At 60.0% G+C, this 57,671-nt stretch carries 50 protein-coding genes and 1 tRNA gene (1 of these 51 cut by a window edge); 19 read left to right on the top strand and 32 right to left on the bottom strand.

The genetic code is table 11. From position 1 onward, the window contains the following. Positions 1-102 precede the first annotated feature (102 nt). The gene (gene fdhA / locus BKX96_RS15735; RefSeq protein WP_046818240.1) at positions 103-1,302 is read left to right on the top strand and encodes a formaldehyde dehydrogenase, glutathione-independent; all 1,200 of its coding nucleotides are present in this window, start codon (positions 103-105) and stop codon (positions 1,300-1,302) included. A 171-nt stretch (positions 1,303-1,473) separates the two neighbouring features. Here the strand turns inward: fdhA and BKX96_RS15730 are convergent, their stop codons facing one another. Beyond that, a complete protein-coding gene (locus BKX96_RS15730) occupies positions 1,474-1,671 on the bottom strand; it encodes a hypothetical protein (RefSeq protein ID WP_046818239.1) in 198 nt (65 codons plus the stop codon). Positions 1,672-2,082: 411 nt separating this feature from the next. Between BKX96_RS15730 and BKX96_RS15725 the strand changes: the two genes are divergently transcribed. Next, positions 2,083-2,661 (top strand): DUF2780 domain-containing protein, encoded by a 579-nt coding sequence (locus BKX96_RS15725; protein WP_046818238.1) that lies wholly within the window; start codon positions 2,083-2,085, stop codon positions 2,659-2,661. On the opposite strand, the gene yihG is transcribed toward BKX96_RS15725, so the two are convergent. Then, positions 2,662-3,549: a 1-acylglycerol-3-phosphate O-acyltransferase, YihG family gene (gene yihG / locus BKX96_RS15720; protein WP_077184622.1), complete on the bottom strand. Its 888-nt coding sequence runs from the start codon at positions 3,547-3,549 to the stop codon at positions 2,662-2,664. It lies immediately after the preceding gene. Positions 3,550-3,715: 166 nt separating this feature from the next. Between yihG and rloA2 the strand changes: the two genes are divergently transcribed. Next, positions 3,716-4,222, top strand: coding sequence for a retropepsin-like aspartic peptidase RloA2 (gene rloA2 / locus BKX96_RS15715; RefSeq protein ID WP_046818236.1), 507 nt, complete (start codon positions 3,716-3,718; stop codon positions 4,220-4,222). A gap of 53 nt (positions 4,223-4,275) precedes the next feature. On the opposite strand, the gene BKX96_RS31895 is transcribed toward rloA2, so the two are convergent. The 11 genes from BKX96_RS31895 to BKX96_RS15660 all read right to left on the bottom strand — a co-directional run bounded on the left by BKX96_RS31895 (position 4,276) and on the right by BKX96_RS15660 (position 16,791). Then, the gene (locus BKX96_RS31895) at positions 4,276-5,115 is read right to left on the bottom strand and encodes an RHS repeat-associated core domain-containing protein (RefSeq protein WP_235431854.1); all 840 of its coding nucleotides are present in this window, start codon (positions 5,113-5,115) and stop codon (positions 4,276-4,278) included. Between the two features lie 378 nt (positions 5,116-5,493). Beyond that, positions 5,494-6,123 (bottom strand): RHS repeat-associated core domain-containing protein, encoded by a 630-nt coding sequence (locus BKX96_RS33545; protein ID WP_082240496.1) that lies wholly within the window; start codon positions 6,121-6,123, stop codon positions 5,494-5,496. Positions 6,124-6,229: 106 nt separating this feature from the next. Further along, positions 6,230-6,859: a glutathione S-transferase gene (locus BKX96_RS15700; RefSeq protein ID WP_077185141.1), complete on the bottom strand. Its 630-nt coding sequence runs from the start codon at positions 6,857-6,859 to the stop codon at positions 6,230-6,232. Positions 6,860-7,014: 155 nt separating this feature from the next. Next, positions 7,015-8,310, bottom strand: coding sequence for an MFS transporter (locus BKX96_RS15695; protein ID WP_077184621.1), 1,296 nt, complete (start codon positions 8,308-8,310; stop codon positions 7,015-7,017). Positions 8,311-8,583: 273 nt separating this feature from the next. Further along, complete coding sequence (locus BKX96_RS15690) at positions 8,584-8,763, bottom strand: hypothetical protein (protein WP_046818234.1); 180 nt, start codon at positions 8,761-8,763, stop codon at positions 8,584-8,586. Continuing rightward, on the bottom strand, positions 8,760-9,890 hold the full coding sequence (locus BKX96_RS15685) for a PepSY-associated TM helix domain-containing protein (RefSeq protein ID WP_077184619.1): 1,131 nt from the start codon (positions 9,888-9,890) through the stop codon (positions 8,760-8,762). Before BKX96_RS15685 ends, BKX96_RS15690 begins: the two co-directional genes overlap by 4 nt. A 72-nt stretch (positions 9,891-9,962) precedes the next feature. Then, a complete protein-coding gene (locus BKX96_RS15680) occupies positions 9,963-12,398 on the bottom strand; it encodes a TonB-dependent siderophore receptor (protein WP_077184617.1) in 2,436 nt (811 codons plus the stop codon). Positions 12,399-12,519: 121 nt separating this feature from the next. After that, positions 12,520-13,482, bottom strand: a complete 963-nt coding sequence (locus tag BKX96_RS15675) for a FecR domain-containing protein (protein WP_077184615.1) — start codon at positions 13,480-13,482, stop codon at positions 12,520-12,522. Further along, positions 13,479-13,997, bottom strand: coding sequence for an RNA polymerase sigma factor (locus BKX96_RS15670; protein ID WP_046818230.1), 519 nt, complete (start codon positions 13,995-13,997; stop codon positions 13,479-13,481). Before BKX96_RS15670 ends, BKX96_RS15675 begins: the two co-directional genes overlap by 4 nt. A gap of 155 nt (positions 13,998-14,152) precedes the next feature. After that, positions 14,153-14,860 carry a 3'-5' exonuclease gene (locus BKX96_RS15665; RefSeq protein ID WP_077184613.1) on the bottom strand — a complete coding sequence of 236 codons (708 nt, stop codon included), beginning with the start codon at positions 14,858-14,860 and terminating at the stop codon, positions 14,153-14,155. After that, positions 14,857-16,791, bottom strand: a complete 1,935-nt coding sequence (locus tag BKX96_RS15660) for a putative nucleotidyltransferase substrate binding domain-containing protein (protein WP_316252129.1) — start codon at positions 16,789-16,791, stop codon at positions 14,857-14,859. Before BKX96_RS15660 ends, BKX96_RS15665 begins: the two co-directional genes overlap by 4 nt. Positions 16,792-17,051: 260 nt before the next feature. Here BKX96_RS15660 and BKX96_RS15655 point away from each other — a divergent pair, with 260 nt between their 5' ends. Continuing rightward, positions 17,052-17,498, top strand: a complete 447-nt coding sequence (locus BKX96_RS15655; protein ID WP_046818227.1) for a response regulator — start codon at positions 17,052-17,054, stop codon at positions 17,496-17,498. Positions 17,499-17,599: 101 nt separating this feature from the next. On the opposite strand, the gene BKX96_RS15650 is transcribed toward BKX96_RS15655, so the two are convergent. After that, entirely contained in the window at positions 17,600-19,777 is a 2,178-nt protein-coding gene (locus BKX96_RS15650) for a malate synthase G (protein ID WP_046818226.1), read from the bottom strand. A gap of 469 nt (positions 19,778-20,246) precedes the next feature. Between BKX96_RS15650 and BKX96_RS15645 the strand changes: the two genes are divergently transcribed. Then, entirely contained in the window at positions 20,247-20,765 is a 519-nt protein-coding gene (locus tag BKX96_RS15645) for a glycine cleavage system transcriptional repressor (protein WP_046818225.1), read from the top strand. Positions 20,766-20,980: 215 nt separating this feature from the next. On the opposite strand, the gene rarD is transcribed toward BKX96_RS15645, so the two are convergent. The 5 genes from rarD to BKX96_RS15620 form a co-directional block, all read right to left on the bottom strand. Continuing rightward, the gene (rarD, locus tag BKX96_RS15640; protein WP_046818224.1) at positions 20,981-21,868 is read right to left on the bottom strand and encodes an EamA family transporter RarD; all 888 of its coding nucleotides are present in this window, start codon (positions 21,866-21,868) and stop codon (positions 20,981-20,983) included. Between the two features lie 203 nt (positions 21,869-22,071). Continuing rightward, positions 22,072-23,046, bottom strand: a complete 975-nt coding sequence (locus BKX96_RS15635; protein ID WP_077184609.1) for a serine/threonine protein kinase — start codon at positions 23,044-23,046, stop codon at positions 22,072-22,074. Positions 23,047-23,224: 178 nt separating this feature from the next. Then, positions 23,225-25,126, bottom strand: a complete 1,902-nt coding sequence (locus tag BKX96_RS15630) for a PhoX family protein (RefSeq protein ID WP_077184607.1) — start codon at positions 25,124-25,126, stop codon at positions 23,225-23,227. A gap of 67 nt (positions 25,127-25,193) precedes the next feature. Continuing rightward, a complete protein-coding gene (locus BKX96_RS15625; RefSeq protein ID WP_077184604.1) occupies positions 25,194-25,958 on the bottom strand; it encodes a TOBE domain-containing protein in 765 nt (254 codons plus the stop codon). A gap of 63 nt (positions 25,959-26,021) precedes the next feature. After that, positions 26,022-26,762 carry a ComFC family protein gene (locus BKX96_RS15620; protein ID WP_077184602.1) on the bottom strand — a complete coding sequence of 247 codons (741 nt, stop codon included), beginning with the start codon at positions 26,760-26,762 and terminating at the stop codon, positions 26,022-26,024. A 96-nt stretch (positions 26,763-26,858) separates the two neighbouring features. Here BKX96_RS15620 and bioB point away from each other — a divergent pair, with 96 nt between their 5' ends. The 10 genes from bioB (at position 26,859) to BKX96_RS15570 (ending at position 39,257) form a co-directional block, all read left to right on the top strand. Beyond that, positions 26,859-27,914: a biotin synthase BioB gene (bioB, locus tag BKX96_RS15615; protein WP_046818219.1), complete on the top strand. Its 1,056-nt coding sequence runs from the start codon at positions 26,859-26,861 to the stop codon at positions 27,912-27,914. A gap of 147 nt (positions 27,915-28,061) precedes the next feature. After that, a complete protein-coding gene (bioF, locus tag BKX96_RS15610; protein WP_077184600.1) occupies positions 28,062-29,240 on the top strand; it encodes an 8-amino-7-oxononanoate synthase in 1,179 nt (392 codons plus the stop codon). Then, on the top strand, positions 29,233-29,964 hold the full coding sequence (locus BKX96_RS15605; RefSeq protein ID WP_077184598.1) for an alpha/beta fold hydrolase: 732 nt from the start codon (positions 29,233-29,235) through the stop codon (positions 29,962-29,964). Before bioF ends, BKX96_RS15605 begins: the two co-directional genes overlap by 8 nt. After that, entirely contained in the window at positions 29,957-30,769 is an 813-nt protein-coding gene (gene bioC, locus BKX96_RS15600; RefSeq protein WP_077184595.1) for a malonyl-ACP O-methyltransferase BioC, read from the top strand. Before BKX96_RS15605 ends, bioC begins: the two co-directional genes overlap by 8 nt. Then, a complete protein-coding gene (bioD, locus tag BKX96_RS15595) occupies positions 30,766-31,446 on the top strand; it encodes a dethiobiotin synthase (RefSeq protein WP_046818215.1) in 681 nt (226 codons plus the stop codon). The genes bioC and bioD overlap by 4 nt, the downstream gene beginning before the upstream one ends. A 108-nt stretch (positions 31,447-31,554) precedes the next feature. Further along, a complete protein-coding gene (locus tag BKX96_RS15590) occupies positions 31,555-31,851 on the top strand; it encodes a pyrroloquinoline quinone biosynthesis protein PqqE (protein ID WP_077184592.1) in 297 nt (98 codons plus the stop codon). 252 nt (positions 31,852-32,103) lie between these two features. After that, a complete protein-coding gene (locus tag BKX96_RS15585; RefSeq protein WP_046818213.1) occupies positions 32,104-33,909 on the top strand; it encodes a phenylacyl-CoA dehydrogenase in 1,806 nt (601 codons plus the stop codon). A 172-nt stretch (positions 33,910-34,081) separates the two neighbouring features. Beyond that, positions 34,082-35,374 carry a GGDEF domain-containing protein gene (locus tag BKX96_RS15580; protein WP_046818212.1) on the top strand — a complete coding sequence of 431 codons (1,293 nt, stop codon included), beginning with the start codon at positions 34,082-34,084 and terminating at the stop codon, positions 35,372-35,374. A gap of 87 nt (positions 35,375-35,461) precedes the next feature. Further along, a complete protein-coding gene (locus BKX96_RS15575; RefSeq protein WP_077184590.1) occupies positions 35,462-37,258 on the top strand; it encodes an acyl-CoA dehydrogenase C-terminal domain-containing protein in 1,797 nt (598 codons plus the stop codon). A 220-nt stretch (positions 37,259-37,478) separates the two neighbouring features. Next, a complete protein-coding gene (locus tag BKX96_RS15570; protein WP_077184587.1) occupies positions 37,479-39,257 on the top strand; it encodes an acyl-CoA dehydrogenase C-terminal domain-containing protein in 1,779 nt (592 codons plus the stop codon). A gap of 227 nt (positions 39,258-39,484) precedes the next feature. Here the strand turns inward: BKX96_RS15570 and BKX96_RS15565 are convergent, their stop codons facing one another. Beyond that, complete coding sequence (locus BKX96_RS15565) at positions 39,485-40,414, bottom strand: LysR family transcriptional regulator (protein ID WP_046818209.1); 930 nt, start codon at positions 40,412-40,414, stop codon at positions 39,485-39,487. A 169-nt stretch (positions 40,415-40,583) separates the two neighbouring features. Here BKX96_RS15565 and BKX96_RS15560 point away from each other — a divergent pair, with 169 nt between their 5' ends. Together BKX96_RS15560 and BKX96_RS15555 are read left to right on the top strand one after the other, a co-directional pair. Next, complete coding sequence (locus tag BKX96_RS15560) at positions 40,584-41,867, top strand: aspartate aminotransferase family protein (RefSeq protein WP_077184585.1); 1,284 nt, start codon at positions 40,584-40,586, stop codon at positions 41,865-41,867. 211 nt (positions 41,868-42,078) lie between these two features. Continuing rightward, a complete protein-coding gene (locus BKX96_RS15555; protein ID WP_003228885.1) occupies positions 42,079-42,237 on the top strand; it encodes a YqaE/Pmp3 family membrane protein in 159 nt (52 codons plus the stop codon). A gap of 5 nt (positions 42,238-42,242) precedes the next feature. Here the strand turns inward: BKX96_RS15555 and BKX96_RS15550 are convergent, their stop codons facing one another. From BKX96_RS15550 to BKX96_RS15505, 10 genes are all read right to left on the bottom strand, one after another. After that, positions 42,243-44,069 carry a S9 family peptidase gene (locus BKX96_RS15550; protein WP_077184582.1) on the bottom strand — a complete coding sequence of 609 codons (1,827 nt, stop codon included), beginning with the start codon at positions 44,067-44,069 and terminating at the stop codon, positions 42,243-42,245. Beyond that, positions 44,035-45,174, bottom strand: coding sequence for a pyrroloquinoline quinone biosynthesis protein PqqE (gene pqqE, locus BKX96_RS15545; protein WP_410454535.1), 1,140 nt, complete (start codon positions 45,172-45,174; stop codon positions 44,035-44,037). The genes BKX96_RS15550 and pqqE overlap by 35 nt, the downstream gene beginning before the upstream one ends. Next, the gene (gene pqqD, locus BKX96_RS15540; protein WP_046818205.1) at positions 45,167-45,442 is read right to left on the bottom strand and encodes a pyrroloquinoline quinone biosynthesis peptide chaperone PqqD; all 276 of its coding nucleotides are present in this window, start codon (positions 45,440-45,442) and stop codon (positions 45,167-45,169) included. Before pqqD ends, pqqE begins: the two co-directional genes overlap by 8 nt. Further along, positions 45,439-46,191 carry a pyrroloquinoline-quinone synthase PqqC gene (pqqC, locus tag BKX96_RS15535; RefSeq protein ID WP_046818204.1) on the bottom strand — a complete coding sequence of 251 codons (753 nt, stop codon included), beginning with the start codon at positions 46,189-46,191 and terminating at the stop codon, positions 45,439-45,441. The genes pqqD and pqqC overlap by 4 nt, the downstream gene beginning before the upstream one ends. Before the next feature lie 127 nt (positions 46,192-46,318). Further along, the gene (gene pqqB / locus BKX96_RS15530; RefSeq protein WP_077184578.1) at positions 46,319-47,230 is read right to left on the bottom strand and encodes a pyrroloquinoline quinone biosynthesis protein PqqB; all 912 of its coding nucleotides are present in this window, start codon (positions 47,228-47,230) and stop codon (positions 46,319-46,321) included. An 80-nt stretch (positions 47,231-47,310) separates the two neighbouring features. Beyond that, positions 47,311-47,385 (bottom strand): pyrroloquinoline quinone precursor peptide PqqA, encoded by a 75-nt coding sequence (gene pqqA, locus BKX96_RS15525; RefSeq protein WP_003444522.1) that lies wholly within the window; start codon positions 47,383-47,385, stop codon positions 47,311-47,313. A 158-nt stretch (positions 47,386-47,543) separates the two neighbouring features. After that, positions 47,544-49,967, bottom strand: coding sequence for a pyrroloquinoline quinone biosynthesis protein PqqF (gene pqqF, locus BKX96_RS15520; RefSeq protein WP_077184576.1), 2,424 nt, complete (start codon positions 49,965-49,967; stop codon positions 47,544-47,546). Between the two features lie 48 nt (positions 49,968-50,015). After that, a complete protein-coding gene (locus BKX96_RS15515) occupies positions 50,016-50,810 on the bottom strand; it encodes a carbon-nitrogen hydrolase family protein (protein ID WP_046818201.1) in 795 nt (264 codons plus the stop codon). 12 nt (positions 50,811-50,822) lie between these two features. Beyond that, positions 50,823-52,505 (bottom strand): flavin monoamine oxidase family protein, encoded by a 1,683-nt coding sequence (locus tag BKX96_RS15510; RefSeq protein WP_077184574.1) that lies wholly within the window; start codon positions 52,503-52,505, stop codon positions 50,823-50,825. A 288-nt stretch (positions 52,506-52,793) separates the two neighbouring features. After that, positions 52,794-53,255 (bottom strand): Lrp/AsnC family transcriptional regulator, encoded by a 462-nt coding sequence (locus BKX96_RS15505; RefSeq protein WP_046029956.1) that lies wholly within the window; start codon positions 53,253-53,255, stop codon positions 52,794-52,796. A 223-nt stretch (positions 53,256-53,478) separates the two neighbouring features. On the opposite strand from BKX96_RS15505, the gene BKX96_RS15500 reads away from it, so the two are divergent. Together BKX96_RS15500 and BKX96_RS15495 are read left to right on the top strand one after the other, a co-directional pair. Further along, positions 53,479-54,132, top strand: coding sequence for a glycosyltransferase family protein (locus tag BKX96_RS15500; RefSeq protein WP_077184571.1), 654 nt, complete (start codon positions 53,479-53,481; stop codon positions 54,130-54,132). Between the two features lie 75 nt (positions 54,133-54,207). Continuing rightward, positions 54,208-54,885: a zinc metalloprotease gene (locus BKX96_RS15495; protein WP_077185139.1), complete on the top strand. Its 678-nt coding sequence runs from the start codon at positions 54,208-54,210 to the stop codon at positions 54,883-54,885. Between the two features lie 89 nt (positions 54,886-54,974). Here the strand turns inward: BKX96_RS15495 and BKX96_RS15490 are convergent. Both BKX96_RS15490 and BKX96_RS15485 read right to left on the bottom strand, forming a co-directional pair. Then, a tRNA-Ile gene (locus BKX96_RS15490) sits at positions 54,975-55,051 on the bottom strand. A gap of 13 nt (positions 55,052-55,064) precedes the next feature. Further along, positions 55,065-57,671, bottom strand: partial view of a bifunctional diguanylate cyclase/phosphodiesterase gene (locus BKX96_RS15485; protein ID WP_046818198.1) — the 3' portion only. It continues 1,140 nt past the right edge of the window; only the last 2,607 of its 3,747 coding nucleotides appear in the window; the start codon falls outside the window, past its right edge — the gene reads right to left on this strand; the stop codon is at positions 55,065-55,067.

Here is a 57,671-nt window from a genome sequence, read left to right as displayed (position 1 = left end):
TATCAGGCAACACAAGACACACAGGCAACAACCAGAGCAATCAACGCGCCGTCGCTTCATGGCGACGCGACCGCTACATAAAAACAACAGCGAGGTGAAAGCATGTCTGGCAATCGTGGTGTGGTGTATCTCGGCGCTGGCAAGGTCGAAGTACAGAAAATCGACTATCCGAAAATGCAGGACCCGCGCGGCAGGAAGATCAATCACGCCGTCATCCTGCGTGTGGTTTCCACCAACATCTGTGGTTCTGACCAGCACATGGTGCGCGGTCGTACCACTGCGCAAACCGGCCTGGTACTGGGCCACGAAATCACCGGTGAAGTGATCGAGAAGGGCAGCGACGTCGAGAACCTGCAGATCGGCGACCTGGTGTCCGTGCCGTTCAACGTGGCTTGCGGGCGCTGCCGTTCCTGCAAGGAAATGCACACCGGCGTGTGCCTGAGCGTCAACCCGGCCCGTCCGGGCGGTGCCTACGGTTACGTCGACATGGGTGACTGGACCGGTGGCCAGGCTGAATACGCCATGGTGCCGTACGCCGACTTCAACCTGCTGAAACTGCCGGACCGCGACCGGGCCATGGAGAAAATCCGCGACCTGACCTGCCTCTCCGACATCCTTCCAACCGGCTACCACGGTGCCGTAACGGCCGGCGTTGGCCCAGGCAGCACCGTGTACATCGCTGGCGCCGGCCCGGTCGGCCTGGCCGCCGCCGCATCCGCTCGCCTGCTGGGCGCGGCGGTGGTCATCGTCGGTGACGTCAATACCATCCGCCTGGCCCACGCCAAGGCCCAGGGTTTCGAAATCGCCGACCTGTCCTCCGACACCCCGCTGCACGAACAGATCGCTGCGCTGCTGGGCGAACCGGAAGTGGATTGCGCCATCGACGCCGTAGGCTTCGAAGCCCGCGGCCACGGCCATGACGGCGTCAAGCACGAAGCCCCGGCCACCGTGCTCAACTCGCTGATGGGCGTGGTGCGCGTGGCCGGCAAGATCGGCATCCCTGGCCTCTACGTCACCGAAGATCCAGGTGCTGTGGATGCCGCCGCGAAAATGGGCAGCCTGAGCATCCGCTTCGGCCTGGGCTGGGCCAAATCCCACAGCTTCCACACCGGCCAGACCCCGGTCATGAAGTACAACCGCCAGCTGATGCAGGCGATCATGTGGGACCGCATCAACATTGCTGAAGTGGTGGGTGTGCAGGTGATCAGCCTGGATCAAGCGCCGGAAGGTTATGGCGAGTTTGATGCGGGTGTGCCGAAGAAGTTTGTGATTGATCCGCATAAGTTGTTTAGTGCGGCGTAAGTCTCAGCAAAAAAAACAACGGCGACTTTCGGGTCGCCGTTTTTAGTGTTGTTCATATTTTCACGACAGTTTTTCGGCTCTCTGATTTTGAAACTATCAAGTTGATTAGGGTGTTTTTTTAAAGATCGAAGGACGCTCTTCACCCTCAGGTATATATCCGGCTCTGCAGACTCAAGTAGCATCGTTTACAACCAATGCTGCAACGTCAGCGTCGCCATCAAAGGGCCATACGTTTACTTTTACGGGGTAGCGAAAGTAAATTCCCTCTACCGCTGCTATCGCCTCGGCTGGTGTGTTGGCGTCGATTTTTCCATAAAATTTATTGTTTGGAGTTGACTCATAGAATACTTCGTAGTTGTAGGTAGTCATTCTTAATGTCCTTAGCTAAGGTGCTGATCGTGATAGTGGATTCGAATTCTAAATATGCCTACTGTAATTCCTGACAGTTTTTTGGTTTTTTTGAAATTTTAAGATGGATTTTTATCAGCTTTCGCGATAGCGATAAGTGCAGCTGTTGAGTTGTTTAGATGCTATTTGGATGAGGCGTGTATGCAATACAAAAACAGCGACTTTAAAGTTGCTGTTTTTTGAGGCGATTTCCCATCAGGTCGCCCAAAACTACGATTCATCGCACTGAATCCTGAATTTCACGTTTTTTTATATCTGGACACGGTAAAAATTACCTGCGTTGACGAGGAACATGCCGGTCGAAGCCCGGTCAAACCGGCAGCTCTGCCGTCCTTCAAACGGACGGTTTTCATGGCACAAGAGGATGTCTGGATGAAGATTTCACGCGGTTTTGTACTGGCTTCCCTGATGACATTCGTAGCCTCTCCGGTCTTCGCACAGTTCAGCCTGGGCGATGCAGCCAATGCCATTGCGGGGATGAAGGGCGGCAACGCGGCCACTGAGGCCGCGCCAACTTCGGAGACTGCGGACCTGCTGGGTGCGCTCAGCCAACTGAATGTGACGCCACAACAAGCCGTCGGCGGCGCCGGGGCGATGCTGGGGCTGGCGAAGAATCAACTGAGCTCGACCGATTATTCGGAACTGGCCAAAAGCGTGCCGGGGATCGACACACTGTCGGGCGGCGGTGAACTGGGTGCGCTCGCTGGTTTGCTGGGTGCGACCGGTAAATCCGCAGGGCTGGATAACGCCCTGGGCAACGTCAAGGACACCAATGACCTGAACAACGCCTTCAGCGCCCTGGGCATGGACACCGGCATGATCGGCGTGTTTGCGCCGGTGATCCTGCAATACTTCGGTCAGCAGGGTGTCGGCGGTTCGCTGCTGCAAAGCCTGGGTGGCATTTGGGGCGCCGGCACAGGCACTGCTATCGGCAGTGGAATCGGCAGTTGATCAGCGACGTTCGGCGCGCAAATCGTCGATGCGTCGATCCTTCTCGATCCAGAGCTGGTTGACCCAGTTCTGGACCTTCTCGCGAAACAGCGGATCGTTTTCGTAATCGCCCTGCCGCAGCGCCGGGTCTAGCTCGCGGGTCGTGATGTCGATGATGACCCGCGGCACGTGACCGCTGATCAAGTCCCAGAACCCCGGAATCGCCGGCTGCGGATACACCACAGTCACGTCGAGAATCGCATCCAGCTGTTCACCCAGCGCCGCCAATACAAACGCCACGCCACCGGCCTTGGGCTTGAGCAGGTGGGTGAACGGCGACTGCTGTTGAACGCTTTTGGCGGCGGTGAAACGGGTGCCTTCAAGGTAATTGACCACCGTCACCGGCTGGCGCTTGAACAGCTCGCAGGCTTGTCGGGTGATCTCCAGGTCCTTGCCAGCCAGTTCCGGGTGTTTCGCCAGGAATGCCTTGCTGTAGCGCTTCATGAACGGGTAGTCCAGTGCCCACCACGCCAGGCCCAGGAACGGCACCCAGATCAGTTCTTTCTTGAGGAAGAATTTGAAGAATGGTGTGCGGCGGTTCAGCGTCTGGATCAGCGCCGGGATATCGACCCAGGATTGATGGTTGCTGATCACCAGATACGAAGTGTCACGCCGCAGATCGTCGCCGCCGCGAATGTCCCATTGCGTGGGAATGCACAGGCGAAAGATCAGCTTGTCGATTTCCGACCAGGTCTCGGCAATCCACATCACCACCGAGGACGCGTAATCGCGAAAACGCCCTGGCAGGACCAGTTTGAGCAGGGCAAACACCATCAGTGGCCCAATCAGGACCAGGGTGTTGAGTAACAGCAGCAGGGCAACGAAACAGCCGGTGAGCAGGCGGCGCATAAATAACTCTTGGAAGCGTTTGGGCGCGCCATGATAAGCAGCTTCGAGCGACAGGCCAAATCGCTGCTGACGAATGTTTCACCTTTGAACCGTTAACCTGGTGGGAACGATCAGCTCAACAACGGTCTAAAATTTCGCTGCCTCTTCCCTCAAGGACACCCAGTACGTGAGATCCCTTCTAGCATTGCTTTCACTCCTCGCCCTGCCGGTCATGGCCGCCGAGCCGACCCTGTACGGTCGCTACGAATACATCGCGCTGCCGGAAATCGGCGGTGAAGTACTCAAGGCCAAAATGGACACCGGCGCCCTGACCGCTTCGCTGTCGGCCAAGGACATCGAAACCTTCACTCGCGATGGTGAAGATTGGGTGCGTTTCCGCCTGGCTACCAAGGGTGCGAGCAACAAGGTCTATGAACATAAGGTTGCGCGCATCAGCAAGATCAAGACCCGTTCCGAAGAGGACGAGGATGACAGCGAAGTGATCGCGCCCACCAAGCGTCCGGTGGTCGATCTGGAGTTGTGTCTGGGCAATGTCAAACGCACGGTCGAGGTCAATCTGACAGACCGCAGCAGCTTTAATTACCCTCTGTTGATTGGTGCGAAGGCGTTGCGTGAATTTGGCGCGGCGGTGAATCCGGCTCGGCGGTTTACGGCGGACAAGCCGGATTGTTGAATGACATCGCATCAACCATGACCGTTCACCCGCTCAACTAAACTTCAGCTTCTTTAGATCTGTTTATTTGTGCGGCGGACAATTTCATTTTCTAAGGCTGCTAATTCTTGTATGTGGCGTGAAGGTCCCGGCCGTTCCATGTTCCTCGATAGTTCGAAATAATCCTCAATTAACTTTTTGAGTGATACGGATTTAATATATTCATTCTGAGTGGTCTCTAGCAGGTTATCATGTTGTATGTGACTAGTGGGTTCTGATTGATTTAACTTTGCCTTTGTGGGCTTTTCATTGGCTGCAATTGCGCTGCTTTTTGCACTTGCTTCAGGCTGCGGGGGGAAGTTTTTCCTGCCTTGTATTTGGCGATTTGGTTGTTTTTTTGCTTCGGATAAATTGTCGAGGTCGAAGGTCGAGGCGTTTTTTGGATCGTGTGGGTTGATAGAGGTTTGTGATGTCGCTGCGGTGGGTGTAGCAACAGGTGTCGGTGTTCTTTGTCTTTTTGGGATCCTTCCAAAAAAGGTATTTTTAAAGCCTTTCCAAGCGCTCATGAATATATTTGAGTGCCCTGTTGGGTCTGTTCCAAGTACTGGCTCTCCATTGCAATATGCATATGCATTGATTCCTCCACTGCCAAACGGACTCCAACTATCCGGACTGTTAAACCGCATCAACACCGGATTGAACTGCCGATACCCATTTCCCAAGTGATAATGCCCGGTCACCGGATCCGGCAGCTCGCCATTAAAACCGAGCAAGCTGAGCAAGCCGTTTCCAGGGGGGCGGTGGCCGTAGGGTGAATAGGCGAGGGGATGGTTTTGCGTTGCGTGTGATGCAATCAACACCGACTGCTGTTGATCAGTGGCCAGGAGGATGGTCTTGCGTGAAGACGTAGGCATGGGTTGAGCTCCGATGCTGAAGGCCCAGATGTCGGACCTACAGCATCGTAGATTTCGCATGTTTTGCCTACTATCAGAACTGCTAGGGTGATGGCGTCTTCTGCTTCAAGCCTTCCCTTTAAATAAATCCGTCCCCTTTTCGCTTCTTTTCGCTTTTCGCTTTTCGCCGTATCCCCCTTTTTTCTCACTATTAAATGAGTCACTTTTTTCGGTTGTTTCTGATATTTTTTGCCTTTCGTTGAATTTGAAAAACTTCTTCTAAGTCTTTGTAGGGGGCTAATCTTTCCTCAGAAATCTGATCAGAGCGTGGAGTCGCGTCCTTAATTCTCGATTGGACGAATGGTTGTGCTTCAACGTTGTTTTTTCTCGCCTCTTTGATTACCTCGAAAGGTGTTTTGTTTTCGGTCTCAAATTTTCTTTGAAAAAAAATAAATTCGCCTTTTTTTTCTGTGTGTGGGTAAGCGATCCCATGAGAAAATCATCGAGCCCCTTGAAAGCCATCTGTTCGTACTCTGGATTTCCCTTCGCATATCTCTCTAGGATCGAGGGAAGCCTTTCGCTTCGGGGTTGTTGGACGATGTTAGAATTTTTCGAAGCGGCAGCCTGTACTTTCGTGTGTTTATTTGGTTTAGAAAGAAATAAATTTACTAGTTTGTTTAGCCACTTGGGGACGTGTCCCGTTGGATCACTGCCAAGCACTGGTTCCCCTTTACAGTACGCGTACGCATTTATCCCTCCATCCCCGAATGGACTCCAACTATCCGGACTGTTAAACCGCATCAACACCGTATTGAACTGCCGATACCCTTTCCCCAAATGATAATGCCCAGTCACCGAATCCGGCAGTTCACCGTTAAAACCGAGCAAGCTGAGCAAGCCGTTTCCAGGGGGACGGTGGCCGTAGGGTGAATAGGCGAGGGGATGGTTTTGCGTTGCGTGTGATGCATTCAACACCGACTGCTGTTGATCAGTGGCCAGGAGGATGGTTTTGCGTGAAGACGTAGGCATGGGTTGAGCTCCGATGCTGAAGGTCCCTTAAGTCGGGGCTTAAGCATCGGAGTTTTCTCAGGCTTTGCCTACTAGCAGAACTACTAGGGTGATGGCGCCTTCTGCGTCAAACCTTCGGCATCGTCGCCAGCATCGAAGGTCGCTGGCTCACTTCGAAATACCACGCGGCCAATTGCGGATTTGCCTCCCGCCAGTCCAGATCCGGATGGCGCAGATCCAGATAGCCCAACGCACAGGCGACACTGATGGCCGCTACGTCGAAATGGCTGGTCAGCTCGGCAATCGCCTCTTTTTCCAGCAAGGCCAGGGCACGGCGGATTTTGTCGCGCTGGCCGTCGAGCCATTGGTCCCAGTGTTTTTCCGGGGTACGCAGGGCAACTTCATAACGGACCAGTACCGCGGCGTCCATGATGCCATCGGCCATGGAGGCCAGGGTCAGGCGCCGCCAGCGGGCCGAGCCGTCGCGGGGGATCAGTGGGTTGCCGACGTGCTGGTGATCGAGGTAATCGAGGATCACCCGGCTGTCGTGGATGATGCTGCCGTCGGCCAGGCGCAGGGCGGGGATCTTGCTCAGGGGGTTGTCGTTGATCAGTGTCTGGTCCGGGTCGACTGGCGTGAGTACGCAGTTCTGCAAGGCGACACGGTCCTGTTGACCGGTTTCGTGCAGCAGCACCATGACTTTGCGGACAAAGGGGGAGAGGGGGTTGTGGTAGAGGGTCATGCTCGGGGTGGACATGGCAGTGACTCGGTCGGTGGCGGTGTCACGCAGCATAACGTGTGGAGGCGATGATGTAGGAGCGAGCTTGCTCGCGAAGGGGCCGTGTCAGTCGACATCATTGCCGTCTGACACGGCCCCTTCGCGAGCAGGCTCGCTCCCACAGGGGATCTTCTTCAGCTCGCTGGCTGCAAGGCGGCCTGTGGGCTTTGAGCACCCTGCTGTGGCTTGAGTTCCCGGGCAACAGTCCAGACGATGAACGCGGCGACGATGTCGAAAATCGCCAGGGTCACGAACAGCGGGCTGTAGCCAATCTTGGTCACCATCACACCAAACACCAGGGTGAAAGCGGCCGCGCCGAGGTAGCCGAACATGCCGCCCATGCCGGTAGCGGTGGCCACTTCGTTTTTGCCGAACGAGTCAGAGGTGATCGCATACAGCGCGCCGGACAAGGTCTGGTGGGCGAAGCCGCCGATGCACAGCAGCGCAATCGCGGTGTACGGGCTGGCGACGAGGCCGATGCATGCCGGGCCGATCATGCACGAAGCACCGAACAGCAGGACCATTTTGCGCGAGGTGAACAGCGATACTTTGCAATGCTTGTGGAAGAACGGGCTGAGGTAGCCACCGAGTACGCAGCCCAGGTCGGCGGCGAGGAACGGCAGCCAGGCGAACATCGCGATCTCCTTGATGTTCATGTGCCGCTCGGTCATCAGGTACAGCGGAATCCAGGCGTTGAAGGTCTGCCAGGCCGGCTCGGAAAGGATCCGCGCGCTGGCAATGGCGTAGAAGTTACGGCTACCGATGATCTTCTTCCAGCTGCCTTTTTTCGTGGTCGCCTCCTTGAAATGCTCTTCCTGACCACTGAGGATGTAGGCGCGCTCTTCATCGCCCAGGCGCTTTTGATCCCGGGGATGCTTGTAGAGGATCACCCACAGGAAGCTCCAGAGCACGCCCAGGCCACCGACGATCAGGAACGCCAGTTCCCAGCCACTGTGCAGGATCGCCCAGACCACCAAGGGTGGCGCCAGCAGTGCGCCGATCGACGAACCGATGTTGAACCAGCCGATGGCGACCGAGCGCTCCTTGGCCGGAAACCATTCGGTGGTGGCTTTGACGGCCGCCGGCAAGCCTGCCGCTTCCGTCAGACCGAGCAGGCCACGAACGAACGCCAGGCCCTGCCAGCCACTCGCCAATGCAGCCAGTGCGCAGGCAATCGACCAGGCGAAGGCAAAAATCGCGAAGCCCATCTTGGTGCCGATGGCGTCGATGATGTAGCCGGCTACCGGTTGCATCAGCGCATAGCAAACCTGCCAGGCAACGACGATGTGCGAGTACTGTTCGGTGGAAATGTTCATTTCGCTCATCAGGGTCGGGGCGGCCACTGACAGGGTATTGCGAGCGAGGTAGTTGACGATCAGACCGACTGTTACCAGACCGACCATCCACCAGCGGATGCCTTTGACTTTCATCACATCACCGTCATTTTTCTTGGATTTATTATGGGTATCGCATTTGTTGTAGGTTGTCGTACAACATGTGCCTTTATAGGAGTGCAAGGGCGAATGTGTCAACAAATATGTCAGAGATTTCGCAAGGAGAGCCGACGGGCGGGGGCGATTGTCGTCGTATGACTGTAGGAGCGAGCTTGCTCGCGATGGCCTTCAATACAACGCTGGAAGTCTGGCTCCCAGAGGCGTTCTCAGGTTTGTCGCGAGCAAGCTCGCTCCTGCGGAGAGGGCGGTTTATCGGCGCTGAAGCAGGCCGCGCAAGGCGAGGGCAGCTGGAATACCCAGGCCAAGCCAGCTCAGGGCATCCCATACGCCGTCACCGAGCAGCGCGGCAAATAACCCCGCTGCACTGAACAAGGCGATGACGGTAGGGGTGGCGAACACCTTCCAGAAATTCGACTGCCGGGGCCTCATGCCACGCTCTCCGCTTTTTCCAGTACGGGTTTCGCTGCCTTGCGCCGCACCATCCACAGGTAGACGCCGCTGCCGAGCACAATGATCGTCAGCACATCCAGGGTCGCCCAGAGGATTTGCATCGGCATGCCGCCGTAGTCACCGAAGTGCAACGGCTGCGACATGCCCATGGCGTCCATGTACCAGGGGCGCTCGGCGACGGCGGTGACTTGCAGGGTGCTGGCGTCGATCAGTACCGGCGTGAGCAGGTGCGAGGTCAGGTGCGTGCTGCCTTTCATGAAGACCGCGTAATGATGCTCGCTGGAGAATCGTGTGCCGGGGAAGGCGATGAAATCCGGCTGCATGCCGGGGGCGACTTCCTTGGCGATGTCGAGCAGGCGGGTAGTCGGTGCCAGTTGCGTCAACGGCGGCGCATCGCGATACGGGGCGACCATCGCGCTCAAGCTGTCGTTGCGCCACGCGGCGATCAGCAGGTCGGCACAGGCGCTGATCACGCCGGTCACGCCGACCACCAAAGCCCAGGTCAAGGTCACTACGCCAATCAGGTTATGCAGGTCGAGCCAGCGCAGGCGAGAGGATTTGTCCTGGCGCACGGTCGCGAATTTCAAGCGGCGCATGAACGGCAGGTACAACACGGTGCCGGAGACAATCGCGACGACGAACAACAAGCCCATGAATGCCAGCAGCAATTTGCCCGGCAGCCCGGCGAACATGTCCACGTGCAGGCGCAGCATGACCATCATGAAGCCGCCATTGGCCGACGGCATCTCCAGCGCTTCGCCAGTGCGGGCGTCGAGCATGAAGGTGTGGGACGAGTTCGGTTCGGTGCCGGCAGTGGCCGCCATGATCGCAATCGCACCGTTGGGTTCGTCCTCGTCGAAACCGAAGTACTGCATGACTTCGCCGGGACGATGTTTTTCAGCCGCCTGCACCAACTGCTGCAAATCAAGCTGGGGGGTGTTCGCCGGCATTTGCTTCAACTCGGCAGCATCGCCCAGCAGATGATCGATCTCATGGTGGAAGATCAACGGCAGGCCGGTCAGTGCCAGCATCAGCAAAAACACGGTGCAGATCAGGCTGGTCCAGGTGTGGACGAAGGACCAGCGGCGAATTGTTTTACTTTTCATTTCGTAGCCTTCAGAAAAACCGAAGCCGTCCAAGAAGGACGGCCGGGTCGTTGGGCGTGTCAGGTCAAGCCGTTACCACTTGTAGTCAAGGCTGGCCATGACGTTGCGACGGTCGCCGTAGTAGCAGTAGAAGCCGTCACAGGTCGATATGTATTCCTTGTCGAATACGTTGTTGGCATTGACGCTGACACTGACGCCCTTGAGGACATTGTCCAGGCGGCCAAGGTCGTAATGAACGCCCGCATCGTAGACGGTATAGGAATCGCTATGGCCATCCGATGGATCGCGTACGAAGGCCATGCTGCCGATGGCGATGTTGTCGGTTTCGCCGACATAGCGCACGCCGAAGCCGATTCCGAAGCCGTCAAGAACACCGGTATGCCAGGTGTAGTCAGCCCATGCAGCAGCCTGGTTTTCCGGGGTCAGTGGCAGCGGACGGTTTTTGTCCAGTGGGTCGGTGACCTTGGTCATCTTGCTGTTGGCGTAGGTGTAAGAGGCGGTCAGGTTCAGGTTTTCGTTGACGTCACCGGTCGCTTCCAGCTCGAAGCCACGTACTTTCGCTTCACCCAGTGGGCGAGATACGCCCAGGGTGTCGCTGAGTACGATGTCCTTGCGGGTCAAGTCATAGGCCGCCGCTGTGAACAGCATGTCGGTACCCGGAGGCTGGTACTTGAGCCCCACTTCATATTGCTTGCCGGTTCCCGGGCGGAAGGCCTCGCCGTTGGCGCCACCCGCTTCTGCCTGGAAGGATTCGGCGTAAGAGACGTAAGGTGTAAAGCCGGAGTCGAACACATAGCTGATGGCCGCGTTGCCGCTGAATTGGGTGTCGTCGCGGGTGTCCTTGGCGTTGTTCATGTTGTAGAACGTCGAATCCGTGTGCAGCCAGTCCTGCCGACCGCCCAGGGTCAGGCGCCAGTTGTCGAGGGCCATCTGGTCCTGGACGTAGAGGCCTGTGTCATGGGTCTTCTGGTTGTAGTCGTTGAACGCGGTGTATTGGACGTTACTGAAGTCCTGGCCGTAAATCGGGTTGGTGATGTTGCTGGTTGGCGCGCTGCCGTACAGCCATTTGTAGTTGGTGTTGACGCGTTGGTGATCCAGCCCCAGCAGCAGTGTGTGCTTGATCGCAGCGGTGTCGAAATCGGCCTGGAAATTGTTGTCCACGGCGAACTGGCTAAGGTCCTCGTCAACCACGTTGGCACCCCGGGACAGGGTGCCGTCGTCTGCGACCGAACCGTAGAAACCGCCCGAGGTGATGCTCTGGAAGGACAGATCGCTCTTGGTGTAGCGAAGGTTCTGGCGGAACTGCCAGATGTCGTTCATCCGGTGCTCAAAGGCATAACCCAACGCGTAATAGGTCTTGTCGTAGAACTCCCATTCTGGATCACCGAGATTCTTGTGGAATTTAACTTCTCCTGCGGGGGTGGACAGTTTGGTGCCTTGCAACGGAAGGAACTGGCTGGTGGTGCCGGTATCGTCACGGTTGTACTGGCTGAGGAAAGTCAGCGTGGTGTCGGGATCGATGTTCCAGGTAAGGCTGGGGGCGATGTTGTAACGCTTGTCGTCAATGTGCTCGATGGTGGTGTTGCTATCGCGCACCACACCGCTGACACGGTACAAAAAACGCCCTTCGTCATTGACCGGACCGGTGCTGTCGAAGCTGACCTGCTTGCGCTCGTAGCTACCGACCTGCAATTGCACTTCGTTGCTGGCCAATGCATCAGGGCGCCGACTGACCATGTCGAGCATCCCGCCTGGCGGTGTCTGGCCATACAGCGAGGACGCAGGGCCACGCAGCAGGGCTACGCGCTCAAGGTCCCAGGTCTCCATCTTCGGCATGGTGTAAGTGCCCTTGGGTAACGGCAAGCCATCGAGGAACTGGGTGGGCTCAAATCCCCGAACCTTCAGCCACTCGGCCCGGCTATCGCTGCCGTAGCTGCTGGCAATGACCCCGGGCATGTAACGTACGGCATCATCCAGATTTTGTACGGCACGGTCCTGCATCTGCTCGCGGGTGGCGACAGAGATCGAGCGCGGTACTTCGGCCAGTGCCGTATCCGTCTTGGTTCCGGCTGCCGTGCGCTTGGCCAGGTAGCCTTGCACCGGGCCCCAGGCGTTTTCAGTGTCTGCTTCCACGCCTATCACGCTGGTCGCCGGCAGGTCCATCACGCCCTCGGGCACGGCCACCAGGGTGTAGGTAGCGCCGCTCTGTTCCAGTTGCAATCCGGTGCCGCGCAGGGCTTCGCGCAAGGCGCCGGCAGCATCGAACTGGCCTTCGACCGGGGCCGAAGTCTTGCCCGTCGCCAGCGACGGGTTCAACGACAGCGCAAGACCAGCCTGGCTGGCAATCTGGTTCAGGGTGCTGGCCAGCGGAGCGGCCGCTAGATGGTAAGCGCGAACGTTGGACGCCTGTTCAGCGGCGATCAGTTGGCTGCTGGCCAAAGGGGTGCAAAAGGCAATGGCAAGCGCCAGCAAACCGGGGCGCAACAAGGTGTCTAGCGAACGGGACATACAGCGGCTCCTGAAAGGCAATACTTCTCAATTGCCTATGTGCCGGACGAAAATCAAAAAGTGATAGGGCTGGATGAAAATAATTTCGATTCATCAATTGAGCTGCGTCGGGCCCAACCGGTCAGTGCTTCGCCGCCACAGTCACCCACCATGGCGTGTGCTGTTCGATCTGCACGGGCAGGGTCGGCAGCAATGCGCTCAGCGCCAGGTTGGTGTCCTTGAGTGGAAAGCTACCGGTGATCCGCAGGTCAGCCACTTCCGCTGCCACACCCAAATGCCCCGGGCGATAGCGACCGATTTCACGCACCAGGTCTTCCAGCCGCGCGTTGTCCACCACCAACATGCCGCGGGTCCAGGCATCGGTGCCGAGGTCAAGCGCGGCAATCGGGCCGAGGCCGTCGCTGCGGATCAGCATTTGCTGGCCCTCGCGCAGAATCTGCTCGTCAGGACTCGATTGCGGATGGGCGGCCACCGCCGATTGCAGCACGCTCAAGCGCGTGCCTTGCTCTTCACGCTTGACCAGGAACCGCGTGCCCAAGGCACGCATGCGGCCTTCGCGGGTTTCAACGATAAATGGCCGTGCATCGCCGTGACCGGTTTCGATAAGGATCTCGCCTTCCTGCAAAACGACCAGTCGCTGCTTCTCATCGAAACGTACGTCTACCGCACTGTGGGTGTTGAGGTTGATCAGGGTGCCATCGTCCAGGCGAAGGGTGCGTTGTTCGCCGGTGGCGGTGCGCTGGTCAGCCAGCCAATAGTCGATCGGCAGGTAACGCTCACCGGCAAACAGCGCCAACCCGAACACCGCAATGACGCTGGCCAGGCCGCTGCCGAGCTTGCGTACCCGGCGGCGAATGCCTTCGCGCGATTGCAGCAGGGCGGTGCGGGCGGGGCCGCTGGCGACGCTGAAACGCTGGTCGAGCATGCCCAGTTGGCGCCAGGCGCGAGCGTGTTCTTCGTGCGCCGCGTGCCATTTGGCGAACTCTTCGCGTTCCACCGGGCTGCCGGAGTCCAGGGACAGTTGCCAGGCGATGGCGGCATCGAGCACCTGCGCCGACACCGGCTTGGAACTGACCGGGTTCATGTCGGCTCACCGTACAAGGCGATGTAGCACTGACGAATGCCCTGGGCCAGGTACTGGCGCACCCGCGGCACCGATACCCCGAGGCGCTCGGCGATTTCTGCGTGGCCAAGGCCATCGAGACGATTGAAGAGAAACGCCGCGCGGGCCTTGCTCGACAGCTTGCCCAGCAGGCGATCGATGTTTTTCAGGTCTTCGAGGATCATTTGCTGTTCTTCCACCGAGGGTTGTTCGGTTTCTGGAATCAGCATCAATTCGGTGAGGTAGGCCTGTTCCAGCGCGGCGCGGCGGAAGTAGTCGAACAGCAGGCCCTTGGCGATCGCCACCAGGAACGCCCGCGGCTCGCGCGGCTCTTTCAGTTCCTCGCGTCCGAGCAGGCGCACAAAGGTGTCCTGGCTCAGGTCTTCGGCCCGTTGCGGGCAGGTGACATTGCGACGTAGCCAGGCCAATAGCCAACCGCGGTGGTCGCGATATAACGCACCGACGAGCTCACTTTGGGGGCTTGGGACTGACGACACGCAGCATCACCGATTAGGAAGTGTTAACTAACGAGAATTGTTCGCGATTGTGTCAGAGGCGAGGAAGGTAAGCAATTGACGCCGGTCGGGTAGGAGGGTGTCGTAGGTCCCTGTAGGAGTAGCCGGTCGACGCTCCTACAGGGGGAGTGGTGGTGTTAATAGGAGTGCGTTTGCTGCCGCCGCTTCCACTGATTCAACCGCTGCTGCAGGTTCCGCGGGCTATGAATCTGCTGCTGGCGCGCGCGGCTGAACAGGATCAGTGCCAGTTCGGCCGTGGCCAGGGCGTCGGCGCTGGCGTTGTGACGTTCGAAGACTTCCAGTTTGAACCAGTCGATCCACTCGTCCAGGCCGGCCTCGCGGATATTGGCCTGCGGGCACAGCAGCGGGGCGATGTCCGCGACATCCAGAAAGGTATGCTGCAACTTGTAGCCCAAATGATCTTTCAATGCGCGACCAAGCATGTGCTGGTCGAAGGGCGCATGAAAGGCCAGCACCGGGCTGTCGCCGACAAACTCCATGAATTCGAGCAGCGCCTCGGCCGGATCGCTGCCAGCGGCGATGGCACTGGGCCCCAGGCCGTGAATCAACACGCTGGGACCGAGCTTGAGTTCGGCGCATTGCAACGTGCGCTCGAACTGCCGACTGAAATCGATCGCGCCATCCTCGATCACCACCGCGCCAATGGACAGTACGCGGTCCTTGTTCATGTTCAGCCCGGTGGTTTCCAGGTCGAGCACGACCCAGCGCTGCTCGCGCAGGCTGCATTCACTCAATCCGCCGACCGTCGGCAGGTGTTGCAGGCGCTGTTGCAGGTCTGCGGACAAGCTCGGGCCGGCGGGGCGCAGCCATGAAAACAGACTCATAGTTGGTACCGCAGGGCCAGGCTGCTTTGCAGGCGTTGAGCCTGGCGCAGGGATTCACGCAGGATGCGTCGATCCAGATGATTGAGGCTGTCCGGGTCGACACGGTTGGAGTAGGGCAAATTCTCCCGGGTCTGCAACTGATGTTGCTGCATGCGGGTTTGCTGGATGAAGTGATACGCCTCTTCGTACGCCGCGCCGTCCAGTGGCTCGATGACTTCCTTGGCCACCAGCTGACGAAAGCGCTCCAGCGTGTTGTTCGCTTCGATGCCGTGGGCGAGGGCGAGTAGCCGCGCCCCGTCGACGAAGGGGGTCAGGCCCTGGACTTTCAGGTCCAGGGTCGCTTTCTCGCCATTTTTTCGCGCCAGCACGAACTCGCGGAAACGTCCTACGGGAGGACGATTGCGCAACGCGTTTTCAGCCATCATGCGCTGGAACAAGCGGTTGTCGGCCACCTGGTCGAGAATCCCCCGACGCAACTGTTCGCAGCCTTGCTCGCTGCCCCAAACCACGCGCAAATCGAAATAGATGCTCGATCCCAGCAGGTTTTCCGGCGTGGCCTCGCGTATGAACGCAGAAAAGCGCCGGGCCCATTCGGCTCGGGACAGGCACAGCTCGGGATTGCCGGCCATGATGTTGCCTTTGCACAGGGTGAAACCGCAGAGCGCCAGGCTCTGGTTGATCTGATGGGCGATGGGCAGCAGTTTTCCGCGAATCTCGGCGGCGTGGGCCGCGTCCCGCGCTTCGAACAGAATGCCGTTGTCCTGGTCGGTGTGCAGCGTCTGTTCGCGGCGACCTTCGCTGCCGAAACACAGCCAGCTGAACGGGATGCCAGGGTCACCTTTCTCGGCAAGGGTCAGTTCGATCACGCGGCACACCGTGTGGTCGTTGAGCAGGGTGATGATGTGCGTGATCTGGGTCGAAGACGCACCATGGGCCAGCATGCGTTCCACCAGTTGACCGATCTCACCCCGCAGCAGCACCAGGTTTTCCACGCGCTGGGCGCTGCGGATGGTGCGCGCCAGATGCACCAGGTCGACCCGTTGCAGGGAAAACAGATCGCGTTCCGAGACCACGCCGCACAGGCGCTGATCCTTGACCAGGCAGACGTGGGCGATATGCCGCTCGGTCATTGCAATCGCGGCATCGAAGGCGCTGTGGTCCGGAGACAGGTAAAACGGCGACGGCGTCATGTGCCGCTCGATCGCCTCGCTGAAATCACCGGTGCCGTTGGCCACCACATGGCGCAAATCGCGCAGGGTGAAAATACCCAGCGGCGCCTTGTGTTCATTGACGATCACGATGCTGCCGACCTGCTGCTCGTGCATTTGGGTCACGGCTTCGCGCAGGGGCGTGTTCGGGCTGCACGTCACCGGATGGCGCATGGCCAATTCACCCAGGCGGGTGTTGAGCGAGTATTGGGTGCCGAGGGTTTCCACGGCTTTTTGCTGAACCTGCTGATTGACCTGATCCAACAGGCTGCTCACGCCTCGTAGGGCAAAGTCGCGGAAGGTACCGGAAATGGCGAACAACTTGATGAATGCAAGTTTGTTCAGCTGTAGGCAAAAGGTGTCTTCGGCGGCGAGATGTTCGGTGCGGGTCGCACGCTCACCCAACAACGCAGCGAGGGGGAAACACTCGCCGGTGGTGATCTCAAAAGTGGTTTCGGTGCCACCCTTGGCCGTGTGCGGACGTTCGCCGACCACTCGACCCTGCTTGACGATGTAAAAGTGCTCAACCGGGCCGTCCGCGGGCTTGATGATGCTTTCGCCGGGAGCGTAGAAGCGCAATTGGCATTGCTCGACCAGATACGCCAGGTGGGCGTGTTCCATCTGGTTGAAGGGCGGGAAGCGCTGAAGGAATTGCAAAGTGCCCTGGATGTTCTGCAACACCGCGGTTTTCCCTGCCTGGGTGAAGGCGTCCGCTTTACTCATAACCATTACCGCAGTCTTTTTTTGAATTGTTGTTGTCGGATGACTCGTCCATGGTCGGCCCCTAAGGTCGAGGTGCCCATTGGACGTAAGTCTAGGTAGGCCGCAAACGTGATGCAGCGTCGGAAAAACCCTACCCAAACGTGAGAAAAACCTCACCTTGCCCCTATTGGAAAATTTTCCGACGGAGTGCACATTGGTGGTGTGCTTAGCGATGTCTCACCACTGTGCTAGGGAATTGACTTGAACATGTAGAGAATGCCATGTCCGACCACGATATTTTGAGTGATGCCGAGCGCGAGGCGCTTAGTGCAGTCATGCTGGAACCCGACTTGCCGCCGCAGCGGGTGCTGATCGTCGACGACGACAAGGACGCTCGTGAGTTACTGTCAGAGATTCTGGCCCTGGACGGCATTCGTTGCATGACGGCGGCCAGTGGTGAAGCCGCACTCAAGATGTTGGAAGAGAAACCCTCGATTGGTCTGGTGATCACCGACCTGCGCATGGGTCATGTCGATGGCCTGGAGCTGATTCGTCAAGTTCGTGAGTCGGTTCGGGCGGCAATGCCGATCATCATCGTCTCCGGCGACGCCGACGTGAAAGACGCCATCGCCGCGATGCACCTGAGTGTGGTGGACTTCCTGCTCAAGCCCATTGATAGCGGCAAATTGCTGGGGTTGGTCAAGCATGAGTTGGGCATGGATCCCTGACCCATCTGTAGGAGCCAGCAAGCGGCTCCTTCAGGTTTACCGCACATGAAAAAGCCCTGATCTTTCGATCAGGGCTTTTTCGTTCCCACGCTATCGCTTACTCAAAGGCCATTGGCAGCCTTGAACTCGCGACGACGTCGGTGCAGGACCGGCTCGGTATAGCCGTTCGGTTGTTTGGTCCCTTCCACTACCAACTCGACGGCCGCCTGGAAGGCGATGTTGCTATCGAAGTTCGGTGCCAGCGGACGGTACAGCGCGTCGCCGGCGTTCTGGCGGTCCACCACCGGCGCCATGCGTTTGAGGCTTTCCATCACTTGCTCTTCGGTGACGATGCCATGACGCAGCCAGTTGGCGATGTGCTGGCTGGAAATACGCAGCGTGGCACGGTCTTCCATCAGGCCGACGTCATTGATGTCCGGCACCTTCGAGCAACCAACGCCCTGGTCGATCCAGCGCACCACATAACCCAGGATGCCCTGGCTGTTGTTGTCCAGTTCGTTCTGGATCTGTTCGGCGGTCCACTGCGGGTTCACTGCCAGTGGGATGGTCAGGATGTCGTCCACCGACGCGTGGGCACGCTTGGCCAATTCGGCCTGGCGGGCGAACACGTCGACCTTGTGGTAGTGCAGTGCATGCAGCGCAGCAGCGGTCGGCGAAGGCACCCAAGCGGTGTTGGCACCGGCCAATGGGTGAGCGATTTTCTGTTCCAGCATCGCGGCCATCAGGTCCGGCATCGCCCACATGCCTTTACCGATTTGCGCGCGACCTTGCAGGCCGGTGCTCAAGCCGATATCGACGTTGGAGTTCTCGTAGGCGCCAATCCATTTTTCCGCCTTCATGTCTGCCTTGCGCACCATCGGGCCGGCTTCCATGGAGGTGTGGATTTCGTCACCTGTGCGGTCGAGGAAACCGGTGTTGATGAACACCACGCGTTCGCTGGCGGCCTTGATGCAGGCCTTGAGGTTGACAGTGGTACGGCGCTCCTCATCCATGATGCCGACTTTCAGGGTGTTGTGCGGCAGGCCCAGCACATCTTCGATGCGCCCGAACAGCTCGTTGGTGAACGCCGCTTCTTCAGGGCCGTGCATCTTCGGCTTCACGATGTAGACGGAGCCGGTGCGGGTGTTTTTGCGCGAAGTATTGCCGTTCAGGTTGTGCATCGCTGCCAGGCAAGTCACCAGGCCGTCGAGGATACCTTCCGGTACTTCGTTGCCGTCCTTGTCGAGGATCGCGTCGATGGTCATCAGGTGACCAACGTTGCGCACGAACAACAGCGACCGCCCGTGAAGGTTCACCGCGTTACCGTCCACACCGGTGTAGGTGCGGTCGGCGTTCATGGTGCGGGTAAACGTCTTGCCGCCCTTGGCGACTTCTTCCGACAGGTCGCCCTTCATCAGGCCGAGCCAGTTGCGGTAGATCACCACCTTGTCATCGGCGTCGACAGCGGCGACCGAGTCTTCGCAGTCCATGATGGTGGTCAGCGCGGCTTCCATCAGGATGTCTTTGACACCGGCAGCGTCGGTCTGGCCGACCGGGGTGCTGGCATCGACCTGGATCTCGAAGTGCAAGCCGTTGTTTTTCAGCAGGATCGCGGTCGGCGCCGAGGCATCGCCCTGGAAACCAATCAGCTGGGCGTCGTTGCGCAGGCCACTGTTGCTGCCGCCTTTGAGGGCGACCACCAGTTTGCCATCAACGATTTTGTAGTGCGTGGAGTCGACGTGGGAACCGGCCGCCAAAGGTGCCGCTTCGTCGAGGAAGGCGCGGGCGAAGGCGATGACCTTGTCGCCGCGAATTTTGTTGTAGCCTTTGCCTTTTTCCGCGCCGTCAGCTTCGCTGATGGCGTCGGTGCCGTAGAGCGCGTCATACAGCGAACCCCAGCGGGCGTTCGACGCATTGAGCGCGAAGCGGGCGTTCATCACCGGCACCACGAGCTGTGGACCGGCCATGCGGGCGATTTCTTCATCGACGTTTTGCGTCGTTGCCTGGAAATCGGCCGCTTCTGGCAGCAGATAACCGATGTCTTGCAGGAAGGCTTTATAGGCCACGGCGTCGTGCGCCTGGCCGGCGCGTTCCTGGTGCCAGGAATCGATACGAGCCTGGAAATCATCGCGTTTGGCGAGTAGGGCTTTGTTCTTCGGCGCCAGGTCATGAATGACCTTGTCGGCACCGGCCCAGAACTTATCGGCGGTGAGGCCGGTACCGGGAATGGCTTCGTTGTTCACGAAGTCGAACAGGACTTTGGCGACCTGCAGGCCACCGACTTGAACGTGTTCAGTCATTGCTTGCCTCACTCTGCTCAGCTATTTCGCTTTTCAGCTCTTCAATTTAACAATGAAGCCTCTGGCCATTTAAACCACAAACCCTGCGACCAGTACATGCCATTTCTGACGGCTGGGTGGGGACCAATCAACGGCTTTAAGGCCTTGCTGACAGGGCTTTCAGGGATGCGACTGCGCCTGTGGCAGACATCGATCCAACGTTATGTAGTGCGCGCAGCGGCATACTACATGATGAGTTGCGGTTGTGAAAATTAGACTAATTACGTCGTTCTGCGACCCCATGACGCATTGCAGTCACGTCGGGGATCGGGATGTTCTCAAAAAACCATGAGATTGTTCCAGTTAAATATAAAAAGTTGTACACATTTGTGACTGTAGGAGCAGGCTTGCCTGCGAAGGCGTCAGCCGATTCAACACAGGATTACCCCTTGCCTATACTTCTCTTTCAATAACAAAAGAGGGCTGCGCCATGGACCACCTCGTACTCACTGTTTTTGCACCGGACAAGCCTGGGCAGGTCGAGCGCATTGCCCAATGCATCGCCGAGCAGGGGGGCAACTGGCTGGAAAGCCGCATGTCACGCATGGCCGGGCAATTCGCCGGGATCCTTCGGGTCGGGGTGCCGGCGGAATCCTACGATTCACTGGTTGATGCCTTGCAAGGATTGTCGGCCCAGGGCATTCGCGTACTGATCGCCGAAAGCGGCATCGAACAATCGTGTACCTGGAAACCGATCGCCATGGAACTGGTGGGCAATGACCGGCCGGGGATCGTGCGCGACATCACGCGCTTGCTCAGTGAGCAAGGGGTAAACCTGGAACGACTGGTGACGGAGGTGCGTCCGGCGCCCATGAGCAGCGAGCCGTTATTCCATGCCGAAGCGATACTGGCGGTGCCGTTGACGTTGTCTCTGGACGTGCTGCAATCGCGCCTGGAAACCCTGGCGGACGATCTGATGGTGGAGTTGGTCCTGCGCAGTGAACCTTGAAAAGGTTATCCAGTTTAAACGTGCACCTGCCTGTGGATAACCTGTAGAGACAGCCCGCCAGGCCACGCTGGCCGGTGCTTCTAAAAGATTGATCAAAAAACCAGCAGTTTCAGTCACTTGCGCACAAACGGCGGGGATCACGCTGTGGATAACCTTGGGAAGGATCGGCGCAGGCCACGGAGAACGTGGCCTGCAGAGGTTTGTGCGTTTTTTGATCAGCGGCGGCGACGCAAGCTGAGCCAGGCATCGATGCTGTAAACCGCAAGGCCGGCCCAGATGAAGATGAACGCGACCAGCGTGCTGGACGACAGGTGCTCGCCAAACAGCAACACGGCTTGCAGCAACACCAGGGTGGGCGCCAGGTATTGGAGGAATCCCAGCGTCGTGTAGGGCAGATGGCGCGCGGCGGCATTGAAACAGACCAGCGGCACCAGCGTCACCGGGCCGGCAGCCACCAGCCACCAGGCCTCGGAGGTGGTCCAGAATTCAGCCTGGGCGCTGCTGGCGGTTGGATTGAGCAGCAACCAGGCCAGCGCGATCGGCACCAGCATCCAGGTTTCGACCACCAGGCCCGGGAGTGCCTTGACCGGCGCCTGCTTGCGAATCAGCCCGTAGAAACCGAAGGTCAATGCCAATACCAGCGACACCCAGGGCAGGCTGCCGACTTGCCATACCTGTTGCGCTACGCCAACCGCCGCCAGCCCCACCGCGATCCATTGCATGCGGCGCAGCCGTTCGCCGAGGATCAACATCCCCAACAGCACGTTGACCAAGGGATTGATGTAGTAACCGAGGCTGGCCTCCAGCATGCGCCCGTTGTTCACCGACCACACATAGGTCAGCCAGTTGGCGGCGATCAGCGTGCCGCTCAGGGCCAGGATCGCCAGTCGACGCGGGTTCTCCCGCAGTTCGCGCCACCAGCCCGGATGTTTCCAGACCATCAGCAGCAAGGCGCCGAACAACGCCGACCACAGCACACGATGAATGATGATCTCCACCGCGGGCACGCTGGCGATGGCTTTGAAGTAGAGTGGGAAAAGTCCCCAGATGATGTAGGCACTCAGGCCCAGAATGTACCCGCGACGCGGGTTGGCGGCTTGCATGCAGAATCCTTGCTTAGGCAGCTAACAAAGAGGGATTGTAAGGAGATTTGTCTACGAATGTCCTGCCTGAATAGGTTGGCCAATTGTGAACACATGACCTGTGGGAGCGAGCCAGCTCGCGAAGGCGATTTCAAATTCAGCACATCAGTGTCTGATAAACCGCTATCGCGAGCAGGCTCGCTCCCACAGGGTTCCAGGCGGTATCAGAAGAGTTTCAGCGGCTCTTCATTCAACGCCGCCAACTGCTCGCGTAATGCCAGCACCTGATCCCCCCAATAGCGTTCAGTCCCGAACCACGGGAAGCTGCGCGGGAATGCCGGATCGTCCCAGCGCCGGGCGAGCCAGGCGCTGTAGTGCATCAGGCGCAGGGCACGAAGGGGTTCGATCAGTGCCAGTTCACGGGGATTGAAGTCGTGGAACTCGTTGTAGCCGTCCATCAATTCCGACAACTGACCCAGGCAGTCCTGGCGATCGCCGGCCAGCATCATCCAGATGTCCTGCACTGCCGGGCCCATGCGGCAGTCATCGAGATCGACGATGTGGAACATTTCGTCGCGGCACATCATGTTGCCGGGGTGGCAGTCGCCGTGCATGCGGATGTTCTGGTGCGGCGTATTGCTGTAGGCATCTTCCACACGCTTGAGCAGGTCGCTGGCCACCGACTCGTAGGCCGGCAGCAGGCTGCGGGGGATGAAGTTGCCTTCGAGCAAAGTCGTCAGCGAGTCATGGCCGAAGTTTTTCACCGCCAGCGCCTCACGGTGCTCGAACGGCTTGGTCGAGCCCACTGCGTGCAGGCGACCGAGCAGTTGCCCCAGGCGATACAGCTGATCGAGATTGCCCGGTTCCGGCGCGCGACCGCCGCGGCGGGGGAACAGGGTGAAACGGAAGCCATTGTGTTCGTGCAGGGTTTCACCGTTATGGATCATCGGCGCGACGACTGGCACGTCGACCTCGGCGAGCTCGAAGGTGAACTGGTGTTCTTCCAGAATCGCTTCGTTGGTCCAGCGCTGCGGGCGGTAGAACTTGGCGATCAGCGGTTCGGCGTCTTCGATGCCGACCTGGTAGACACGGTTTTCGTAGCTGTTGAGCGCCAGGATGCGGGCATCGCTGAGAAAACCGATGCTTTCGACGGCATCGAGCACGAGGTCTGGGGTGAGCGTTTCAAACGGGTGGGCCATGCTGACTCCTGCGCGCAGCAGGCTGCTGCGTCCGGCCAGGCATGGTAGCGCAGACAGACATGGATAGGTTGTGACTGTGCTGACGCCTTCGCTGGCAAGCCAGCTCCTACAGGTCATGCGCCATTTTTGAAATCGCGCATGACTTTGTAGGAGCCGGCTTGCCAGCGAAGGGGCCCTGTCAGGCGCCGACTATCCCGCCATCCTCCCGGGTAATCGCCATCACCGATGACCGCGGCTTGCCATTGGGCAAATGCTCGGGGAAAGTCGAGCCACCGTTCTCCCCCGGATGCTGGATCCCGACAAACAAGGTCTTCTGGTCCGGCGAGAAACTGATGCCCGTCACCTCGCAGCCAATCGGCCCGACCATGAACCGGCGAATCTCCCCGGTCGCCGGGTCAGCGCAGAGCATCTGGTTGTTGCCCATGCCGGCGAAATCTCCGGCGTTGCTTGAATCGCCGTCGGTTTGTATCCACAGCCGCCCGGCCTTATCGAATGCCAATCCGTCCGGGCTGTTGAACATGTTCTGTGGGGTGATGTTCGAAGAGCCGCCCTTCGGCGTGCCGGCATGCACTTGCGGGTTGCCAGCGACCACGAACAGATCCCACGCGAAGGTTTTCGAGGCGTGGTCGTCGCGGTCAGTGCGCCAGCGCAGGATCTGCCCGTAGACATTCTTCTCGCGCGGGTTTGGCCCGCCCACCGGTTGTCCGTCTTCGCCGCGTTTGGCGTTGTTGGTCAGGGTGCAGTAAACCTGTCCGTCCGTGGGACTGACGACGATCCATTCCGGGCGGTCCATGCGCGTGGCCTTCACCACGCTGGCCGCCAGACGCGCGTGAATCAGCACTTGGCCCTGGTCGGCAAAACCGCTGCTGGCGTCGATGCCGTTTTTACCGTGGGTCAGTTCGATCCATTCCCCTTGGCCCTTCGGGTGATCGGCATTGCCATCGCCGCCGTCGAAACGCGCCACGTACAGGGTGCCGTGGTCCAGCAGGTCGCGGTTGGCCTTGGGATTCTTGTGATTGATCTTGTCGCGGCTGACGAACTTGTAGATGAACTCGCCGCGCTCATCGTCGCCCATGTACACCACGGCGCGGCCGTCTTGGGTTTCAGTCAGGGCGGCGTTTTCATGTTTGAAGCGGCCCAGCGCGGTGCGCTTGACCGGGGTCGACTTCGGATCGAACGGGTCGATCTCGACCACCCAGCCGTGACGATTGAGTTCGTTGGGATTGTTCGCCAGGTCGAAGCGCGGGTCGTGTTGATGCCAGTTGATGTCTTTGCTGGTTGCCACCACGCCGTAGCGTTTTTGCGCGGCGTCGAACTTCTGCTCGGCATTGGTGCTGCCAAAGCAATCGGTGAAGTTCTCTTCACAGGTCAGGTAGGTGCCCCACGGCGTCTTGCCGTTGGCACAGTTCTGGAAGGTGCCGAAGACTTTTTTGCCGTGCGCATCGGCACGGGTCTTCAGCAGTTCGTGACCGGCGGCCGGGCCGCTCAGGTTGATCGGCGAATTGCCGTGGATGCGTCGGTTGTAGGGCGAGCCCTGGACGAACCGCCAGTGACCATCCTTGCGCTGCACCTCGATCACCGACACACCTTCGCAGGCCAGGGCCTTGTGCACTTCCTGCGCCGATTGCGGCATGCCCGCATGGGGGTAGAGGTAGCGGTAGTTGGTGTATTCGTTGTTGATCGCCATCAGCGCCCGGTTGTTGTCATCGGGGAAGGCGAACAGGCTCATGCCGTCGTTGTTGTCACCGAACTGGACTTCCTGATGCTCGGCGGAGCCGTTGCCACTCGCGTCGAAGGCCGGGCCGTTTTTCTCCAGGGGCTGACCCCAACTGATCAGTACCGAAGACTTGTAGCCGGGTGGCAGGGTGATCGCGTCGCTGGTCGCGGCGGGAATGCTTTCGAAACCCAGCAACCGGCTGGTGCCGGCGCTGACACTGGCGGCCAGTACGCTGCGACTGAGCAGGTTGCCACCGAGAAACATGGCGGCACCGCACAGGGCGCCGGCGCTGATGAATCCACGGCGGCTGAGGCCGACCATTTGTTCGAGGTCGGTGGGTTGGTTGTCTTCTAATAGGCTCACATCAGGCTCCCTGCGAATTTTGCAGTCACCTTAATGGCGGGTGATGAAGCTTTTGTTGCAGCTGTCCTTAAAGTGGGGTGCCGAGCAATACGTTGGAGGGCGAGAACTGCGCCCGTACCGGCTTTCCGCTGGTCAGTTCGCGCGATTGCAAATGCCAGGTCTCGGCCAGGGCGCAGAGCGTCTGGCCGTTAGGCAGGCCGATGCGCACTTCACAGGGGCCGTCTTCGGCATTGAGGATTTCCTCGATGACGCCTTCGAGGCAATTGTGTCCTGGTATTGCTTCGTCGCCGCTGCCCAGCACATCGAGCCACCCGGCCTTGATCAGCGCGACCACTTCGGTGCCGGGTTGCAGGTCCAGGCGTACGGTGCTGTCGTGGGTGATCTGCGCAGCGATGCTCAAGCCTTCGGCCAACTCAAGGCGGACCCGGTCGTTATGGCCTTGGGTTTCAATAGCCACGACCTTGCCGTGTAGCTGATTGCGTGCGCTGGTCCTGAGCATCAGGCGACCGAGCAGGTCAAGGTCGCTGGCATCTTCAGCAGCTTCCAGAACCTGGGCCTGCAACGCCTGCAGCTTTTGATAAAGGCGCAGCACACGCTCGCCTTCGGCGGACAGTTTGGCGCCGCCACCCCCTTTGCCGCCCACACTGCGCTCCACCAGCGGTTTCTGCGCAAGGTTGTTGAGCTCATCGATGGCATCCCAGGCAGCCTTGTAGCTCAGGCCTGCGCTTTTCGCTGCGCGGGTGATCGACCCTTGCTCGGCGATATGTTGCAGCAGGGCAATGCGTTGCGGACGGCGGACAATGTGCTGGGACAACAACGTAGGCAAGGACATGGCAAGACGCTATGGGCTATGACGATGGTGAGGACGTTGGCCGCTCGGGCCCCGCGAGTCAAGTCACGGCGACTCACCAGGCTTGGGTGTTCGCGCCAGGCAATAGACATCGACCCGAGTAGCGCCGGCGTCCATCAGCAGGTGAGCCAGTGCTTGTGTCGTGGCGCCCGTGGTCAGCACGTCATCCACCAGCGCCAGATGGCGACCCTTCACCGATGCGCCGGGCGCCAGGGCGAAGGCGTGGTGCAGGTTCTTTTTGCGGGCCTCGGCGTTCAGGTCTTGTTGCGCGTTGGTGTCCTGGGGCCTTAATAACAGCCGTTCATCGGTAGGAACGCCAAGGCGCTCGCTGAGCCAGCGTGCCAGCATGGCTGCCTGGTTGAACCCTCTTTGGCGCAGGCGTCGGGTAGCCATCGGCACGGGTACCAGCGCGTCGGGCCGTGGGAGGTCGTTATCGAAGTGATGTTGCAGGGATTGAGTCAGAAGTTCGCCGAGCAGGTGGCCAAACGGCCAATTCGAGCTGTGCTTGAACCGGGTAATCAGGCTGTCGATCGGGAAGCTGTAAGTCCAGGGCGCGACCACCCGTTCGAAGGCCGGCGGCTGCTTGAGGCATTGCCCGCACGTCAGGCCGGCAGCGGGCAAGGGCAGGGCGCAGGTCTGGCAGTGATCGCCGAGCCAGGGCAACTCGGTTTCGCAGGCCATGCAAATGGGCGTGGTGCCATCGGCGGGTTCGTCACACAGCAAACAGAGCTGTTTGTTTTTTAACCAGATGTAAACCTGCTTATCGTATCGTGGTTGACAGCGCATGGCTCTTCCTTAAATATGCCGAAACATCTGTGATGCGCCTGTGGAAAATTCCATTTTCCTGGTCGCCTGCCAAAGCATAAAACAAAGGAAACGCCCATGAGCGCCAGCACCTCTGCAACCCTGCGTCATGACTGGTCTTTGGCCGAAGTCAAAGCACTCTTCGTTCAGCCATTCAATGACCTGTTGTTCCAGGCGCAGACGGTGCACCGTGCGCATTTCGACGCCAACCGGGTCCAGGTTTCGACCCTGCTGTCGATCAAAACCGGTGCCTGCCCGGAAGATTGCAAATATTGTCCGCAGTCCGGTCACTACAACACCGGCCTGGAAAAAGAAAAGCTGATGGAAGTGCAGAAAGTCCTCGAGGAGGCTGCGCGCGCCAAGGCCATTGGTACCACCCGGTTTTGCATGGGCGCGGCGTGGAAGCACCCGTCGGCCAAAGACATGCCGTATGTGCTGGAGATGGTCAAAGGCGTAAAGGCCCTGGGCCTGGAAACCTGCATGACACTCGGCCGTCTCGATCAGGACCAGACCGCAGCCCTGGCCGAAGCCGGCCTGGACTACTACAACCACAACCTCGATACCTCGCCAGAGTTCTATGGCAGCATCATCACCACCCGCACCTACAGCGAACGCCTGCAAACCCTGGCCTACGTGCGTGATTCGGGGATGAAGATCTGCTCCGGCGGCATCCTCGGCATGGGCGAGTCCCTCGATGACCGCGCCAATTTGCTCATCCAGTTGGCGAACATGCCAGAGCACCCGGAATCCGTGCCCATCAACCTGCTGGTGAAAGTCGCCGGTACGCCACTGGAAAATGCCGACGACATCGACCCGTTCGATTTCATCCGCATGCTCGCGGTTGCGCGCATCCTGATGCCCAAGTCCCACGTGCGCCTGTCCGCCGGCCGCGAGGCGATGAACGATCAGACCCAGGCCCTGGCGTTCTTCGCCGGTGCCAACTCGATTTTCTACGGCGACAAACTGCTGACCACCGCTAACCCGCAGGCCAACAAGGACATGCAACTGTTCGGGCGCCTGGGGATCCTGCCGGAAGCCCGCGAAGAACACTCCGACGAAGTGCATCAGGCCGCCATCGAACAGGCGCTGGTGGAGCACAAGAGCAGCGAGCAGTTCTATAACGCGGCTGTTTGATCCTTCTGAAGGAATGCAAAACCCTGTGGGAGCGAGCCTGCTCGCGAAAGCTATGTAACAGTCGACATTGATGTTGAATGTGAAGGCCTCTTCGCGAGCAGGCTCGCTCCCACAGTGGAGATGTGTCATTTGATAGTCGAGGCCTGCATGTCTTTCGATCTCGCCGCACGCCTGGCTGCCCGTCGTGCTGAAAATCTCTATCGCCAACGTCCATTGCTCGAAAGCCCGCAAGGCCCGCAAGTGGTGGTGGACGGCCAGCCATTGCTGGCGTTCTGTAACAACGACTACCTGGGCCTGGCCAATCACCCGCAAGTGATCGAAGCCTGGCGCGCGGGAGCCGCCAAGTGGGGCGTGGGTGGCGGGGCCTCGCATCTGGTGATCGGCCATAGCGGCCCGCATCACGCCCTGGAAGAAGCCCTGGCCGACTTCACCGGTCGCCCGCGTGCCCTGCTGTTCACCACTGGCTACATGGCCAATCTCGGTGCGGTCACGGCGCTGGTGGGGCAGGGCGATACGGTGCTCGAAGACCGACTCAATCACGCCTCGTTACTGGACGCCGGGCTGTTGTCTGGCGCACGTTTCAGCCGATATTTGCACAACGACGCGACGAGCCTGGCCAAGCGCCTGGAGAAAGCCACCGGTAATACGCTGGTGGTCACCGATGGCGTGTTCAGCATGGACGGCGACATCGCCGACCTGCCGGCGCTGGCTCGGGAAACCAGGGCCAAGGGTGCGTGGCTGATGGTCGATGACGCGCACGGTTTCGGTCCCCTGGGTGCCCAGGGAGGCGGCAGCGTCGAACATTTCGGCCTGAGCCAGGAAGATGTGCCGGTGCTGGTCGGCACGCTCGGCAAGGCGTTCGGAACCGCGGGTGCCTTTGTGGCCGGCAGCGAAGAGTTGATCGAGAGCCTGATCCAGTTCGCCCGCCCCTACATCTACACCACCAGCCAACCCCCGGCCCTGGCCTGCGCGACCCTGAAAAGCCTGGAGCTGCTGCGCAGCGAGCATTGGCGCCGCGAGCATTTGCAGGCACTGATCCGTCAGTTCCGCCACGGCGCCGAGCAGATCGGCCTGGAGCTGATGAACAGCTTCACGCCGATCCAGCCGATCATGATCGGTGACGCCGGACGCGCAGTGCGCTTGTCGCAGATGCTGCGCGAGCGCGGTTTGATGGTGAGCGCCATACGCCCGCCAACCGTGCCAGCCGGCAGCGCCCGACTGCGCGTGACCCTGACCGCCGCCCATACCGAAGCGCAGGTACAGCTATTGTTGGAGGGACTGGCCGATTGTTATCAACGACTGGGACCGGAGCCTGGCCATGCGTGATCGACTGATTCTGCTACCCGGCTGGGGGCTGGGGATTTCGCCGCTGGAGCCGCTAGCCGCCGCCTTGCAAGGCCTGGACGAACACCTGCGGGTGGACATCGAGCCGCTGCCTGAGCTGGACTCGAGCAATCTCGAACTTTGGCTTGATGAACTTGACGCCAGCCTGCCACAGGACGCCTGGCTGGGCGGCTGGTCGCTGGGTGGCATGCTCGCGTCCGAATTGGCGGCGCGCCGTGGCGACCGTTGCTGCGGCCTGCTGACCCTGGCGAGCAACCCTTCTTTTGTCAGTCATGAACAATGGCCATGGGCGATGCCCAACCAAACGTTCGATGCCTTTCTGGCGGATTGCGCTGCCGATCCGCGCATGACGTTGAAGCGCTTTTCACTGCTCTGTGCCCAAGGTGCCGAAGACCCGCGCGGCTTTTCGAGGCTGTTGTTCGGGGGCGCGCCGCACTCGTCAGAGGCGGTGCTCATGGGTGGCCTGAAGCTGCTCGCACAATTGGACACGCGCCAGGCCCTGCAGGCGTTCCGCGGTCCGCAACTGCACCTGTATGCCGGCCTCGACGGGCTGGTGCCGGCTGAAGCCGCCGAGGCGTTACTGGCGTTGCTGCCGGATGTCGAAATCGGTCTGATTGAACAGGCCGGTCACGCGTTTCTCCTGGAAAATCCCCACGGTGTGGCGGGGGCGATCCAGGCCTTTTTGCATGAGTGCGGCGATGACTGATTTATCTCTTCCCCAACTGCCCGGCGCTTTGCCTGACAAGCGCCAGGTAGCCGCCTCTTTTTCCCGTGCGGCGGCAAGCTACGACAGCGTGGCCGAATTGCAGCGTGATGTCGGCAGCCAATTGCTCCGCCGTTTGCCCGATGATTTCGTGTCAGGGCGATGGCTGGACCTGGGGTGCGGCACCGGGCATTTCAGCCGCGCGCTGGGCGAGCGTTTTCCCGCAGGGCACGGCGTGGCGCTGGACATCGCCGAAGGCATGCTCAACCACGCCAGGCCTTTGGGCGGCGCCACACACTTCATCGCCGGCGACGCCGAGCGAATGCCGTTGCGTGATGGGACGTGCGATCTGATTTTCTCCAGCCTCGCGGTGCAGTGGTGTGCGGACTTCGCTTCGGTACTCAGCGAGGCGCATCGGGTACTCAAACCCGGGGGCGTTTTCGCATTTGCTAGTCTATGCGTAGGCACGTTGTTCGAACTGCGTGACAGCTGGCGTCAGGTGGATGGCATGGTGCACGTCAACCGCTTCCGCGAGTTCGCCGTTTATCAACAGCTTTGCGCAGCCAGCGGCCTGCGGGCGATCAGCCTGGAAAACCGTGCGCATGTGCTGCATTACCCGGATGTGCGCAGCCTGACCCATGAACTCAAGGCGTTGGGGGCACACAACCTGAACCCCGGGCGACCGGGTGGGTTGACCGGTCGGGCGCGGATTCTCGGCCTGGTCGAGGCTTATGAGCAGTTTCGTCAGGCCCAAGGCCTGCCGGCGACTTATCAAGTGGTGTACGCCGTTTTGGAGAAACCCTTATGAGCTCCGCGTATTTCATCACCGGTACCGATACCGATGTCGGAAAAACCACGATTGCCGCCGGCTTGCTGCATGCCGCCCGATCGGCCGGGTTAAGCACGGCAGCGGGCAAGCCGGTAGCCTCTGGCTGTTCGGTGACGCCCAAGGGCCTGCGCAATGCTGACGCGCTGGCGCTTTTGGCGGAGTGCTCGCTGCCCTTGACCTACACCCAGGTCAATCCGCTGGCGCTCGAGCCGGCAATTGCGCCGCACCTGGCCGCGCGCGAGGCCGGCATTGCGTTGACCGTGCAATCGCTGCTCACGCCAATGCGAGAGATACTCGACATGCAGGCTGATTTCACCCTGATCGAGGGTGCTGGAGGCTGGCGCGTGCCATTGGCAGACCAGGACAACCTGTCGGACCTGGCCAAGGCGCTGGGCCTGCCGGTCATCCTCGTGGTCGGTGTGCGCCTGGGCTGCATCAACCACGCGTTGCTGACGGCCGAGGCGATTGCCCGGGACGGTTTGCAGTTGGCGGGATGGGTGGCGAATATCATCGACCCGAAGACCGCACGCCTGGAAGAGAACCTCGCCACCCTCGCCGAGCGGCTCCCGGCGCCATGCCTGGGGCGAGTGCCGAAGCTCAAGATGGTCACGGCTGAAGCGGTAGCAGAGCACCTGGAACTGGATCTCCTGGACTAGGTATCTGGCTATGACGCGGCACTGTGCCATTAGTGTTTTTGACGGGCCATTCCCCGGTAAGTCTGCTTCAATGAGTGTTGATGACTCTTTGCAAGGACGAGCGCTTCCATGGAAATCTCGGGAAATACCGCTTTTTATGCCGGTTTGAGCACTGTTCAGACGGGGCAGAACCGTGTCGATCAAGCCGCCGGCCAAATTGCCAACACCACGATCGAGCGTTCGGTGACCAGCCAGTCTTCCGAAGCCCAGGCCGATCGCCTGCGTTCGGTCGACCGCAGCCAGCAGTCGGACCTCGTGAGCCACAATCTCGCAATGGCTGAAGGCAGGTTTGGGGTGGAGTTGGGCACTAAAGTCGCCAAGGCTTCTGATGAAATGCTCGGCACCCTGATCGACACCTACGCCTGAACTCACGCTGAAAGCGCACCGTCTGACGGGTACGCTTTCAGCGTGAGTCCTGCTATCCAATACTTTCTCGCGCTGCGCGTTGCTCAGGCCAACGGCGTCAGGCCCGCGTGCGCGCTGATTGGTCATGGAATGACGAATGGCAAAAGATCGGTACTTGACAAGATTTAGGCGTAAACGTATGTTTCAAACAACTGTTTGATCGTTTCGACAACGGTCGCTCATTCCCGGTTACATCAGCAGAGGTTTATCGCTATGCCTGACTACAAGGCCCCCTTGCGTGATATTCGCTTCGTTCGTGACGAACTGCTCGGCTACGAAGCGCACTATCAGAGCCTTCCGGCTTGTGCAGACGCAACTCCAGACATGGTTAGCGCCATTCTTGAAGAAGGCGCCAAGTTTTGTGAGCAGGTGCTGGCTCCTCTGAACCGTGTGGGCGATACCGAAGGCTGCACCTGGAGCGAGTCCGGTGTTAAGACCCCGACTGGCTTCAAAGAAGCGTACAAGCAATTCGTCGAAGGCGGCTGGCCGAGCCTGGCCCACGACGTAGAGCACGGCGGCCAGGGCCTGCCTGAGTCCCTGGGGCTGGCGGTCAGCGAAATGGTTGGCGAAGCCAACTGGTCGTGGGGTATGTACCCGGGCCTGTCCCACGGCGCGATGAACACTATTTCCGAGCACGGTACGCCTGAGCAACAAGAGGCTTACCTGACCAAGCTGGTATCCGGCGAATGGACCGGCACCATGTGCCTGACCGAACCGCACTGCGGTACCGACCTCGGCATGCTGCGCACCAAGGCCGAGCCTCAGGCCGACGGTTCCTACAAAGTCTCCGGCACCAAGATCTTCATCTCGGCCGGTGAACACGACATGGCCGACAACATCGTCCACATCGTGCTGGCGCGCCTGCCGGATGCGCCGGCTGGCACCAAAGGCATTTCGCTGTTCATCGTGCCGAAGTTCCTACCGAACGCCGACGGTTCGATCGGTGCGCGTAACGCGGTGTCCTGTGGTTCCCTGGAACACAAGATGGGCATCCACGGCAACGCCACTTGCGTGATGAACTTCGACGCGGCAACCGGTTACCTGATCGGCCCGGCGAACAAAGGCCTGAACTGCATGTTCACCTTCATGAACACCGCTCGCCTGGGTACCGCGCTGCAAGGTCTGGCCCACGCCGAAATCGGCTTCCAGGGTGGCTTGAAATACGCTCGCGATCGCCTGCAAATGCGCTCGCTGACCGGCCCGAAAGCACCGGACAAAGCCGCTGACCCGATCATCGTGCACCCGGATGTACGTCGCATGCTGTTGACCATGAAGGCGTTCGCCGAAGGCAACCGCGCGATGGTCTACTTCACCGCCAAGCAAGTCGACATCGTCAAGTACGGCGTGGACGAAGAAGAGAAGAAGAAGGCCGATGCCCTGCTGGCGTTCATGACGCCAATCGCCAAGGCCTTCATGACCGAAGTCGGTTTCGAGTCCGCCAACCATGGCGTGCAGATCTACGGCGGCCACGGCTTCATCGCCGAGTGGGGCATGGAGCAGAACGTTCGCGACAGCCGTATTTCGATGCTGTACGAAGGCACCACCGGTATCCAGGCACTCGACCTGCTGGGCCGTAAAGTGCTGATGACTCAAGGCGAGGCCCTCAAGGGGTTCACCAAGATCGTCCACAAGTTCTGCCAGACCAACGAAGGCAACGAAGCCGTCAAGGAATTCGTCGCACCGCTGGCTGCGCTGAACAAGGAATGGGGCGAGCTGACCATGAAGGTCGGCATGGCTGCCATGAAGGATCGCGAAGAAGTTGGCGCGGCCTCCGTGGATTACCTGATGTACTCCGGTTACGCCTGCCTGGCCTACTTCTGGGCTGACATGGCGCGCCTGGCTGCCGAGAAACTGGCTGCCGGCACTTCCGAAGAGGCGTTCTACACCGCCAAGCTGCAGACTGCACGCTTCTACTTCCAGCGCATCCTGCCGCGTACCCGTACTCACGTTGCAACCATGCTGTCGGGCGCCAACAACCTGATGGACATGAAAGAAGAAGATTTCGCGCTGGGCTACTAAGTCCCGACGCGTTTCTCCAAAGCCGCTGTTCCTTCGGGAATGGCGGCTTTTTTGTGCCGCCGACGACGCTGTTTTGAAAATACCTCGGTAATTGGCTAAGAAAGTCCGGGTTTCTGCCGTTACAGTTATGGGCACATTGCCATCACTGATATGACGGGTCGGAGCCTTACCCTTGCCGCGTTCTTCCCCTGCACGTGTGAGTCACTTTTTGCCATCACTGCTGCTGTTGCTGGCGGGGCTAGCGGCTGCCTACGTCAGGGAGCTGAACGTTTTCTTCACGTCGCTGTTCCAGGTGCTTCCTACCTTGGTGCTGTTGCTCGGCGGTGCCTATTGTGCGGTTTACCGACGCCAGCGTGAGCTGTTTCTGATGGTCACGGTGTACATCGCCTACTTCCTGCTCGACACCCAGACCGATTACTACCGCGACCACGGCAAGGTGCGCGAAGACGCTGCAGTGGTTTTTCATCTATGTTGCCTGCTGTTGCCGTTGCTGTTCGGCGTGTTCGCCGCGTGGCAGGAACGTACGCATCTGTTCCAGGACATGGTTGCCCGTTTTGCTGTGCTGCTGGCCGTTGGCAGCGTGGCATTGGCCCTTGAACAAAGTTACCCACAGGTGTTGCTGGTGTGGCTGGCGGAGATTCGCTGGCCTGCCTTGCACGGCGCCTGGATGAGCCTGATCCAATTGTCCTATCCGGTGTTCATCGCCGCATTCCTGCTGCTGGCCTACCAGTATTGGCGCCACCCAAGGCCCCTGCATGCTGCGCAGCTGGTGGGGTTGCTCGGCCTGTTCTGGATGTTGCCGAAAACCTTCATCCTGCCCTTCACCCTGAACATCATGTGCAGCCAGGTGATGCTGATGATCGCCGCCGCCGTTGCCCATGAGGCCTATCAGATGGCTTTCCGTGACGAACTCACCGGACTGCCGGGACGCCGTGCATTGAATGAGCGGATGCAGCGCCTGGGACGCAACTATGTGTTGGCCATGAGTGACGTCGATCACTTCAAGAAATTCAACGACACCCACGGGCACGACGTGGGGGACCAGGTGCTGCGACTGGTCGCCAGCAAGCTGTCGAAAATCGGCGGCGGCGGTAAGGCGTATCGCTACGGCGGTGAGGAATTCGCCCTGGTGTTTGCAGGCAAGACCTTGGACGAGTGCCTGCCGCACCTGGAGGTCATTCGCGAGGCGATCGCCACCTACAACATTCATCTGCGCAATCAGGACAGTCGTCCTCAGGATGACAATCAGGGCCGCCAGCGTCGCGCAGGCGCCAGTGCCTCGAGTGTATCGGTGACGGTCAGCATCGGCGTTGCCGAACGGGTGGAGCAACGCGCGCCCGAGCAAGTGCTCAAGTCCGCGGACCAGGCGCTCTACAGCGCCAAGGGCGCCGGGCGCAACTGCGTCATGGCGTTCGGACAGAACCGCCGTGGCGCCGTGCGCATGGACGCCGCTACGGTTGAGTGATAACGGCGCATTCAGCGTCTGGACTGTAATTGTGAAGGGGTGGGATGCGGCAGTAGGTTTGAGTCATCTGCTGCCGGAGAAATGACCATGCCCGACTACAAGGCTCCCCTGCGCGACATGCGCTTTCTGATTGACCACGTCTTCGATTTTCACAGCAACTACGCAGCCCTCGGCGCCACCGATGCCAGCCCGGACATGATCGATGCGATCCTCGAAGAGGGCGCAAGATTCTGTGAGAACGTGCTGTCACCACTCAACCGCAGTGGCGACGAAGAGGGCTGCCATTTCAACAACGGCGAGGTCACCACGCCTGCAGGCTTCAAGCAGGCTTTCGCCCAATACGTCGAAGGTGGCTGGCATGGACTGGCAGCTGATCCGGCGTATGGCGGCCAGGGTCTGCCCAGTTCACTGGGGCTGGTCATCAGCGAAATGGTGGGTTCCAGCAACACGTCCTGGGGCATGTATCCGGGGCTGACCCACGGCGCCATGTCGGCGATCCACGCCCATGGTACGCAGGAGCAGAAAAACACCTACCTGAGCAAACTCACCGCCGGCCAATGGACCGGCACCATGTGCCTGACCGAAGCCCATTGCGGCACCGACCTGGGCATCATCAAGACCCGCGCCGTGCCCCAGGCCGACGGCAGCTACGCGATCACCGGCAGCAAGATCTTCATCTCCGCCGGCGAGCACGACCTGAGCGCCAACATCATTCACCTGGTGTTGGCGAAGCTGCCGGATGCGCCGGCCGGGACCAAAGGCATTTCGCTGTTCATCGTGCCCAAGTGCCTGCCCGATGCCCAGGGTGAAGCGGGCGAACGCAATGGCGTTTCCTGCGGCTCCATCGAGCACAAGATGGGAATCAAGGCCTCGGCCACCTGCGTGCTGAACTTCGACGGGGCCAAGGGCTTCTTGATCGGGGAAGCGAACAAAGGCCTCAACTGCATGTTCACCATGATGAACCACGCGCGGCTTGGCACCGGCATGCAGGGGTTGTGTCTGGGCGAAGCAAGTTTCCAGGGCGCGATCAAGTACGCCAACGACCGTTTGCAGATGCGCGCGCTGACAGGTCCCAAGGCTCCGGAAAAAGCCGCTGACCCGATCATTGTGCATCCGGACGTGCGCCGTATGTTGCTGACCATGAAAGCCTTCAACGAAGGCAACCGCGCACTGACTTACTTCACTGCGCAATTACTCGACGTTGCGCACCTTAGCGCGGATGCAACGGCGCGCCAGGACGCCGAAGACCTGTTGGCCTTCCTGACGCCAATCTGCAAAGCCTTCATGACCGAGACCGGGCTGGAAGTGACCAACCATGGCATGCAGGTGTTCGGAGGCCATGGTTTCATTCGTGAATGGGGTATGGAACAACTGGTTCGTGACTGTCGCATCGCGCCGATCTATGAGGGCACCAACGGCATCCAGGCGCTGGACCTGCTCGGGCGCAAAGTCCTCGGCAGCCAGGGCAAGCTGCTGCGTGGCTTCACCAGAATCGTCCACAAGTTCTGTGCGGCGAACGCCGGGCATCCACAGTTGGCCAGTTATGTGGCGCAACTCAACGAGCTCAATCAGCAGTGGGGCGAACTGACTACCAAAGTCGGCATGGCCGCCCTGAGAAATCCAGATGAAGTGGGCGCCGCGTCTGTGGATTACCTGATGTACAGCGGTTACATCATCCTCGGCTATTTGTGGTTGCGCATGGCGCTGGTGGCTCAGGCGCAGCTGGATTCGGGCAGCGGTGATGCCGGTTATTTCCAGGGTAAGCTCGCCACCAGCGAGTTTTATTTCAAGCGTTTGCTGCCGCGCACTGCCGCTCATCGGGCAGCGATAGAGGCAGGCAGTGATTGCCTGATGAAGCTGCCAGCGGAGTTGTTCGCGCTTTAAATCGGACTAGTCTGCAAGAGATCACAGCCTTCGGCAGCGCCCACAGGGAAACGCATTCCTCCGTTGGCGCTGGCGAAGGCTGCGATCTATTTTCTGGTGACTAAAAATTACAAATCGGTCACGCGATGACCCTATGTGTCGCAAAAGTTGTTGGGTTACACTCGGACCCAACGAAACATCATTCCTACGATTCACCTGTTTAGATCTTGCGAGGTTTGCCATGGCTGACTACAAAGCGCCCCTGCGCGATATGCGCTTCGTCCTCAATGAAGTGTTCGAGGTCGCCAAACTCTGGGCCGAGCTGCCAGCACTGGCCGAGACTGTTGATGCAGAAACCGTCGAAGCCATTCTCGAAGAAGCCGGCAAGGTCACCAGCAAAAGCATCGCGCCCCTGAGCCGTGCCGCTGACGAAGAAGGTTGCCACTGGGCGGACGGCGCAGTCACCACGCCGGCTGGTTTCCCACAGGCTTACCAGACCTACGCCGAAGGCGGATGGGTTGGCGTCGGTGGCGATCCGGCCTACGGCGGCATGGGCATGCCCAAAGCCGTTTCGGCCCAGGTTGAAGAAATGGTCAACTCGGCCAGCCTGTCGTTCGGCCTGTACCCGATGCTCACCGCTGGCGCCTGCCTGTCGATCAACGCCCACGCCAGCGAAGAGCTGAAGGCCGCTTACCTGCCGAACATGTACGCCGGCGTCTGGGCCGGTTCCATGTGCCTGACCGAGCCCCACGCCGGTACCGACCTGGGGATTATCCGCACCAAGGCCGAGCCTCAGGCCGACGGGTCCTATAAGGTCAGCGGCACCAAGATCTTCATCACCGGCGGCGAACACGACCTGACCGAGAACATCATTCACCTGGTGCTGGCCAAGCTGCCGGACGCACCGGCCGGGCCAAAAGGCATTTCGCTGTTCCTGGTGCCCAAGTTCATGGTCAATGCCGACGGCAGCCTGGGCGCGCGCAACCCGGCCAACTGCGGCTCGATCGAACACAAGATGGGCATCCAGGCTTCCGCGACCTGCGTGATGAACTTCGACGAAGCCGTGGGTTACCTGGTCGGCGAGCCGAACAAGGGCCTGGCGGCGATGTTCACCATGATGAACTACGAGCGTTTGGGTGTCGGTATCCAGGGCCTGGCCACCGGCGAGCGCTCGTATCAGAACGCTGTTGAATACGCTCGTGATCGTCTGCAAAGCCGTTCGCCAACCGGCGCGCAGAACAAGGACAAAGTGGCTGACCCGATCATCGTCCACCCGGACGTGCGTCGCATGCTGCTGACCATGAAAGCTTCGAACGAAGGCGGTCGTGCGTTTTCCACTTACGTGGCCATGCAACTGGACACCGCCAAGTTCAGCGAAGACGCCACCACTCGTAAACGCGCGGAAGACCTGGTGGCCTTGCTGACCCCGGTGGCCAAGGCATTCCTGACCGATCTCGGCCTGGAAACCACGGTGCACGGCCAGCAGGTATTTGGCGGTCACGGTTACATCCGTGAGTGGGGCCAGGAGCAACTGGTGCGTGACGTGCGCATCACCCAGATCTACGAAGGCACCAACGGCATCCAGGCGCTGGACCTGGTCGGGCGCAAGATCGTTGGCAGCGGCGGGGCGTTCTACAACTTGTTTGCCGACGAGATTCGTCACTTCACCGCAACAGCCAGCGCTGATCTGGCGGAGTTCACCAAGCCGCTGAATGACGCCGTCACCACCCTCGACGAACTGACTGCATGGCTGCTGGATCGGGCCAAATCCAACCCGAATGAAATCGGTGCGGCGTCGGTCGAGTACCTGCAAACCTTTGGTTACGTCGCTTACGCCTACATGTGGGCGCTGATGGCCAAGGCCGCCTTGGGTAAAGAAACCCAGGACGATTTCTATGCCAGCAAACTGGGCACCGCACGTTTCTACTTCGCCCGCTTGCTGCCGCGCATTCACTCGTTGAGCGCGTCGGTGAAGGCCGGTAGCGAATCGCTGTTTCTGCTGGATGCCGGGCAATTCTGACGATATAACCTGATGTAAGCATTCTCTTACATGCCGTGCTGCTGTTCTCCCATAGCTTGAAATTGGATCCACAGCTAATCTACTTCTCATGGACGTAGCGCAGGAAGCGCAAAGTAACAACACGGACACGTAGGATTCTGCCAGGAAGGTGGAGTGAAATGGATGTCAGGGAAACAGTCTGCAAAGCCCCGCTTCGGCGGGGTTTTCTTTTGTCTCGAGAAAAGTATTCAGCCCAGGCCATCCAGTATCGGCGGGCTATTCAGCCGCTCATCCGGCCCATTGATCACCTCCTCCAGTAACGTGCGCAGCAAGGCCAGCGAGGCCTGTTGCCGTTGCACATCGCGACAGACCAACCCGACTTTCAGCGGCACCCGCGGTTCGCTCAGGGGTTTCCACAACAATTGCTGATTGCCGTGGGTCTTCTGCGAGCGTCCGGGCAGCACCGTCGCCAGTCGCGTGTGCGGCAGGCTGTCGAGAATACCGGCCATGTTGTTCAGCTCAGCCTGTACCTGCGGACGTCGTCCCAGGCTGGCCAGTTGCGCCTGCCAGATCTGCCGTATCTGAAACTCTTCGCCCAGTAGCAACATCGGCAATTCGGCGGCCTGGCTCATGGAGACTTTCTTGAATTCGCGCAATGGATGGTCGGCCGGGATGACCAGCGTCAGTTCATCTTCGTACAACATCACCCCATGCAGGCCCGGCTGACGAGGGGGCAGGTAGCCGATGCCAATGTCCAGCGAACCATTCAGCAGGCGTCGTTCGATTTCCAGCCCGGTCAGTTCATAGATCTGCACCACCAGATGGGGCTGCGCCTTACGCACCCGCTCAAGCATTTGTGGCACCAGGCTGGTGTGCACGGTTTGCAGCACACCAATGGCCAGGGTGCGCAGCGCATGCCCCTTGAAATTGCCCAATGCTTCGCGCGCCCGTTGCAGGCCGTCGAGCAAGGGCAGGGCATGGTTGTACAGCGTATGGGCCGCCAGGGTCGGCAACAGGCGTTTGCTGCTGCGTTCGAACAGGCTTACATCGAGGTTTTGTTCGAGGTGACGAATCTGCTGCGACAGTGCCGGCTGGGAAATCGACAGCCGCTCGGCAGCCCGGCCCACATGACCCTCTTCATAGACCGCGACGAAATAACGCAGTTGCTTGAAATCCATAAGTAATACTTATCGAAAATACTGGGAAATCGAAATGGCTCATCGCCTTGTGTAGCCCTAGTCTAACCGCATTCACAAGGCTTACAGGGCCCCGGAACGCGATGAACACGCCTTGCCTCGATGGCATTTGCATAGGTAACGCAAAAAATCTTCTGCGAGGGTTGAACCGATGAATCTGTTCAGCCTGCGTCGACATTCGCCAAGCCTCGATGATTTGCTGGCGGGCAATGGCTTTCCGGTCAGGGACGACAATCTTTGCAGCGAGTACCTGATGCCCAGTGTCGATCGGCCCAAGCAGGTGTTTGTCCGTGGCCAGGGTTCCTGGTTGTGGGACAGCGATGACCGTGCCTATCTGGATTTCTCCCAGGGCGGTGGCGCCAACAGTCTCGGTCACAGTCCCAAGACGTTGGTCAGTGCCATTACCGCGCAGGCGCAAGCGCTGATCAATCCCGGTTTCGGCCTGCATAATCGCGGCATGCTCAACCTTGCCGAGCGCCTGTGTGCCAGCACTGGCAGCGACCAGGCGTATCTGCTCAACAGCGGCAGCGAGGCCTGTGAGGCGGCGATCAAGCTGGCGCGCAAATGGGGGCAACGGCATCGCGGCGGCGCTTCGCGGATCATCGTCGCCCATCAGGCTTGCCATGGCCGTAGCCTGGGGACGATTTCGGCGTCGGACGGTTCGACCCTGGTCAACCGTTTCGAGCCACAGCTGCCTGGCTTCAGCCGCGTTCCCTTCAATGATCTCGCGGCACTGCACGCGGCGGTGGATGAACGGACCGTGGCGATCATGCTCGAGCCGATCCAGAGCGAAGCCGGGGTGATCGCGGCCACTGCACATTACCTCAAAGGGGTCGAGCGCCTATGTCGCGAGCTGGGCATCCTGCTGATCTTCGACGAAGTGCAAACCGGTGTCGGGCGTTGTGGCAGCTTGCTGGCTGAACAGTCCTATGGCGTGCGGGCCGATATTGTCGTGCTCGGCAAAGGGCTTGGCGGTGGTGTGCCGGTGGCGGCGCTGCTGGCGCGGGGCAAGGCCTGCTGCTTGGAAACGGGCGAAATGAGCGGCACCCATCATGGCAATGCGCTGCTGACCGCCGCCGGCCTGGCGGTGCTCGACAGCGTTCAGGACAAGGGCTTTCTCGAGCACGTCGGAGACATGGCCCAGCACCTGCGTGAAGGGCTGCAGCGTTTGTCCCACCGCTATGGACACGGCGAACTGCGCGGGCAAGGGCTGCTCTGGGGGCTGACCCTGTCCGACGACTCGGCCGACGCCGTGGTCAAGGCCGCGTTGTACGAAGGCCTGTTGCTCGATGCGCCGCAAGCCAACTGCCTGCGTTTCACCCCGGCGCTGACGGTAAGCAAAGCCAACATCGATGAAATGCTGCTGCGCCTGGCCCGCGCCTTCTCCCGCGTGCGTACCGCGCAGCTGCAATGCCGCAAAGGGATCGCCGTCTGAGCGGGCCCCTCGAATTCCCGAACCGTCTCGCGGTATAACGCACGCCCCACGCCTGATTCTTTTGGCGTGGGGCGTTTTTTTTGCGGCGGCACATCGTTCAGAAACATGGCCTGGCTACACTGGCCGTATAAATCGAGCTGAACCCTGACCAACGGTATGGGTCGATTGGATATGGGCTCACGTGAGCCCACCTCAATCAGGAGCTGCTTGCATGGACTTTATCCGCATCATCATCGCCATTCTGTTACCGCCACTGGGTGTTTTTCTGCAAGTGGGATTCGGCGGAGCGTTCTGGCTGAACATTCTGCTGACGCTGTGTGGCTACATTCCAGGGATCGTGCATGCGGTGTACATCATCGCCAAGCGGTAAGCGTTTCAGTTTTCGAACGCCATGACCCGCCGATAGAACAACCATTCCTGTTCCAGCGCATGGGCCTGGTTATCGGCTTTGCGAAAGCCGTGGCGTTCGTCCGCGTAGTAATGGGCTTGGACCAGAATGCCGTTGTGCTGCAGGGCCTCGACCATGTCACGGGTCTGCTGCGGCACCACCACGGCATCCAGTTCTCCTTGAAAGAAGATGACCGGCACGCGAATGTTGCCGGCATGCAGTAACGGCGTGCGGGCGGCGTAGCGTTCGGCATCCTGCTGCGGATCACCGATCAGCCAGTCCAGGTAGTCCCCTTCGAACTTGTGCGTCGCCCGACCCAGCGCCACAGGGTCGCTGACCCCATAAAGGCTGGCACCGGCACGGAACACCTGATGGAACGCCAGCGCGCACAGCGCCGTGTAGCCACCCGCGCTGCCACCGCGAATGAAGGCTTTGTCGCCATCGATCAAGCCACGTTCGGCGAGATGGCTGACCACTGCGCAAGCGTCTTCGACATCAACTTCGCCCCAGCGCAAATGCAAGGCCTGTCGATAGTCCCGGCCGTAACCGCTGCTGCCACGATAGTTGAGATCGGCCACGGCGAAACCGCGTTGCGCCCAATATTGGATGCGCGGATCGAGCATCGGATAACACGCCGAGGTCGGGCCGCCATGGATGAACACCACCAATGGCGGTTTCGCTTCGCCGGTCATCGCCGGGTAGAAAAAACCGTGGGCTTCACCCGCGCCGCTTGGATAGCGCAGGGTTTGCGGACGACTGATTTGCTCGGCAGGCAGCGGTGCGATACCGCCGGCGAGGACTTTCACCTGGCGGGTCTGGCGATCGATGGCGATCACCGCCGATGAACTGACGGGGGACGCCGCGATGCAGTATATGAACTGCTCATCCATGGCAAGGTGACGGAAGCGACTGTAGTCGCCGGTAAAGTCGTCGCACGCGGCAGCGCACAGCCCCAGTCGGCCGAAACCGCCTTCGGTCCAGCTGGCCAGGTAGCTGCCCTCGCTCAGTGGCAGCCAGGTGCAACCGCCCAGTTGCCAGGGCGCCGGGCCGTGGTCGGCGGCGGCGCTGGGCAATGGCGTCAGGCCGTCGACCGATTCCACCCAAGGCTGCCAGTAACCAGCGCGATCGGTCAGGCAGTACAGGCGGCCATTGCCGTCGAAGCGCGGTTGCTGCAGCGATTCTTGCGCCTGGTCTCCTGCCACGCAGGAGGTCGCCGCATAAGCACCATCAGCCTGGCGATGGGCGACCATCAAGCGGGTTGCGGTCCATGGCTGATTCGGGCGACTCCACTCGATCCAGGCCAGTCGCTGCCCATCGAGACTCAAGGTCGGTGCGGCGTAGAAATCCGCACCTTCGGCCAGCAAATGCCGTGTGCCATCCGCCAGGTCGATCGCCACCAGGCGGTGTTCATTGCGGTTTTCCTCGACGGCCAGCACCTGGCCATTGGCGAACTGTAAGTCGCCGTATCGACATACGCCTGACGTCAGCACTTCGGGCGTCTCGCCTGGCAATGATTGGCGATACAACTGCTGATTGGCCTCATTGACGAATACCACGCCGTCGTCGGTCAGGCAAAACGCACCACCGCCATATTCGTACACCCGACTGCGCACACTGAACGGGGGAGGTGTCAGGCAATAGGCCGCGCCATCACGCCATTGCCAGATCCGGCACGCGGCATCCTCCGGGCGGTATTCGTTCCAGAACAAACCATGGGCGCCGACCTGCAGTTCGGCAAAATCGATGCCTGCCGCGACGGCGTTGGCGGCGCTGAAAGGTTCAGCTTTTGGCGATGAGGCGTGAGTTTCGTTCATTGCGAAAGGCCAGTTGTTCAATGGTCTGGGTCGCGTGCTCCGCCTCTTCGCGGGCCTTGAGGATCACGCCGTGTTGAGGCGACTTGCTGCACACCGGGTCGGCATTGCTCGCGTCCCCCGTGAGCATGAACGCCTGGCAGCGACAGCCGCCGAAGTCCTTTTCCTTCTCGTCGCATGAGCGGCACGGCTCGGGCATCCAGTCGTAACCACGAAAGCGGTTGAAGCCGAACGAGTCGTACCAGATGTGCTGCATGCTGTGATCGCGTACGTTGGGAAACTGCACGGGCAGCTGTCGGGCGCCATGACAGGGGAGCGCGGTTCCGTCCGGCGTGACTGTCAGAAAAATACTGCCCCAGCCATTCATGCAGGCTTTAGGGCGTTCTTCGTAGTAGTCCGGCGTCACGAAAATCAGCTTGCACGGATGCCCTTCGGCTTCCAGCTTGGCGCGGTACTCGTTGGTGATGCGTTCAGCGCGCACCAGTTGCTCTTTGGTCGGCAATAGCCCGACTCGATTGAGCTGCGCCCAGCCGTAGAACTGGCAGGTGGCGAGTTCGACGAAGTCCGCCTCAAGGGCGATGCACAGCTCGATGATGCGGTCGATCTTGTCGATGTTGTGCCGATGGGTGACGAAGTTAAGCACCATCGGATAGCCATGGGCTTTGACGGCGCGGGCCATTTCCAGCTTTTGCGCGAAGGCTTTTTTCGAGCCCGCCAGCAGGTTGTTCACCTGCTCGTCACTGGCCTGGAAACTGATCTGGATGTGATCGAGACCGGCCTTCTTGAAGTCGCCGATTTTCTGCTCGGTCAGGCCGATGCCGGAGGTGATCAGGTTGGTGTAGAACCCCAGCTTGCGCGCCTCGGCGATCAACTCGGCCAGGTCCTGGCGCACCAGTGGCTCGCCGCCGGAAAAACCCAGCTGCGCCGCGCCCATTTCCCGGGCTTCGCGCAATACTTTGATCCAGTGCTCAGTGCTCAGCTCTTTGCCCTGCTCGGCGAAATCCAGCGGATTGGAGCAATATGGGCATTGCAGCGGGCAGCGATAGGTCAGCTCGGCGAGCAGCCACAACGGCAGGCCAACCTCGGGCTGGGGCGGCAGATCAGTCAAGGGTGATCCAGTGCTGCGCACGGGCAACCTCCATGAATTGCTCGATGTCGTCCGCGAGTTCGGGCACGCCCGGGAACTGCGTGTCGAGCTCGTTGATGATCGCGGCGACATCACGCTCGCCGTCGATCAAACCGCCGATCAGCGCGGCGCTTTCATTGAGTTTGATCATGCCTTCAGGGTACAGCAGCACGTGGCCTTTCTGCGCCGGTTCGTACTGGAAACGGTAGCCGGGGCGCCAGGTCGGGGTCTTGCTGCGATCGAAACTCATAGGGTGATTCCTTTGTGCCAGACCCGCTCACCGGTCACGCTGTGATAGGGCGGGCGATTGAGTTCGTAGGCCATGCTCATGGCATCGAGCATGCTCCAAAGAATGTCCAGTTTGAACTGGAGAATTTCCAGCATGCGTTCCTGGCCTTCCCGGGTTTTATAGTGCTCGAGGGTGATGGCCAGGCCGTGCTCGACATCGCGCCGTGCCTGACCCAGGCGTGTGCGGAAATATTCGTAGCCGGCGGGGTCGATCCACGGGTAATGCTGCGGCCAACTGTCCAGGCGCGACTGGTGGATCTGCGGGGCGAACAGCTCCGTCAGCGAGCTGCTGGCGGCCTCCTGCCAACTGGCCCGGCGGGCGAAGTTGACGTAGGCGTCGACGGCGAATCGCACGCCGGGCAGCACCAGTTCCTGGGAGCGCAGTTGGTCCGGGTCGAGACCGACGGCCTGGCCCAGGCGCAGCCAGGCTTCGATGCCGCCGTCTTCACCGGGAGCGCCGTCGTGGTCCAGCAGGCGTTGAATCCACTCGCGGCGGATCTCGCGGTCCGGGCAGTTGGCCAGGATCGCCGCATCCTTCAGCGGAATATTCACCTGATAGTAAAAGCGGTTGGCAACCCAGCCCTGGATTTGCTCGCGGGTCGCCCGGCCTTCGTACATCGCCACGTGGTACGGGTGGTAGATGTGGTAGTAGGCGCCCTTGGCGCGCAGGGCGGCTTCGAATTCGGTGGGGGACATCGGGGTGTCGGTCATTGCGGGTCTCCGGAGTACAACCGGTGGATTCTGTGGTGCCTGGTTGGACGTCTTCGCGAGCAAGCCCGCTCCCACATTGGAATGCGGTCAACTGCAGGAGCTGGCTTGCCAGCGAAGGGGTCATCAGTTACAGCACAATACTCATGCCGTCATACGCCACTTCAACTTCGCGCCGATCCAGCTCGGCACGCTGCGGCGAATCCTCATCGAGAATCGGGTTGGTGTTGTTGATGTGGATGAGGACCTTGCGCTGTCTTGGCAGTTGCTCCAGCACTTCGAGCATGCCACCAGGACCGTTCTGCGCCAGATGGCCCATCTCCCGACCGGTACGGGTGCCTACGCCACGGCGCTGCATTTCATCGTCGTCCCACAGGGTGCCATCGACCAACAGGCAATCGCTATCAGCCATGATCTCCAGCAGCGGCGCGTCGACTTTGCCCAGGCCCGGGGCATAGAACAGTTTGCCACCGGTGTTGAGGTCTTCGACGATCAGGCCGATGTTGTCGCCCGGATGCGGGTCGAAGCGATGCGGCGAGTAGGGCGGGGCGGCGCTTCGCAGGGGCAGCGGGGTGAAGCGCAGGTTCGGGCAGGCGGGAATGCTGAAGCTCTGGTCGAGCTCGATGCGGTTCCAGCTCAGGCCACCGTTCCAGTGGGTCAGCATGTTGAACAGCGGAAAACCGGTGCTCAGGTCTTCATGGACCATGTCGGTGCACCAGACCTGATGCGGGCAACCCTCGCGCAGGCTGAGCAGGCCGGTGGTGTGGTCGATCTGGCTGTCCATCAGGATGATTGCGCTGATCCCGGTATCACGCAGTGCTCGCCCCGGTTGCATGGGCGCGAAGCTTTGCAGTTGGGCACGGATGTCCGGGGAGGTATTGCACAGCACCCAGTTCACGCCGTCATCGGAAATCGCGATGGAGGATTGAGTGCGCGCCTCGGCCCGCAGGCTGCCGTTGCGAAAACCCGCGCAGTTCTCGCAATTGCAGTTCCACTGTGGAAAACCACCGCCAGCGGCGGAACCTAGGATCTGGACAAACATGGGCGCTCCATCATTTCAACGCTGAAAATAAAACGCCTCGGATAACCGAGGCGTTGTGCTGCATTCTGCCAGGGCAGAGATCAGCGGCTTGCGAAGTACATGGTGACTTCGAAGCCGATACGCAGGTCGGTGTAAGCCGGTTTGGTCCAGGCCATCGTTTGAACTCCTTCAGGTAGGGTTGGACAGCGCTATCTATATGTATAGTCCACCTCCAGTCAGAGATGTTCCAAATAGTTAGGCTGCTATGTTACTCAAAATTTCACAAGAATTGCCCGTGAAACTTTGAAAAAGCTCCTTACCGTCTGGGTAATGATCATTTTGTCGCTTGCCAAGGTGCGCCGGGTGCCGGGCTGTTCGCCAAGCAGCGCCAGCCGCCTTCTGCCCGGTTCAAATGCTGGACAGCCGCCAGCAGCGCGGCGCGGTCGGTCAACAGAATGGCCTGGGGCAATTGCGTCAGATAATCCGACGGGCGGCCGACCAGTTTGCCCTGCCAGAGCAATTCGGCGGCCTGGTTTGTCGTCAGGGCAGCGCTGGAAAACTGCTCCACCAAGGCTTGGCGTTGGGTAATGAAGGCGCTCTCGTCGAGGGTCTGGATCAACGTCGGCAACTCGCTCAGGAACTGTTCGATGTGCTGCAAGAGCTGGGCAGTGACCACGTTTGGTGATTGCACACCGAACAACAGCCCAGTTTGCCCGTGAACCTGTCGCAGGGCGCTGAACACCGCGTAACCCAATTGCAACTCCACCCGCAGGCGCTGATAGAACGGCGTCTGACAGACATGGGCAAGCAACCGCCAGGCGGCTTCGTCAGCCAGTTCCAGGGTGGCTGTCGGGCAGAACAACAGCAGCGCGTGTTCGCTGGAGTCGGTTTCTACGATGCTCCACAGGTGTTGCGAGGGCATTGACGAAGCCGGTGCCTGTTGCGTCTCCGCAGTACCCGGCACTCGACTCAACGCCAGGCCCATGGCCGCTTGCGTTTGGGCAGAAAAACCGCACGCCAGGCCGGTCCAGCGAGCACCCGACCACAGTTGCGCCAGGTTGTCCGATTCGGCCGATTGTTCCAGGCAGAGATCGGGCAGCATCTTGAGTAACTGTCGAATCGGCATCAAGGCCGGGCGGGCCGGTGATGGCTGTGACAGCGCTGCTTCAGGCTGGCTCAGCAGGTTCAGCGCGTGTTCGAGGATGGTCGACATCGGTGCCTGCAGGCCGGTCATTTTCAGCAGCCATTGATTGCCCGATGCGCCGAAGGAAAAGTCCACGCCAGCCTCTCCGGCGTCTTCGCGCAACGCTTGCAGGTTGTTTTCCAGGCGCGATTGCAGGCTGGCGCCGGGTGCCCCCTCGAGGCGCCAGCGCAGGTAAAGCGCCGCTTCAGCGCCGGTATCCGGCAAGGCCTGGCTGAACTGCATCGGTGAGCGTTCGCGACGGCTGCGTGAGCGGTCTTGTGCAAAGGTGCGCAGGCCCCGGTGAGCGCTGGTTTGTCCGCGAATCAAGCCGGCGCCAGAAGGCGAAGGTTCGGTGTGCAGGAACGGATTGGGTGCGGGGAGCTGCCACGGGCCAGCGAAGTTATCCACAGCGCCGATTTTTTCCAGAATGACCTTGAGGGCAGCAACACCGGCGTCGGATAAGCCTGCTTCGCGCTCTTCGCTGTCCTGCCGGGCCAGTTGCAAGGCGCTGCCTGGCTGGCGCTGGCGCAGCGCCGCGTATTCTTCGCGCAGCCCGCGCCAGTCTTGCCGGGCGAAAAAGCCCAGCCAGTCCTGCAACTGTTCGCCAATTCCGGTCGCCGGGGCATTGGCGGCCAGTGTGAACTCAATGTGCAGCAAGGCTTGCCCGGCGAACTGGTACAGGGGGTGCGCCTTGAGGTTTTCAACTCTGCCCTGTTTGCGCAGTTCAGCCAGCAGCCCACCGGGTTTTGCGGTGTTCAGCCAATGGCACAGAAAACCCAGCGCTTCGGCGGATGAGTCGGGCAGTGCTTCAAGGGCAAACAGCAGGTCCAGCCGATGCTCGCCGACCTGTTGATAACTATTGTCCGCCCCAGCCATCAGCGGCGTCGGGGCTTGTTGCGGGATCTTCTCGCCCTTGGCAATGACGTTGCCAAATGCTTCGGCCAACTGCCGCAACTCATCAAGGCTCTGGGGGCCGGCAAGGCTCAAGGTCATTTGTCCGGTCTGGTAATAGCGCTGGAAAAAATCCTGCAAGGCTTGCTGGAACTCGGATAACGGCACCGGCAGGCTGTCGCGGTTGCCTGCATGAAAACCGCGCAATGGATGAGCGTCGCTAAGCCCGCCCAGCAAAGCCAGTTGCTGCTGCGCCGCAGCATCCTGCGACCAGGCGATGAATTCCGCCTGCAGCACCTCCCGTTCCCGGTGTTGGTCGTCCAGGTCCATGCGTGGATGGGCGAGCATGTCTGCCAGCCGCTCCAGGCCCTCGGCAAATGCCTGCAGTGGCAACTCGAAAAAGTAATCGGTGGTGCGCTCGCAGGTTTGTGCATTTACCTGGCCGCCGTGGCGCTGGACGAAAGCCATCAGCCCCTGGTCGGCGGCAAAACGCTCGGTACCGAGAAACAGCAGGTGCTCAAGAAAGTGCGCCAGGCCCGGCCAGGCCAACGGCACGTCATGGCTGCCAGCGGCAACCCGCAACGCCGCCGCACAGCGCTTCAAATCCGGGGCATGACGCAGCGTCACCCGCAAGCCGTTGGCCAGGGTTTCAGTGTGGGGGCGAGGGGGATTCAGCGCAGGCATGAGCACTTCCAGGACAGAGAAGTGCCAATGCTAGCGGATAACGGTGGCTCAGCGCTTGTTCAGCGTGCCGTAAAGCTCGGGGCGGCGATCGATCAGGTAGCGATTGGCGGCGCGGGAGTCGAGCATCAACTGGCGGTCCAGTTCACCGACAATCAGCGCTTCATCGAGTCCCGCCTGGGCAATGCGGCTGCCGTCCGGTGCGGCGATGCTGCTTTGGCCACAGTAGTGGATATCGCCTTCGCTCCCGCAATAGTTGGCATAAGCCACGTAGCACTGATTCTCGTAGGCCCGGGCGCGTACGGTGACGTCAGCGATGAAGTCGAACGGGATCATGTTGGCCGTCGGTACCAGGATCAGTTCGGCGCCGGCCAGGGCCAGGCGCCGGGTATTTTCCGGAAATTCGAGGTCGTAGCAGATCAGGAAGCCGAGCTTCCAGCCGTTGAGTTCAACGACGGGGAAGTCGTCCGTACCGGCGCTGAACATCGAGCGGTCGAGATCGCCGAACAGGTGCGTCTTGCGGTAATTGCACAGGCGCTCGCCATGGGCGTCGATCAGTTGCACGGCATTGTAGATCTGCCCGTCTTCGCAGCGTTCGGGATAGCCATACAGGATGGCGATCCCGGCGGCCTTGGCAATGCGCGCGATCTGTTGCGCCGATTCGCCGTTGTGCACCTCCGCCAGCACGCTGACGGCATCGACGCCGATGTTGTAGCCGGTCAGGAACATCTCCGGCACTACCAGCAAGTCGGCGCCCTTTGCCTCCAGCGCCAGTTGATGCAGGCGCTGAAGGTTGCCGGCGACATCCAGGGGCAACGGTGGACATTGGTAAAGGGCTACGCGCATTTCAGATTCCTCTTACTCGGGCAGGGCGATAGGGCCAATCTCGTTGAACACATCTCCTGGACCCGGATTCTCGGCGTGAGTTGCACCGCCGAAGTGTTTCATGATGCCCCACACCGCATTGAGCGAGGTCTGAACCGCGCCTTCGACCCAGGCCGGCGTCCAGGACACGTCGTCGCCGGCGATGAAAATCCCGCGCTGTTCGGCCGGCATGTCGTCCTGCATGAAATGCGCGTACATGCGCTGGTTGTAGCGATAGTGACCGGGCAGTGCACCCTTGAAAGCACCAAGGAAATGCGGGTCGGCTTCCCAGGACACGGTGATCGGATCGCCGATGATACGTGCGGCGATGTCGACTTTCGGGTAGATCTTTTTCAACGCGTCCAGCGCCAGCTTCACGCGTTTTTCCACCGGGTGCGGGAGCATTTTCAACGCGTCGCTCATCCACGAGTACGACAGGCAAATCACCCCGGGCTTGTCATCGCCGTTATCGAACAGGTAAGTGCCGCGCGTCAGGCGATCGGTGAGGGTCATGCTCATCAGGTCGCGGCCGGTTTCCGGATCCTTGTCCTTCCAGAACGGACGATCGACCATCACAAAGGTTTTCGACGATTGCATGTAACGGGTGCGGTCCAGGGCCATCCACATCTTCTGCGAGAACAAGGTTTCGTCGCATTCGATCTGGGTGGTCAGCAGCCAGCTCTGGCAGGTGGTCAGCACCGCGGCGTATTCGCGGGTGTCGCCGTTGTTGTCGGTCACCGCAAAACGGCCGCCCGGTGCATGGGCGATTTTCTTCACGCCGGAACGTGGTGCACCGCTGTGCAAGGACTTGAGGCTGGTGCCCTGCGGCCAGTGCACGCAGCGTTCCGGGACATGGCGCCAGATGCCATGCGGCACTTGTTCCACGCCACCGACCACCAGGTGCTGGTGATCGTCGCAGTTGGTCATCACCACGCGGAAGATTTCCAGCATCGAGTTGGGGAAGTCCGAATCCCAGCCACCGGTACCGAAACCGACCTGGCCGAACACTTCACGGTGATGGAACGACAGCTTGGCAAAGGCTTCGGAGGTGGCCACGAAATCGTAGAAGGTGCGGTCGTCCCACAGCGGTACGAGGGTGTTCCATAGCTCCTTGAGGCGCGGCACGTCGCGGTCGCGGATGGCCTGCTGGATATCGGAGAACTGCGAGCCCGCTTCCAGGGCATCGGCCCAGGCGTCGGCGACTTCCTGAAACAGTGCAGGAAGATCCGCCAGTTTTTGTGCGTAATGGGTCTTGCCTTCCAGATCGATGACGGTGCTGCCGGAGGCTGGTGTCAGCGGGTTGGGGAAGGGTTTGGTTTCAAGGTTCAGCTTGTCGACGTAGTGATAGAACGCCGTAGACGATACCGGAAAGCGCATGCCACCCAACTCGGCGACGATGCCATCGGTGCCATTGAACGCCTGGGAGCGCAGGCGGCCGCCCAGCTTCGAGGCCTCATAGACCACGGGCTTGAGACCCAGCTTCATCAACTCGTACGCGGCCACCAGCCCGGCAATCCCGGCGCCGACAATCGCCACTTCGGCACCGTGATGGTGCTCGGGAATGCTGCCCAGGCCGGCCGGGTGTTCGATCCAGTCGTCGAAGGCGAAAGGAAAGTCCGGACCAAAAATGGTGACTGGTTTTTTACCGTCTGCAGGATGGCGATTGTTCTTGTTCATGGCTGACCTTGCTGTCGACCCGACGCGGAATGCGCATCTGAGTATAGGAAAAGATGCCAGCCATTCTAGAGAGCGTAGAACACGTTAATAAGACGCAAAGTGTCGTCGTTTTGCCAGATTATTGATCAGTATGACAATATAATTGCGCACACTGACCACTGTAGGAGCTGGCTTGCCAGCGATGAGGTGCTTGAGTCTTGTGTTGATGGTCCGGACGCCTTCGCTGGCAAGCCAGCCCCTACAGGTCCTTTGCAGGCCAGCCAGACACCCATAACCACCGGAAAAATCTCAAACCGGCTGCCCCCGATCAATCTTGCTGCTCAGGATGATCGAGGTCGTAGTCTTTTCCACCCCATCCACACTGCCAATCTGATCCAGCAACTGATCCAGCTGCTCCGGCGAATCGGTGCGCAACCATGCCACATAATCAAATTCACCACTCACCGCACACAACTGCTGCACCTGCGCCATTGCGCTCAGGCGCCGCAACACTTCCTTGCCGGACCGCGGTTGCACGGTAATCCCCACATACGCCTGCAGCCCGCCATCCACCACGCGCTGGCCAAGTCGCACGCCATAGCCGGTGATGACCTTGGCTTTTTCCAGCCGCGCCAGGCGCGACGTGACGGTGGTACGGGCAATGCCCAGTTGCCGGGCGAGCATGGCCACGCTTTCGCGGGCATTGATCTGCAGGGCCGCAATCAGCTGACGGTCGATTTCGTCGAGAACGGGCGGGCGGATGTCAGGCAAGGCGGGTCTCCAGCGGCATGGATCAATATCCGGGCATGTTACAGGCACATCCCCCGCAGCGCTCGCGACGCCAATATCCTACTGACCGTGGGCGATAACCGAACAGAAAAGCCAACGCCATTTCAGGACGCGTCTGACATACGTGGCAGTGCCCACTTGCCGATCATTGATTCTTTCCGTGGCGTCGGGTCGCGGAGAGGTCTATGAAGGTGCCAGGGGGCGAATGGAAAGGGTCTCGTTTGATGTTGATCACGTGTATTGCATATCCCTGAGTGAGCGCCATGACCGGCGGCAATTGTTCGACAGAACCATCGCTACGCTCATTTCAAACCCGATCGAGTTCTTCATCGCTCAGCGCTGCAGCGACCCGATCCGAGGCTGTTACGAGTCGCATCAAGCATTGGCCAGAAAAGTCCTGGCCGAAGGTTGGCAACGGGTGTTGATCTTCGAGGATGACGCCATGCCCTACCGGTTTCATCCGGCACAGGTGGGCTGGGTGAACCGGTTTATTCGCCGCAACAGGTTCGAGGCATTGCACCTGGGGTACAGCATGGGGCGCACATGGCTGACCTGGTTCCCGTTCATTGCCCGTGGCAACGTGGTGGCGCTGCACGCCTATATCCTCTCCCGCGAAGGCTGCAGGGTGCTGGCTGCAACACCTTATGTGGGGGAGCCGGTCGATGTCCTGTTCAAACGGCAGATCAAGCAACACTGCGTATTTCCCATGCTGTTTCGTCAGCACGCGGCGGCGGTGACCGGCAGCGACATCGAGGTGTTCGCGATGAATGAAGATGAGTGGTGGGAACGCAACTGGAAGAAGCACAAACGCTCGGTATGGAAAAATCTCTGGCGAACGGTGTTTCGATTGAGGTTTTGAGGATTGACCCTGGACCTTCATTTGGTCTGTGATGTAGGACAGCTCATTTGCGGCCGTGGCACGAAGGGACAGGTCATGACGAAGAAAATGCCTCCAGCTGTACGGGATCGCGCCTGGGAGATTGCCCATCACGAAATGGGCCACTACGCCGTGGCTCGTGCCTTGGGTTTTGCCACGGGCAGCGTGAGCCTGACAGTGACCATGGACTTGCGGCATCACGGCGGTGCGTCCATCAGCCTGGTGCGGGCAATATCGTCGATAGACGCCATGAAGCAACATCTGGAGGCTCGAATGATGGTCCTCCTGGCTGGCGCGATGGCGCAGACACTGGCAGCAAGACACTCGGGCGGACAGCGCGTAGACAAGTCGAAAGCCACAGCCATCCTCAAGGGAGAGCAGGGGGCGGAACAGGACTACGCAAAGATCAGGGAGCTGCAGCATCTGCTGCGCAACATCGTCTACCCCGAGACCGATGCGGCGTCGTCCGAGCGCATATCGACTGAGCTAAAAACGCTCACGGATCGGGCGTGGCAGCGGACCCAAGACATTGTGGAAGAGCTGTCCGGGACCATTGCCGAATTGGCGGCGGCTTTGGTGGACGGGATGGCTATCGTCGAGCAGTGGGGGCGGGCGGCGGATACTTACGAGGTTATGCTGACGGGGCAGATGCTTGAGCGGCTGCGGGCAGTGCAGGCCATTCCGTCTATTGGTGTTGGAGGCCCCGAAAAGTCCGGACGTGTTTTCGATAGATGAACTGCTGCCCGCTGAACGATTATGCGATCGCTTGACTGCTTCAGGTCATTCAGACACGCAAAAGCCGCGCATTGCGCGGCTTTCTTGTTTGGTGGGCCCACACGGACTTGAACCGTGGACCAAAGGATTATGAGTCCTCTGCTCTGACCAACTGAGCTATAGGCCCCATTGGTGGCGGATTATAGCGACGGTTTCGCGGCTGTGCTATCCGAAAAATCTATTACTGTTGTACGAAGAAACGTCGCGGCGAATTCGTCGGGGGGCAGGGGCAGGCTGACGATGTAGCCCTGGATCTGTTCACAGCCTTCGGCGGCGAGAAATTGCTGCTGCGCCTGGGTTTCGACGCCCTCGGCGATGACCGTGAATTGCATGCTGCGGCCGAGCGCGATGATGGCGCGCACGATAGCGGCATCGTGGGGGTCATCCGGCAGGCCGCGGACGAAGGACTGGTCGATCTTGAGAATATCCAGGGGCAGGCGCTTGAGGTAACTCAGTGAAGAGTACCCGGTCCCGAAGTCGTCGATCGCCAGTTGCACGCCCAGGTGCTTGAGTTGGTGCAGCACCGCAAGCGCTTCTTCGGCCTGGCTCATGATGAAGTTTTCGGTGATTTCCAGTTGCAGTAAACCGGGGTTGAGGTTGTTGTCCTTGAGCAACTGTTCGATGCGCCCGAGCAGGTTGGGTTGGCGTAGTTGGGCCCCGGCGAGGTTAACCGACAATGGGCCGAGGCCCTCGTACATCTGGTTCCATTCATACATCTGCCGGCAGGCGGTCTCGAGTACCCAGTCGCCGATCTGCAGGATCATGCCGTTTTCTTCGGCCAGCGAGATGAAGTGTTCGGGCGGCACGTCGCCAAAGGTCGGATGACGCCAGCGAATCAGCGCTTCGGCACCCACCAGGCGATAGTCGTCGAGGCTGATCTTGGGCTGGTAGCACAGGTGCAGTTCGTTGCGCTCGATAGCGCGGCGCAGTTCGTGCTCCAGCGCCACGCGTTCGCTGGCTTGGGCGGTGAGGTCGCAGGTATAGCTTTCGACGCGGTTGCGGCCTTTGGCCTTGGAGCGGTACATCGCCGCGTCGGCGTTTTTGATCAGCGTGGCAACGTCGCTGCCGTCCTTGGGGTAGAGGCTGGTGCCGATGCTGGAGCTGATGAAAAACTCATGTTCGCCGGCCTGGAACGGCGCGGTGAAGCAATTGAGCAGCTTGGTGGCGATGTTGTCGGCGTCACTGGGTTGCTGCAGGCCAGGGAGCAGGATGATGAATTCGTCGCCGCCCAGGCGCGCAACGGTGTCGATGTCGCGCAACTGGTCCTTGAGGCGTACGGCAATGCCCTTGAGCAGTAGATCGCCGACCGGGTGGCCGAGGCTGTCGTTGATGTGCTTGAAACGGTCCAGGTCGAGGAACAGAACCGCACCTTGGCCGCCGTTTTCCTTCTGGTGATTGAGCGCGTTGAGCAAGCGGCTCTCGAACAGCGTGCGGTTGGGCAGGCCGGTCAGCGGGTCGTGGTGGGCTTGGTAGTCGAGTTTGGCCTGGGCGTGTTTGAGGCTGGAAATGTCAGCGAACACGGCGACGAAGTGGGTGATGAAATTGTCGCGATTGCGCACGGCGCTGATGGTCAGCCAGCTAGGATAAAGTTCGCCATTCTTGCGTCGGTTGGAAATCTCGCCTTGCCAATGACCTTCGGCGGTCAGTTGATGCCACATGGCGGCATAGAACGCGCTGTCATGCAGGCCCGAGGCAAGCAGGCGCGGGGTGTGACCCAGTGCTTCGCTTTCGCTATAGCCGGTGATTTCGGTAAAGGCACGGTTGACTGCGCTGATATGTTGCTGGGTATCGGTGATCAACACGCCTTCTGCGGTGCTCTCGAATACCGTGGCGGCCTGTTGCAGTTTTTCCTGCATCAGGTGGCGTTCGGTGATGTCCCGGGCGATGGTCAGCATGCAGTCGTCGTCGCCGATCGGCAGCGGACGGCTGGAAACCTCGCAGAGGCGGATCTGCCCGTCGCTGCGGCGAATATGGCAGCTGAAGTCGCGGACGAAACCGTCACGGTGCAACAGGTCGAGCATTTGTTTGCGCTCATTGAGATTGACCCAGATGCCGAGGTCCAGGGCCGAGCGATCCACCGACATTGCGCTGTTGAAGCCGGTAATGCGGCTGAAGCCCTCGTTGACCTCGATCAACAGGCCATCGCTTTGCCGGGACAGCAGCAAGCCGTCTGGTGAGGCGTGGAAGGCCTTGGCAAATTTCTCTTCGGAGGTTTGCAGTTGTTGTTGGGTTTCCTTGAGCTGGGTGATATCTCGCACCACAACCACCAGTGCCGGTGTCGTATCGAGGTCAAAGGGCTCGGCAGAGATCAGGCCGGTGAACACTTGGCCATTGCTGCGGCGAAAGGGCATCTCCAGGTTGCGGATGCTGCCGGCCTGCAAGCGCTGCAACAGTCCTGGCCCGACGCCCGGGATGCCCCAGATGTTCAGGTTGGTGGCGGTCTGGCCGATGACGTCTTCGGCCCTGAGGCCGATCTGGTCTTCGAACGCCTCGTTGACTTCCAGCAGGCAGCCGTCGCTGAGACGCGCGATCACCAGGATGTCCGGGCATTGCTGGAACACCGAAGCAAACTTCTGTTCAGAGAGGCGCAGTGCTTCTTCGGTGCGTTTGGTTTCGCTGATATCGATCATCAAGCCACGCATTACCGGCTCATGGCCATGTTCGATCAGGCTGACGATGTCGCGAACCCACAAGCAACGCCCGTCAGCGGTGATGACCCGGTAATCGAGGGTGTGGTCTCGACCGGC

Source organism: Pseudomonas putida (assembly GCF_001976065.1).
Taxonomy (GTDB): Bacteria; Pseudomonadota; Gammaproteobacteria; order Pseudomonadales; family Pseudomonadaceae; genus Aquipseudomonas; species Aquipseudomonas serbica.
Note: the sequence above shows the minus strand (reverse complement) of the source record. Positions and strands in the feature narration are given on the sequence as shown.

Coding starts and splice junctions, on each gene's coding strand:
- BKX96_RS15515 (WP_046818201.1), bottom strand. CDS start 50,810: ATGCGCGTAGCCCTTTACCAATGTCCACCGTTGCCCCTGGATGTCGCC.
- BKX96_RS15605 (WP_077184598.1), top strand. CDS start 29,233: ATGCGTGATCGACTGATTCTGCTACCCGGCTGGGGGCTGGGGATTTCG.
- pqqF (WP_077184576.1), bottom strand. CDS start 49,967: ATGCCTGCGCTGAATCCCCCTCGCCCCCACACTGAAACCCTGGCCAAC.
- BKX96_RS15675 (WP_077184615.1), bottom strand. CDS start 13,482: ATGAACCCGGTCAGTTCCAAGCCGGTGTCGGCGCAGGTGCTCGATGCC.
- BKX96_RS15650 (WP_046818226.1), bottom strand. CDS start 19,777: ATGACTGAACACGTTCAAGTCGGTGGCCTGCAGGTCGCCAAAGTCCTG.
- BKX96_RS15560 (WP_077184585.1), top strand. CDS start 40,584: ATGAATCTGTTCAGCCTGCGTCGACATTCGCCAAGCCTCGATGATTTG.
- BKX96_RS15725 (WP_046818238.1), top strand. CDS start 2,083: ATGAAGATTTCACGCGGTTTTGTACTGGCTTCCCTGATGACATTCGTA.
- BKX96_RS15635 (WP_077184609.1), bottom strand. CDS start 23,046: ATGGCCCACCCGTTTGAAACGCTCACCCCAGACCTCGTGCTCGATGCC.
- BKX96_RS15655 (WP_046818227.1), top strand. CDS start 17,052: ATGTCCGACCACGATATTTTGAGTGATGCCGAGCGCGAGGCGCTTAGT.
- pqqD (WP_046818205.1), bottom strand. CDS start 45,442: ATGAGTTTCGATCGCAGCAAGACCCCGACCTGGCGCCCCGGCTACCGT.
- BKX96_RS15680 (WP_077184617.1), bottom strand. CDS start 12,398: ATGTCCCGTTCGCTAGACACCTTGTTGCGCCCCGGTTTGCTGGCGCTT.
- BKX96_RS33545 (WP_082240496.1), bottom strand. CDS start 6,123: ATGCCTACGTCTTCACGCAAAACCATCCTCCTGGCCACTGATCAACAG.
- BKX96_RS15500 (WP_077184571.1), top strand. CDS start 53,479: ATGGAAAGGGTCTCGTTTGATGTTGATCACGTGTATTGCATATCCCTG.
- bioF (WP_077184600.1), top strand. CDS start 28,062: ATGTCTTTCGATCTCGCCGCACGCCTGGCTGCCCGTCGTGCTGAAAAT.
- BKX96_RS15645 (WP_046818225.1), top strand. CDS start 20,247: ATGGACCACCTCGTACTCACTGTTTTTGCACCGGACAAGCCTGGGCAG.
- rarD (WP_046818224.1), bottom strand. CDS start 21,868: ATGCAAGCCGCCAACCCGCGTCGCGGGTACATTCTGGGCCTGAGTGCC.
- BKX96_RS15575 (WP_077184590.1), top strand. CDS start 35,462: ATGCCCGACTACAAGGCTCCCCTGCGCGACATGCGCTTTCTGATTGAC.
- BKX96_RS15550 (WP_077184582.1), bottom strand. CDS start 44,069: ATGAACGAAACTCACGCCTCATCGCCAAAAGCTGAACCTTTCAGCGCC.
- BKX96_RS15590 (WP_077184592.1), top strand. CDS start 31,555: ATGGAAATCTCGGGAAATACCGCTTTTTATGCCGGTTTGAGCACTGTT.
- BKX96_RS15495 (WP_077185139.1), top strand. CDS start 54,208: ATGACGAAGAAAATGCCTCCAGCTGTACGGGATCGCGCCTGGGAGATT.
- pqqB (WP_077184578.1), bottom strand. CDS start 47,230: ATGTTTGTCCAGATCCTAGGTTCCGCCGCTGGCGGTGGTTTTCCACAG.
- BKX96_RS15565 (WP_046818209.1), bottom strand. CDS start 40,414: ATGGATTTCAAGCAACTGCGTTATTTCGTCGCGGTCTATGAAGAGGGT.
- BKX96_RS15585 (WP_046818213.1), top strand. CDS start 32,104: ATGCCTGACTACAAGGCCCCCTTGCGTGATATTCGCTTCGTTCGTGAC.
- pqqC (WP_046818204.1), bottom strand. CDS start 46,191: ATGACCGACACCCCGATGTCCCCCACCGAATTCGAAGCCGCCCTGCGC.
- BKX96_RS15695 (WP_077184621.1), bottom strand. CDS start 8,310: ATGAAAGTCAAAGGCATCCGCTGGTGGATGGTCGGTCTGGTAACAGTC.
- BKX96_RS15690 (WP_046818234.1), bottom strand. CDS start 8,763: ATGAGGCCCCGGCAGTCGAATTTCTGGAAGGTGTTCGCCACCCCTACC.
- BKX96_RS15555 (WP_003228885.1), top strand. CDS start 42,079: ATGGACTTTATCCGCATCATCATCGCCATTCTGTTACCGCCACTGGGT.
- BKX96_RS15685 (WP_077184619.1), bottom strand. CDS start 9,890: ATGAAAAGTAAAACAATTCGCCGCTGGTCCTTCGTCCACACCTGGACC.
- yihG (WP_077184622.1), bottom strand. CDS start 3,549: ATGCGCCGCCTGCTCACCGGCTGTTTCGTTGCCCTGCTGCTGTTACTC.
- bioB (WP_046818219.1), top strand. CDS start 26,859: ATGAGCGCCAGCACCTCTGCAACCCTGCGTCATGACTGGTCTTTGGCC.
- bioD (WP_046818215.1), top strand. CDS start 30,766: ATGAGCTCCGCGTATTTCATCACCGGTACCGATACCGATGTCGGAAAA.
- BKX96_RS15660 (WP_316252129.1), bottom strand. CDS start 16,791: ATGAGTAAAGCGGACGCCTTCACCCAGGCAGGGAAAACCGCGGTGTTG.
- BKX96_RS15700 (WP_077185141.1), bottom strand. CDS start 6,859: ATGTCCACCCCGAGCATGACCCTCTACCACAACCCCCTCTCCCCCTTT.
- BKX96_RS15665 (WP_077184613.1), bottom strand. CDS start 14,860: ATGAGTCTGTTTTCATGGCTGCGCCCCGCCGGCCCGAGCTTGTCCGCA.
- BKX96_RS15620 (WP_077184602.1), bottom strand. CDS start 26,762: ATGCGCTGTCAACCACGATACGATAAGCAGGTTTACATCTGGTTAAAA.
- bioC (WP_077184595.1), top strand. CDS start 29,957: ATGACTGATTTATCTCTTCCCCAACTGCCCGGCGCTTTGCCTGACAAG.
- BKX96_RS31895 (WP_235431854.1), bottom strand. CDS start 5,115: ATGCCTACGTCTTCACGCAAGACCATCCTCCTGGCCACTGATCAACAG.
- BKX96_RS15510 (WP_077184574.1), bottom strand. CDS start 52,505: ATGAACAAGAACAATCGCCATCCTGCAGACGGTAAAAAACCAGTCACC.
- fdhA (WP_046818240.1), top strand. CDS start 103: ATGTCTGGCAATCGTGGTGTGGTGTATCTCGGCGCTGGCAAGGTCGAA.
- BKX96_RS15625 (WP_077184604.1), bottom strand. CDS start 25,958: ATGTCCTTGCCTACGTTGTTGTCCCAGCACATTGTCCGCCGTCCGCAA.
- BKX96_RS15570 (WP_077184587.1), top strand. CDS start 37,479: ATGGCTGACTACAAAGCGCCCCTGCGCGATATGCGCTTCGTCCTCAAT.
- BKX96_RS15730 (WP_046818239.1), bottom strand. CDS start 1,671: ATGACTACCTACAACTACGAAGTATTCTATGAGTCAACTCCAAACAAT.